Raw genomic sequence first — 56809 nt, 5'->3', positions numbered from 1 at the left:
GGAGTCAGCGCAGAAAGGCAAGGCGCATTCCGAAAAGTTGCTGTCGGAAAAACTGCGAAAAGCGGGCTCTGGGGGCGGCCACGGCGGCCCATCAGAGGAACAGGCCAAGCGGGCCGAGGCAGCGCGCCAAGCAGTTCAGCTTGAAAACGACAAGGTTCTCTCGCTGATCACGCCGACCGCCGACTATGCCGATCTGGCCGGCTGCGACCTCGTCGTCGAGGCGGTGTTCGAGGATTCAAACGTCAAGAAGGAAGCCACCGAGAAAGCCGAAGCGGTGCTGAAGTCTTCGGCGATCTTCGCGTCCAACACCTCGACGATTCCGATCACGGGGCTGGCGAAGAATTCGACGCGGCCGAAGAATTTCATCGGCATCCACTTCTTCTCGCCGGTCGACAAGATGATGCTGGTCGAGATCATCCTCGGCAAGAAGACCGGCGACAAGGCTTTGGCTGTCGCCTTCGACTTCGTGCGCGCCATCAAGAAGACGCCGATCGTCGTCAACGACACGCGCGGCTTCTACGTCAACCGCTGCGTGCTGCGCTACATGTCGGAAGCCTACAAAATGCTGATCGAAGGTGTTCCGGCGCCGATGATCGAGAATGCGGCAAAGGCCGCCGGCATGCCGGTCGGGCCGCTTGCACTGACCGACGAGACGGCCGTCGACCTTGCCCAGAAGATCATGAAGCAGACCATCAGGGATCTCGGCGACAAGGCCGTCGACCCCAGGCAGATGGCGCTGATCAACACCATGGTCGACGACCATGGCCGTTTCGGCCGCAAGAATGGCAAGGGCTTTTATGACTATCCGGCCAAGCCCGCCAAGAAGAAGCTGTGGCCGGGGTTGAAGGACCTCTATCCGCAGCTAGAGCCCGAGACAGTCGATTACGAGGAACTCCAGCAGCGGTTGCTCGTCACCATCGCCCTGGAGGCGGCACGGGTGATGGAAGAGGGCATCGTCACCGATCCGCGCGAGGCCGATGTTGGGTCGATCCTGGCCTTCGGCTTCGCGCCCTATACCGGCGGTGCGCTGTCCTATATCGACGGCATCGGCGCCAAGCGCTTCGTCAAGATCGCCAAGGGGCTGCAGAAGAAATACGGCGCCGAATTCAAGGCGCCCAGGCTTCTCATTGACATGGCCGAGAAGGGCGAGACCTTCTACGAACGCTTCGACCCCTATGCCAAGGGTGACGTGAAGCAAGCCGCCTGACGCATGGGTAGAGTCGAAAGTGTTACAGCGTCCTTTGCGCGTCCAACAGGACGCGCGGCGCTGTAATGTATGTCTGGGCGCGTATGGCGCGCATGCTGGCCACGGCGCGAAGCCGTGGCCCCTATGTGATGGGCGGTGAAAGCCGGCTGGCTTTTCGCTGCCTGCCGACCGACATCGATTTCAACATCCATCTCAACAATGCGCGCTACATGATGCTGGCCGATCTCGGCCGCATTGACCTCTTTGTCCGCGCCGGGCTGATCACGCTGGCGCGAAAGAATGGCTGGGCGCCGATGATGGGCGGGCTGCAGGCGGTCTACGCACGCGAGATCCGGCTGTGGCGCCGGTTCGAAGTGGTGTCGTCGATCGAAACCTGGGAAGGCAGCCAGGTCATCGGCAAGCACCGTTTCGTCCTCGACAATGGCGAGACGGCTGCTTTGATCCTGACGACCGCCGGCGTCTATGACCGCAAGGCTCGCCGCTTCCTCGACATTGCCGAGGTTGTTGCAGCCCTTGGTCGCACAGCCGATCCACGACAGCCAACGGAGGCGGAACGGATTTTCATGGCTTCGCACCAGGGTTTGCGTAGCCTCGCCAAGGCGGCCAGTTGATCCCGGGAATCCCAATGTCCAGGGTCGACACGAATGTGTGTCGGGTGAGCGGTGCTGGTGGACAAAGCGGCCTTCGCGGACTAGAACGAACAGGCATTTTTTCCTGTTTCGAAGGAGAGCACGACATGCTCTCGCACGACCGCGTCTGGGCCGCCATCGATGCTCTCGCCGAGCGCTATTCGCTGTCGGCTTCAGGTCTGGCAAGGCGCGCGGGGCTCGATTCGACTGCTTTCAACAAATCGAAACGCCTGTCGTCCGACGGCCGGCCACGCTGGCCTTCGACCGAATCGCTGGCCAAGATCATCGAGGCGACGGGTGCTTCACTCGACGAATTCACCGGGCTTATCGAAGGCCGCATGGGCGCCGCGCCCGCCTACCGGCGATCGGTGCCCTTGCTTGGCTTTGCCCAGGCCGGCGCCGGCGGTTTTTTCGACGATGCCGGTTTTCCTGCAGGGCAGGGCTGGGATCTGGTCGAACTGCCGGCGCAGTCGACCGAAAGCTCCTATGCGCTGCAGGTGCAAGGCGACTCCATGCTGCCGCTCTACCGCAATGGCGACGTCCTCATCGTCGAGCCGGGCGCGGCCACCCGCAAGGGTGATCGCGTCGTCGTCAAGACCACGTCAGGCGAGGTGATGGCAAAGGTGCTCGAGCGCCAGACCGTCAAGTCGATCGCGCTGGTCTCCCTCAATCCCGATCATCCCGACCGCGACATTCCCATGCGCGATGTCGAATGGGTGGCGCGGATTGTCTGGGCGAGTCAGTAGGTCCGAGCTGGTGCGGCTTCCTCATCTTGCCCTGGCGGTTGTGATGGTTCCGGTGATGGCGGCCCTGGTCGTCGCCGGCGGCCGTACGCTGAAAGGAAGCGAAAGCACCGTCGCGGTGGACCAGATCGATCCTGGCGTTGATACGATCTCTCAGGCAGGCACCGATGCCGGGCCGGAAGAGCCGGCCACGTCAGCCATTCCAGCGCCTGCCGCTCCGCCACCGGCAAAGCCGGCGGTGCATTCGCGGGCGATTGATCCGGAGGTCGTCGCGCCGCCGGACCTGCCCGCCGGAGAAATCGAGCGGATCGAGCCGCGCGAACCGCTGAGCAAGCTGGCGCTGGCCATGCCGCCAAAGCCGAAGATGCCCGACGACTGGAACGGCACGAAGCTGTTCCAGCCGGTCGCGCCGGCCGCCGGCCTTATCGAGGCGAAAGGCTATTCCGTCGCGGTTTCCGGCATCGATGTCGTCGCGCAGGACGAGGCCTGCACCACGGACGGCAAATCCTGGCCGTGCGGCATTCGCGCGCGCAGCGCCTTCAGGGCCTTTCTGCGCGGCCGCGCGGTGATTTGCACGGTCCCGCCTGAAGGCGGCCGCGACCGGATCGCGGCCGAATGCCGGATCGGCAAGCAGGACGTCGGCCAGTGGCTGGTCGAAAACGGCTGGGCGCGTGCCGCCAAGGGCGGGCCCTATGTCGAGGCCGGCGAAAAGGCGCAAAGCGGCAAGAAGGGCATTTTCGGGCCGGCGCCGGATCTTGCCGGCATCTCGGCGATGCCCGCCGCGCCCGCCCCGGCGCCTCAGGCGCCGGGCTCGATCCTGGAAGAGGGCTCGATCCTGAAAGAGGAGGGCGGCGCCCTCAAGCCAGTTGACCAGCCAGCGCCTGCTGAATGAGCGCACGGGTCTCGGCGACGCCGTAGAGCGCGGCGAACGATCCGAAGCGCGGGCCGCGCTCCTGCCCGATGAGCACCTGGTAGATCATCTGGAAGAAGGCGCCAGAAACGCCTGGGCCGCCTTCCGGGCTCTGCTTGGAATGATCCTGATAGCGTTCGATCTTGCGCGCCACGTTGAGTGAAGCGTTCTGGATCGCTTCGCCGCTGGCATCCGTCGGCAGCGTGCCAAGCGCCGCGTCCAGCGCCTGCAGCGCCTCGCGCTCGACATCGTCGGCGGCGCGGAACGTTTTCGTCGGCTTTACGAAGTCGTCGAAATAGCGGATCGCATAGCCCGTCAGCCTGTCGAGTTCGGGATGGGTGGCCGGCGTCACGCCGGCGGCGTGGCGTGAGATGAAGCCCCACAGCACATCCTTGTTCTGCGCATTGGAAGCGCTGACCAGATTGAGCAGCAGCGAGAACGGCACCGGCATGTCGATGGCCGGCGGATTGCCGTCATGCATATGCCAGACCGGGTTGCCCAGCCCCTCCTTCCAGTCCTGCCGTGGGTAGGCGGCAAGGAAGGTGTAATATTCATCCACGGCCCGTGGGATGACGTCGAAATAGAGCTTCTTGGCCTGCCGCGGCCGTTGATACATGTAGAGCCCGAGGCTCTCGGTCGGCGCGTAGGTCAGCCATTCGTCGATGGTCAGGCCGTTGCCCTTCGACTTCGAGATCTTCTGGCCGTTCTCGTCCAGGAACAGTTCGTATACGAAATGCTCCGGCGCGCGTCCGCCCAGGATGTCGCAGATGCGGTCATAAACGACCGCGTTGGTCTGGTGGTCCTTGCCGAACATTTCGAAATCGACGCCCAGCGCCGCCCAGCGCATGCCGAAATCCGGCTTCCATTGCAGCTTCACCCGGCCGCCGGTGATCGAAAGCGTGGTCTCGGTGCCTTCGTCGTCGAAGGTGATGGTGCCGGCCTTGGCATCGACATGCTTCATCGGCACGTAAAGCACGCGGCCGCTCTTCGGAGAAATCGGCAGGAACGGGCTGTAGGTCGCCTGCCGCTCCGGTCCGAGCGTCGGCAGCATCACTGCCATGATCTTGTCGTAGCGCTCGGCGGCGCGAAGCAGCATCGCGTCGAAACGGCCGGACTTGTAGTACTGCGTCGCACTGGCGAATTCGTAGTCGAAGCCGAACGTGTCCAGGAAGCGGCAGAGCATCGCGTTGTTGTGGTCGGCGAAGCTCGCATAGTCGCCGCCGAACGGATTGGGAACCGAAGAGAGCGGCTTGTGCAGATGCGGCTCAAGCGCTGCGCGGTCCGGCACGTTATCGGGTATCTTGCGCATGCCATCCATGTCGTCGGAAAAGCACAGCAGCTTCGTGGCGACCTTGTCTTGCGTCAGCACACGGAACGCATGGCGCACCATCGAGGTGCGCGCCACCTCGCCGAACGTGCCGATATGCGGCAGGCCGGACGGGCCATATCCGGTCTCGAACAGGACCGTTTCGGGAAAGTCGGCGCCTTTGTAGCGCTCGATGATCTTTTTGGCCTCCTCGAACGGCCACGCCTTGCTCTCGGCGGCGGCCGCCAGCAGTTCGGGGTTGAGATCGAGGATGTTTGATCCCGCCATGGTGCTGTTTCCAAATTATTCGCCGGCCAGACTATTTTCGCTGGTTTGGCCGCGGTGTCGATTTTCAACCGGTCTCTAGGCGCGCGGGGCCGGAGCGTCAACGATTGCGGCGCTTTTTCCTTGCGGCCTCCGAGCGCCGTTCCTACCTTCGAAGCCCGTTCAAGGAGTACCGAATGCCATCGCCGACGCCGCATGAAGCCCTGATCTACCTGATGGTCATCACCTCGGCCTCCGATCGGGACATGACCGATGTCGAACTGGCCCGGATCGGCGATGTTGTCCGCTCATGGCCGGTGTTCGAGGATTTCAAGCAGGATAGGCTGGTTCCCGTCGCCCAGGCTTGCCAGAAGCTGCTGCATGAAAAGGACGGCCTGGAGGGTGTCCTGGCACAAGTCGCCGAAGCCCTGCCGGAGCGCCTGCGCGACACCGCCTATGCCGCTGCCTTCGAAGTGGCCGCCGTCGATCTCGAAATGCGCATGGAGGAAGTGCGCGTGCTGCAGTTGATCCGCCGGCAGCTCGATCTCGACACACTGACCGTCGCCGCCATCGGCCGCGCGGCCAAGGCGCGGCTGCGCACTCTGACCTGACTGCGTTACGGGCGGATCAGAAAACCGGAACCGGATCGGAAAAAACTGACCGGGACCGGATCAGAAAAAACTGACCGGGAAATAGCGCAGGTAGAATTCGGCGAAGGTACCTTTCATCGAAATCTCCTGCAGCGCGTAGTCGATCGCGGCGGCCAGGGCCGGATTGTCCGCCCGTGTGGCGATGGCCATGCCCGTGCCCAGATATTCTGGCGCCAGATAGGGACCGCCGGCAAAGCGGCAGCAGCCTGCGGCGTCCGAGCCGCCCAGCCAGAAGGCGAAGCGCATGCCGTCGCCAAAGGCCGCATCGATCTTGCCCGCCTTGAGGTCGGCGTAAAGGGCTTCCGGTCCGTCGAAGGAGACGATCTGGACCGTGTTGAAATAGTCGCGCAGCATGCGCTCATGCGCCGAGCCGGCGATCACGCCAACGCGCTTGCCGTGCAATTTGTCGAAGACCGGTTCCGTCAACGCCTTGCCCTTCGGCATGATGAAACGCGCCGGAAACTGCAGATAGGAGCGTGAGAAGGCATATGTCTGGCGTGCCTGTGGCGTTGCGGCGATGCCGGCGATGATGGCTTCGCCCTCGCCTTTCTCAAGCGCCCCTTCGAGCTCGGCCCAGGGCAATGCCTGGATCTGGCATTTGTCGATGATGCCGAGTTCGGCGCAGATGGCGCGTGCCAGGTCGATGTGGAAACCGGACAGCTTTCCCGAGCCGTCGAGGAAATTGAAGGGTGGAAAATCCGTGGTCGTCAGGAACCGCAGCCTTGGCAGGGCCGAAAGATCTGGCTTGGGCAACCGTTCCTTGGCGTCCCACAGCACCGGCACCTGCGGCTCCGCCGCGCGCGCGCCAGAAGCCGCCGGCAGTGCCGCCATCAGCAGCGACGCCAGGACCAGGAACCGCCATTGGAACGCCACGATAGAACTCCGCCGCACTCGTTTTCGCACTGGTTTTGGTACGAAAATGATACAGGCACAATGGTTTTTGATTTCAACGCGCCGATTTCAGGATATGATTTAGCGCGTTTGCAAACAGCGGTGGCTGCCTTGGTTGGGGGACCAGGGTCGAGAACCACAACCGGAAAAGTGCGATTGCAATCCGTGGTCGGTGGCAAAGTGCAGGCAAGGCATGGACCATCGGTCTCAATGCATGAGGCAACATGGGGTTGATGTTGCGATGGGTCAATTCGATCGTACGCTGGAATACATAGACCAACTGCAGCACGCCGGAACGGCGGCGGTGGTTTGCGAGAAGCTGTTGGGCATAACGTCGGATTTCGGTCTGACCGCGCTTATGGCCGGAACCGTTCCGCAGCCGGGCACGCCGGCCGGGCAGCAAAAGCAGCATGTGCTGCTGTGCGACTGGCCTGTCGAATGGCTGGAGCGCTACGTGTCGCGCAATTATGTCGATCACGATCCCGTGGTCAGCCACATGAAACAACTGCAGGCGCCGTTCCAGTGGCGGGAAGCCGCCGAGGGCATTCGCTTCGACAAGAGCAGCGGCGAAGTGATGGGCGATGCCGGCGCCTTCAAGCTGCGCGACGGCTTGGCTTTCCCGCTGATCACACTCGACGGCCAGATCGTCATGGTGTCGCTGGGTGGCGAGGCCGTGCAGCTGTCGGCGGAAGAGTTCGGCCTGGTGTCGCTGGTCTCCACCTATGCCGTTGGCCGCGCCATGCAGCTCCACACCATGGCGGCCAAGACCATCGACCATATCGAGTTGACTCCGCGCGAGCGCGAATGCCTGCAATGGGCGGCTGTCGGCAAGTCCGAATGGGAGATTTCGCAAATCCTCGGCATCTCGGAGCACACCTCGGAGAAACATCTTCTTAACGCCAAAAGCAAACTCGGTGCCGTCAACCGGGTTCAGGCTGTCGCCGAAGCGATAAGGCGCGGCTACATTAGTTAGGTCGGCCGTGCCGACCTAGAAATTCTTGCCTACGTGATCACGCAATTTTCTCACTGAAGCACGGCCGTATCTTCCTCTTAAACCCAGGAGACGACGGCATGCTTTTTTGTCTTACAACTCAGGAATTGATGGAACGTCCCGACCTTTGGGAGGCCGCCCATCGGCTGCGCTATCAGATATTTGTCGAAGAAATGGGGTGGGAGGACCTGCGGCGCCCGGACGGATTCGAGGTCGACCAGTTCGACCATGACGAGGCGGTGCATCAGATCGTCATCAGAGGCAACGAAATCGCAGGCTATCAAAGGATGTTGCCGACCACGCGGCCCCATCTGCTGACCGAAGTCCTGACCGACCTTTCCGAGGGAACGCCGCCATCGGGCCCAAACATCTGGGAATTGACCCGCTATGCGGTGGCTCCAGGCTTCCGCGATGGCCGTCGCGGCGTTTCGACGGTCGGCACCGAATTGATCGCCGGCTTCGTCGAGTGGGGGCTGAAGCGCGGCGTCGACAAGGTGATCATCGAGTTCGAGCCGATGTGGGTATTGCGCGCCTTGCAACTGCATTTCCTGGCGACGCCGCTAGGCTACCAGCGCACCTACGGAAATCAGCAGGTCGTGGCGACACTGCTCTCCTTCACCGAGCACACGCTGGATGTGGTGCGTTCGCGCCGCAATCATCATGCTCCCGTTCTGGCCAGGGGATATCCAGACATGTTCGGCCAAAGGAGGGCGTCATGAGATCGGAGATGGCCATGCACCCGCAACCGGAACTGCGCAACCACACGCTCATCGTCACCGTGTCGTCGAATGACGGCCGGCCGGTGCTCGACAGAAGGGCCTATGAAAGCCTTGCCAGGACGTTCCACGAAGCCGCCGACAATGATGAGGTTCGTGTCGTCGTGCTGCGTGGCCTGGCGGGCTGTTTCTGCCTCGGTGGCGACTTCTCCGAATTCCTCGACGCCACCAAGCATCAGAAGCTCATCGCCGCCGTCACCGACATGTTCCGCACGCTGGCGACGTTCCCGAAGCCTATCCTCGCCTGCGTCGACGGCGATGCCGTCGGCGTCGGCTGCACGATCCTGTTCCATTGCGACATGGTGATCGCCTCCAATGAAAGCACGTTCCGGGTGCCGTTCGTCGATTTCGGCCTTGTGCCGGACGCGGCGACCAGCATCCTGGCGCCGCAGAAGCTCGGCTATGCCGGCGCCTTCCGCTTCTTTTGCCTCGGCGACACGCTCCACGCCGAGGATGCCAGGGCGCTCGGTCTCGTCGCCGAGATCGTGCATGACGGCGTGGAGGAGGCGACGCTCGGACGGGCCAGGCAGCTGGCCAAGAAGCCGGTCGCTGCCCTTCTGCAGACCCGTGGGCTGCTCAAGGGGAACACCGGCGCGCTGTGCGATCGCATCGACCAGGAGATATCGCTGTTCCAGCAGGCATTGCAGGACGACACCACGCTGCGGCGCCTGCAGCGCATTGCAAGGCTGGCGGCCTGAGGATCGCGAAGAATGCCGTGCCGCGTGGAGGCCACGCGGCACGGCGAATTCAGCCCTCCTTGCCCAGGAATGACGGTCCTTCGCCGATGATCTTCTTGTCTTCCTTGCCGATGATATCGAGATCGCGCCCCTCATAGGGCAGCGACAACAGGATGCGCCGCATCACCGCCAGCCGCGCGCGGCGCTTGTCGTTGGCCCGCACGATGATCCATGGCGCGAACGCCTTGTGGGTCCGCTCGAACATGGTGTCGCGCATCTTGGTGTAATCATCCCATTTGGTGATGCCGGCGACATCGATCGGCGAGAACTTCCAGCTCTTCAGCGGACTGTAGCGACGGTCATGAAAACGCTCGAGCTGCGTTTCCCGGCCGATGTTCAGCCAGAACTTGAAGAAATGGATATCGTCATTGACGATCATCCGTTCGAAATGGGGCGTCTCGTCGAGAAACTTCTCGTGCTGTTCGGGCGTGCAGAAGCCCATCACCGGCTCAACGCCGGCGCGGTTGTACCAGGAGCGGTCGAAAGTGACGAACTCGCCCGATGTCGGGAAGTGGTCGACATAGCGCTGGTAGTACCATTGTCCCAGCTCGGGCTGGGTCGGCTTGGTCAGCGCCACGTTGCGTGCCGTGCGCGGGTTGAGATACTGATGCACCACGAAGATCGTGCCGCCCTTGCCGGCGGCGTCACGGCCCTCGAACAGGGCCATCACCCGCTTGCCGGTCGCCTGCAGCCATGCCTGCGCCTTGACGAGCTCGATCTGCAACTTTTCGAGCGTCTCGTCATACTCGTCGCTTTTCATCTTCTTGTCGTAGGGGTAGCCTCCCGCGGTCAGCTTTTTGGCCTCGACCCACTCCGGAAGCTCGGGATTCTCGATGTCGAATTCCCGTTCCTTGCCGTCGATCCTGATCTTCAGCGGACCCGAAGCCGGCGCGGCGGAACTTTCCTTGGCATTTTTCATGCTGACGAACCCTTTCCAGCTTTCGGACTCATGCTATTGGGAGCCACTACAGACCGCGCGTCCGTCTGGACGCGCAAACGACGCTGCAGGACTTTTGATTTTGCGCATGATCCTTTCCGAGAATCGATTCCCGATTTACGGGATCATGCGCGGAGCGGTCCAGCGGAAGTTTCCGCTGCCGCACGACCGATGGGGCGCGGGCGCGCGAGCGAATGACTGATCTGGACGCAGGGCAGAAGGGCATGGCGCAAATCCTGGCCGCCCGGCTGTGGAACAGCCGCTGGCTGCTTGCTGCCGGTGTCGCCGCGGTTCTGATCGCTTTTGCCTTCGCGGGCGTGTCCGCCTACGCGCTGGTACCGGCGCTGCTCCTGTTGCTTGCGGCGGCGATGCTGCCGGCCGCGGGACTCGGCCAGTCCGCCGATGGTGCCGCCGCGATCGAGGCGATCGGCCTGCAGCGCCTGTCGGGCGAATATCTGGCGGCGGCCGTCGCCGACCCGCTCATCATCTTCGACCATGCCGCCACCATCGTGCATGCCAACGCCGCCGCGTTTGCCGCCTTTGGCGGGATCGCACCGGGCATATCGCTGCCGCTGAAATTCCGGGCGCCGGAAATGCAGACCCTGCTCGACAGCGTGTTGTCGGGTACTCTCGCCTCGGATGTCGTCGACTATACCGAGAAGCTGCCGGTCGAGCGGGCCTACCGGGTCAGCGCGTCCTCGGTCGGGCACGGCACCGATCTCTATGTGCTGGTGTTCAAGGATCAGAGCGAGACGCGGCGGATCGACCGCATGCGCGCCGACTTCATCGCCAATGCCAGCCACGAATTGCGCACTCCGCTGGCCTCGATCGCCGGTTTCATCGAGACGCTGCGCGGACCGGCCCGCAACGATCCGGCGGCGCGCGAGCAATTTCTGCAGATCATGCAGAACCAGACCGGCCGCATGGCGCGGCTGATCGATGATCTCCTGTCATTGTCCCGGCTTGAGATGAAGCCGTATCTGAAGCCCGGGACGGAGGTCGACCTGCGCCAGACCGTCGACAGCGTCATCGATTCGCTGGCCCCGCTTGCCCGCGAAAACAGCGTTGCCATCGAGCGTGATTTCGCCAAGGGGCCTCTCAATGTGCCGGGCGATCGCGACGAGTTGTTCCAGGTTTTCGAGAATCTCCTGGAAAACGCCTGCAAATACGGCCAGTCGGGCGGCCGTGTCCTGGTGTCGATCGCGCGCGGCGACCTCGATTCCGAACCCGGCATCGACGTGACGATCCGGGATTTCGGCCCCGGCATTCCCGAGGAACACATTCCTCGCATCACCGAGCGCTTCTATCGCATCGACGTCGAGACCAGCCGGACCCAGAAAGGCACCGGCCTCGGCCTGTCGATCGTCAAGCATATTCTGACGCGCCATAACGCCAGGCTGACGATCAAATCCGAGGTCGGCAAGGGCGCCGCCTTCTCGGTTCATTTGCCGACGCACTGATCTCGCCCTAGTTTTCCCCTGGACCGTTTCTTTTTTCTGTCATCCCGCTAGCGTATCAGCGGGGATTCGAGGAAACGACTCAAAGTAAAGAACCCGTGGGAAGGCATTTCATTCATGCAGTCCGTGCACATCATGAGCGCCTATGACGAGGAGCTGAAATATCTGTCGAAGCGCATCGCCGCTATGGGCGGCCATGCAGAGCGCATGGTCGAGCAGGCGGTCGCCGCTCTCGTCAATGCCGATCCGGGACTGGCCCAGAAAGTCATTCGCGATGACGCCGTGCTCGATGAAGGGCAGCGCGAGATCGACGACAAGGCGATCATCATCATCGCCAAACGCCAGCCGATGGCGACGGACCTGCGCGAGATCGTCGGCGCCATCCGCATCTCCGCCGATCTCGAACGGGTCGGCGACCTCGGCAAGAATGTCGCCAAGCGGGTGGTCGCCGTCACCGACGGCCGTCAGCCAACCAGCCTGTTTCGTGGCCTGGAGGCGCTGGCCAACCTGGCGCTGACGCAGCTCAAGGAAGTGCTCGACGTCTATGCCTCGCGCTCGGTCGACAAGATCGGCTTCGTGCGTGACCGCGACGACCAGATCGATGCCATGTACACGTCGCTGTTCCGTGAATTGCTGACCTACATGATGGAGGATCCGCGCAACATCACACCCTGCACGCATCTTCTGTTCTGCGCCAAAAACATCGAGCGCATCGGCGATCACGCCACCAACATCGCCGAAACCATCTATTACATCGTCACTGGCGACCAGATGCCGGCCGAGCGCCCGAAAGGCGACAAGACCGATAAGATAAGTCTTTCCGCGACGCTGACGGCGAAATGAACGCTCTTCCTCTCGAACGCTAGATCATATTGCGCTAAACTATCCTCGCGTTAAGCTTCTCAGGCCTTGATAAAGGTCCTGCCTTCAGGAGGCTGCGATGGAATATGTGCGAGAGTTCAAGCCTGCCATACCAACGTCAGGCATCATCGCCTCCAGTGTCTACACCGCCGGGCGGCGTATTGCCGATATTCCGATCGAGGAAGCCGGCGACTGGGCCAAGAAATCGGGACACGTCGTCTGGATCGGGCTGCTCGAACCGGACCGTGACCTTCTGCTGCGCGTCCAGGCACAATTCCATCTGCACGAACTGGCGATCGAGGATGCCGAGCATCCGCACCAGCGGCCGAAGCTCGAGCAATATGGTGACGCGCTGTTCATCGTCGCCCGCACCGCGCAGCTGATCGAAGGACGGGTGACCTTCGGCGAGACGCATCTGTTCGTTGGCTCGGGCTATATCGTCAGCGTCAGGCATGGCCCGTCGACCTCCTACGCCGCCGTTCGCCAGCATTGGGAAAGCTGCCCGCATTCATTGGCCAAGGGCGAGGATTTCGTCCTCTATGCCATTCTCGATTTCATCGTCGACAACTACATGCCCGTTCTCGAGCAGATCGAGGACGAGGTCGAGGCGATCGAAGACAAGGTCCTGCTGAAGCCGATGACCGGTCCCGACATCGAGCGGCTCTATATGCTGCGCCGCGATCTCCTGCGCCTGCGCAACGCGGCGCTGCCGCTGGTGGAAGTCTGCCGCCGGCTGACCAGCGCCGACCTGCCGCAAATCCATTCAGCCATGCACCCGCTGTTTCGCGACGTGACCGACCACATCCGCACTGTCCAGGAAAAGATCGACAGTTTGCGCGAGGTGCTGGCGTTCGCGTTCGAGGCAAGCCTGCTGGTCGGTCAGAGCCAGGAAACGGCGATCTCGAAGAAACTTGCCTCCTGGGCGGCCATTCTGGCCGTGCCGACGGCATTCGCCGGCATCTACGGCATGAACTTCACCGACATGCCGGAACTGAAGATGGAATATGGCTACCCGATGGTGCTGGCGACCATCGCGGCGATCTGCGCGGTTCTCTACTGGCGGTTTCGCAAGAATGGCTGGCTGTAAGGTAAGTCAGTAGAAATTAGTAAGTAGTGAAATTCACTACTCACTACTTGGCGCTCAGCGATTGCGCCTGCGCTCCGCCGCCGGCTGGAAGGCCACGCGGGCGTGGTATTTGCAATATGGACCGGTTTCTGCGGCTTCGTTGCCGCAGAAATTGAAGTCCTCCGACAACGGATCGCCGTTCGGCCATTTGCAGGTGCGCTCGGTCAGTTCGACGAGTTGCAGATGCCGAGAGATCGGTACCACCACATTCTCGACCGGGCGGATATAGTGTCGCGCCACCGGCTCGGCGTCGAATTGCGTCTGAAGGGCGGTCGCGCCGATCGATGCCGTGACATGGCGAGCCGTGGTTGCGGCGCGCGCCACCGATTTCTGGACGGTCGAGCCCTGTGTCGCCTTCTTCTGGCGTGCCGGCGTCGCCGTTGCGCGGCCGCGGCCCGACAGCTTCAGCCGATGCACCTTGCCGATGACGGCATTGCGGCTCACCCCTCCAAGCTGAGCGGCAATCTGGCTTGCGCTCAGACCCTCCGACCACAGTTTTCTGAGAAGTTCGACCCGCTCGTCAGTCCAGTTCATGAGACCGCGCTCCTGCTAAGCGTGCGGCAATCGGAATCCACTCCCGACCCAGCACCACTGCTGGGGCAGACACCACATATATCTGGTGATTAGGTCCGCCGCACGAAATCTAGTTATTTCTCGACTACAATTACCTTATGCGCTGACTCGGTGACAAGAGTCCCAAGTGCAACACGAATCGGTTTTTTCGGTTTTCCCCAACTTGCCCGGTCGCTTATGAGCCGGCATCGCGTTGGAGGGCTTGCCGCGCGCACTACGCGACGTTTTCGTTGACTTCATGGCCGAAAAACACGATAAGCCGCACAAGGCCGCCGCTTTGGCGGCTTTTTTGATTTTCCGGTACCGGAGACGCATATAATGAGCGGTTCGGCGCTTTACGAGACCTTTGCTCGCGCACCCCTGGCTTTCGACTACGGGGAAGGCACCTGGCTGGTTACCGACAAGGGCGAGCGATATCTCGATTTCGCCGGCGGTATCGCGGTCAATTCGCTTGGCCACGGCCATCCGCATTTGGTCGCGGCGCTGACCGAGCAGGCCGGCAAGCTCTGGCACGTCTCCAACCTCTATGAGATCCCGGGACAGAGCCGGCTTGGCGAGCGCCTGGCTGATGCCACCTTCGCCGACAAGGTGTTTTTCACCAACTCCGGCGCCGAGGCGCTGGAATGCGCGATCAAGACGGCGCGGCGCTACCACTTCGTCAAGGGTCATCCCGAGCGCTTCCGCGTCATCACCTTCGAAGGCGCCTTCCATGGCCGCACGCTTGCGACCATCGCCGCCGGCGGCCAGTACAAATACCTCGAAGGCTTCGGCCCCAAGGTCGAAGGTTTTGACCAGGTCGGCTTCGACGACATCGATGCCGCCGAGAAGGCGATCACGCCGGAAACCGCCGCGATCCTCATCGAACCGGTGCAAGGCGAGGGCGGTATTCGCCCGGTGCCCACACAATCGTTGAAGCGGCTGCGCCAGCTCTGCGACCAGCACGGCCTGCTCTTGATCTTCGACGAGGTCCAGTGTGGCATCGGCCGCACCGGCAAGCTGTTCGCGCATGAGTGGACGGGCGTGACGCCCGACATCATGGCGATCGCCAAGGGTATTGGCGGCGGCTTCCCCATGGGCGCGTGCCTGGCCACCGACGAGGCCGTGGTTGGCATGACGTCGGGCGTGCACGGCACCACCTTCGGCGGAAATCCGCTGGCCATGGCTGTCGGCAATGCAGTCCTCGATGTGGTGCTCGAAGACGGCTTCCTCGAGGATGTGCAGCGCAAGGCATTGCTGTTGAAGCAAGGCCTGGCGGCGGTCGCGGACGAGTTTCCCGATGTCATCGAAGGCATCAGGGGCACCGGCCTGATGCTTGGCCTCAAATGCGCCATGCCCAACACCAAGGTGAACATGGCGCTGCGCGACCAGCATTTGCTGGCGGTTCCGGCCGGTGACAACGTCATCCGCCTGCTGCCGCCGCTCACCGTCACCGACGCCGAGATCCACGAAGCGCTCAACCGCATCCGCGCTGGTGCCAAAGGCCTGGCGGACGCCATCGCCGTGGCCGCCGCGAAGTAATTCCGGAATATTGCTGATGTCAGTTCGCCATTTTACCGATCTTTCCACCGTTTCCGAGGGCGACCTGCGTTTCATGCTGGACGATGCGGTGGTGCGAAAGGCGCGCCTCAAGGCTGGTGAGCGGACCAAGCCGCTCGAAGGCAAGGTGCTGGCGATGATCTTCGACAAGCCGTCGACGCGCACACGCGTTTCCTTCGACGTGGGCATGCGCCAGCTTGGCGGCGAGACCATCATGCTGACCGGTACCGAGATGCAGCTCGGCCGCTCGGAAACCATCGCCGACACCGCCAAGGTCCTGTCGCGCTATGTCGACGCGATCATGATCCGCACCACCTCGCATGACCGGTTGCTGGAACTGACCGAGAACGCCACTGTGCCGGTGATCAACGGGCTGACCGACGACACCCATCCCTGCCAGCTGATGGCCGACATCATGACCTTCGAGGAGCATCGCGGTCCGGTTGCCGGCAAGACCATCGCCTGGACCGGCGACGGCAACAATGTGCTGCATTCGCTGCTCGAAGCGTCTGCACGGTTCCGCTTCAACCTCAATGTCGCCGTTCCCGAAGGCAGCGAGCCGGCGCAGAAGCACGTCGACTGGTCCAGGGCGCATGGCGGCAAGCTCCATTTCACCCGCTCGCCCGAGGAAGCCGTCGACCAGGCCGACTGCGTCGTCACCGATTGCTGGGTGTCGATGGGCCAGGAGCATCGCGCCCGTGGCCACAACGTCTTCTCGCCCTACCAGGTCAACGCGAAGCTGATGGCGCATGCCAAGCCGGACGCGCTGTTCATGCACTGCCTGCCGGCGCATCGCGGCGAGGAAGTGACCGACGAGGTTATCGACGGACCCCATTCGGTGGTCTTCGACGAGGCCGAGAACCGGCTCCACGCCCAGAAGGCGGTGCTCGCCTGGTGTCTTGGTGCTTGAGATGAAGTGTCCGGGCGCTTGATCTGCGGGGGCGCGATGCCTATCTGCGCCGCATCACGCAAATCAAGCGCGTTTGGACGCATGCACCCCAGCGGGCGGCATGGCCGCGCCCTGGAGCTTTGTCATGTTGGAAACGCATCAAGTGACTGAACATCACCCCAAACTCGGCGAGTTCGGCTATGCCGGCGACGACCATGTCGTGCCTTTCGAGGTCGGCCCGCTCGACGTGCGCGGTCGCACGGTCCAGCTCGGGCCGATGCTCGACGCCATCCTCAGCCGCCACGACTATCCCGAGCCGGTCGCCCGCCTGCTGGCGGAAGCCTGCGTGCTGACGGTGCTGCTCGGCACCTCGCTCAAATTCGAGGGCAAGTTCATCCTGCAGACCCGCACCGACGGGCCGGTCGACATGCTGGTGGCGGATTTCACGACGCCTTCGGCGCTGCGCGCCTATGCGCGCTTCGATGCGGATCGGCTCGAGGCGCTGGTCGCGGCAGGAGAGACGTCCCAGCAGACGCTGCTCGGCAGCGGCGTGCTGGCGCTGACCATCGACCAGGGTGCCCACATGCAGCGCTATCAGGGTATCGTGCAACTCGACGGCGAGACGCTGGAGGACGCGGCGCGTACCTATTTCCGCCAGTCGGAACAGATTCCGACGGATATCAGGCTGTCTGTGGCCAAGCTTTTGACGCCGGGCCCTGGTGGCGCGCGCGAACAGTGGCGTGCCGGCGGCATCCTGGCGCAGTTCCTGCCGCAGTCCCCCGAGCGTATGCGCGTTCCGGACCTGCCCGGCGGCGACGGCGATCCACGCGAGGAGATCCACGATCCGGCCGACAATTCCTGGCAGGAATTGCTGGCGCTGCTCGGCACCATCGAACCGACAGAGCTGATCGATCCGACGATCGGCGCCGAACGGCTGCTCTATCGCCTGTTCCATGAGCATGGCGTGCGCGTTTTCGGCGGCGTCCCCGTCGCCGACCAGTGCTCATGCTCCAGGGACAAGATCCGCGGCATCCTCGAGGGCTTCTCCGCGCAGGAGATCAAGGACTCGACCGAGGATGGCGGCATCCACGTCGCCTGCGAATTCTGCTCGAAGCAATATGACTTCGACCCTGCGGAATTCGCTGCGCAGTGAGTCGAGCCTTCTCCCCGTGCAACGGGGAGAAGGACGCTAATTCACCGTCCGTCTCGTTCCCGGCAGATCCAGCGAAAAGGCCGGGATGGCGATGTCGAATGTCTCGCCGCGCTGGTTGCGCATCGTATAGCGTCCGACCATGATCCCTGACGGTGTCGAGAGCGGGCAGCCCGACGTGTATTGATAGCTGTCGCCGGGATTGAGTTCGGGCTGGTCGCCGACAACGCCGGGGCCGCGCACTTCCTCGACCCGGCCGGCGCCGTCGGTGATGTGCCAATAGCGCGACAGAAGCTGCACGAATTCGTCCGACTGGTTGTCGATCGTTATCTGGTAGCCCCAGACGTAGCGGTTCTCGGAAGGATCCGAACGGTCCTCGAGATAGAACGGCCTGACCTGCACTTCGATATTGCGCGTTACGGCGCGGTACATAAGCGGCTCCAAAACGATATCGAGCATGATCGCGAAAAGTGGAACCGGTTTTCTCGGTCAAACGCTTCCCGTTTGTTCAAAGGCCATGCTCAAACAAAATAAAACTCTCGGCCCTCCAGGCGAGGAGGTCAACGTGCGCGTCTTGACGCGCTCGTCCTCGAAAGGCAGGTGCCGGCAAAGAATGTCATTTAAGTGACACATGACAATGGTGGTGTGCGCGAACCGAGCGACTCGGCGCTCTGTCGAACTGTTGAAAGCGGCCACACCGCGGGCCGTCTCTTCCGGAGTGCCCAGACCTCGATGGAACTCACTCTCATAGCCACCTCGCTTTCGACTGCTCTTATCCTTTCCAACGCTGCCAGCATCGCGCTGGCCGCTTCGCGGCTGAAACGGCGCACCACGATCGCACGGCCTGCCGGCAAGTTGCCGCCGGTGTCGATTGTCGTGCCGTCGCGTGGTGTCGAGCCGTTCACGCACGAGACGCTGGAACGCGCCTTCTCGCTCGACTGGCCGCGCTATGAGTTGATCTTCTGCGTTGCCCACGCCGATGATCCGGTGGTCGGTTTGATCAGACAGGCCATCGCCCATTTCCCCGAGGTGCCGGCCCGGCTGTTGATCGGTGACGATCGCGTCAGCGCCAATCCCAAGCTCAACAATTGCGTCAAGGGCTGGGAGGCGGCGCGGCACAACTGGGTCGTCCTGGCCGATTCCAACGTGCTGATGCCCAGAGATTACATCCAGCATCTGATTGCGGCGTGGCGGCCAAACACAGGCCTTGTCTGCTCGACGCCGATAGGCTCACGGCCGGATGGCTTCTGGGCCGAGGTCGAATGCGCCTTCCTCAACACGCTGCAGGCGCGCTGGCAGTATGCCGGTGAGGCGCTCGGCCTTGGCTTTGCCCAGGGCAAGAGCATGCTTTGGAACAAGCCGATGCTGGATGCCAATGGCGGCATCCGCGCGCTGGCAGCCGAAATCGCCGAGGACGCCGCCGCGACCAAGCTGGTCAATGGGGTCGGCCTGCGCGTCAATCTCGTCGCTTCGCCCTTCGAACAGCCGCTTGGCCGCCGCACGCTTGGCGAGATCTGGTCCCGCCAGGCTCGCTGGGCGCGCCTGCGCCGCGTTACCTTTCCTCTGTTCTTCGCGCCTGAAATCCTGACCGGCGCGGGGGTGCCGCTGGTGCTTGCGCTGGGTGCGGCGGCAAGCGCCGGCTTCAGCCTGCCGCTGACAGCCGTCGCCGTGCTTGCGGCCTTCTACCTTCCGGAATGCGCACTGGCCTGGTCCAACGGCTGGTACCTGTCGCCGCGTATGGTCGCGGCGATGATTGTGCGGGACTTGATGCTTCCAGCCATGTGGGCGCGCGGCTGGCTCGGCGGCGCTGTCGACTGGCGCGGCAACGCGATGACCATCGGCACCAAGGCCGCCGAACTTGAAGAGACGCCGTCGCGCGCTTGAACCCGCCGCGGTCGACGCCGTCTGGACGGCCTGCTATTGGGCGGCTTTCAACGCCTGTGCGATGTCCTCCAGAAGGTCGTCGGTGTCTTCCAGGCCGGCCGACAATCTCAACGTACCGGGCCCGATGCCGAGTTCGGCGCGGGCTTCGTCGCTCAAATTCTTGTGCGTCGTCGTCGCCGGATGGGTGATCAGGCTCTTGGCGTCGCCAAGGTTGTTCGAGATCAGCACGATGTCGAGTGCATTCTGCAGGGCGAAGGCTGCCTGCTTGCCGCCCTTGACATCGAGGCAGATCAGCGTCGAGCCACCCGACATCTGCTTCTTGACGATATCGGCCTGCGGGTGGTCGGCGCGGCCGGGATAGATGACACGCGCGATCTGCGGCTGCTCGGCGAGAAAATCGGCGATCCTGCCAGCGCTCTCGGTCTGCTGGCGCACGCGCAGCGGCAGCGTCTCCAGGCCCTTCAGCAGCGTCCAGGCATTGAAGGGCGACAGGCTGGGGCCGGTATGGCGGAAATAGTCGTGCAGGTTCTCGTCGATCCACTTCTTGTCCGACAGGATCACGCCGCCGAGACAGCGGCCCTGGCCGTCAATGTGCTTGGTCGCCGAATAGACGACGATATGCGCGCCAAGCTGCAACGGCTTTTGCTGCAAGGGCGTGGCGAAGACATTGTCGACGACAAGCCGCGCGCCGATTGAATTGGCCAGTGCGGCGACGGCTGATATGTCGACCACTTCCAGTGTCGGGTTGGTCGGGCTTTCCAGGAAGAAGAGCTTGGTGTTGGGCCTGACCGCCTTTTCCCAATTGGCGATGTCGGTGCCGTCGACCAGCGTGGCCTCGATGCCGTATCGCGGCGCCAGCGTCTCGACCACCCAGCGGCAGGAGCCGAACAGCGCGCGCGCCGCCACGATATGGTCGCCGGCCTTGACGCTGCACAGAAGGGCCGCTGTGACCGCGGCCATGCCCGATGCCGTGGCGCGCGCATCCTCCGCGCCTTCGAGCGCGCACATGCGCTTTTCGAACATGTCGACGGTCGGATTGGCGTAGCGGGAATAGATGAAACCTGGTTCCTCGCCCTTGAAACGGGCTTCTGCCGCCTGCGCCGTCTTGTAGACATAGCCCTGCGTCAGATACATCGCCTCGGAGGTTTCGCCGAAGCCGGACCGCAGGGTTCCGCCATGCACGAGGGCTGTCTGAGGCTTCCAGTTGCGCTTCTTGGTGCTCATCGCTTTATTCCAGACACAAAAAAACCGGCCGCGAAAGTCGCAACCGGTCCATACGGCCTTGCGGCCCGACGGTCCTTTAGCGACTTGTTTAACGTGGCTGCAAGCCGACCGGCCAAATCACCACGGGATAAAGACCCTTTAGACCCGTCCCACGCTTGCGTCAATTGCCGGCTTCATTAAGAGGTTTGTACCAGGCGGGTTCGACACAGCCTGCCCTCTAGGAGCGAAGCCTTGCGAGAGACGGGCATTCTTCCCGATCAGGACATTTCGGCGCTGTTCCAGTCTGGGGCGCTGAAGTCGACGCGCGCGCTCGATGCCGACCAGATCCAGCCGGCCAGTCTCGATCTGAGACTCGGCGACAAGGCCTGGCGAGTGCGGGCCTCCTTCCTGCCCGGCCCCAATCACAAGGTTTCGGAGAAGCTCGACCGGCTGAAGCTGCACGAGATCAATCTTGCCGACGGCGCGGTGCTGGAAACCGGCTGCGTCTACATCGTGCCCTTGCTTGAAAGCCTGGCATTGCCGGCGGAAATTTCCGCCTCGGCCAATCCGAAAAGTTCGACGGGGCGGCTCGACATCTTCACCCGCGTCATGACGGACCGTGGCCACGAGTTCGACAAGATCGCGGCCGGCTACAGCGGTCCGCTCTATCTGGAAGTCAGCCCACGCACTTTCCCGATCGTCGTGCGCACCGGTTCGCGCCTGTCGCAGATCCGCTTTCGCACCGGCAACGCGCTGCTCGCGGAAGCCGAACTGCATGAACTGCACCGCGCGCAAATGCTGGTCGCCACCGAGCCGCCGAATATTTCGGGCGGCGGCATCGCGCTGTCGATCGATCTCAAGGGCGACAGTGACGGGCTGGTCGGTTATCGCGGCAAGCATCACACCGGCCTTGTCGATGTCGACAAGCGCGCGGCGCAGGATGTCGTCGATTTCTGGGAGCCGATCCACAAGAGCGGCGCCGGCGAGCTGGTGCTCGATCCTGACGAATTCTACATCCTCGTCAGCCAGGAGGCGGTACATGTGCCGCCGCTCTACGCAGCCGAGATGACGCCATTCGACCCGCTGGTCGGCGAATTCCGCGTGCATTATGCCGGCTTCTTCGACCCAGGCTTCGGCCATTCGGCGGCCGGCGGTACCGGCAGCCGTGCCGTGCTCGAAGTGCGCAGCCACGAGGTACCTTTCATCCTCGACCACGGCCAGATCGTCGGCCGGCTGGTCTACGAGCACATGCTGAAGCGACCGCAGGCGCTCTACGGCACCGATCTGGGCTCCAACTACCAGGCGCAAGGCCTGAAGCTGTCCAAGCACTTCCGCGCCGCGCGGTGATCTTTACAGCCCGGTCTGCCTGACTTCGCTGGGATCAAGTCTCGGGCCTACCTTGCGCGTCCAGAAGGCCGCGCGGTGCCATGAGGCCGATCGATAGATGATGGTTGGTCTAAGCTACCGCTTGAGACTTGATCGGCAGGACAACAGCTTTGCTGCCTTCGGGAACCCGGTCGTACAGGTCTATAATATCCTGATTGAGCAGACGGATGCACCCCGAGGAAACCTTTGTGCCGATCGTCCATGGCTCGATTGTGCCATGGAGCCGGTAAAGCGTGTCGCGCCCGTTGCGATGAAGGTAGAGTGCGCGAGGGCCGAGAGGATTTCGCGGTCCTCCCGCAAGACCGTTGCGCAAGGGGCCGTAGCGCTCGGGATCGCGGCCTATCATGTCCTGCGTCGGGGTCCAGCGTGGCCATTTCTGCTTCCAGGCGATCACCGCCTCGCCTTGAAAATTGAAAGATTCCACCTTTCCCACACCAACGCCATAGCGTATGGCCCGGCCCTGTTCCAGAACCAGATACGCGAATTTTTCATTGGGATCGACAACTACCGTCCCGGGACGCTCGCTTCCTGCATAGGCCACTTCGCGGCGTAGATACTTTGGGTCGACGATCCGCGACAGGTCGATCGCGTCGACCGGGAACGGCTCGCCAGGTACGGCGGCGTACATCGAAAGATAATGTGGATCCGCCGTCGGCGGGGCGGTGGCCGGAAGCAAAGGCACGGTGGCGTTGGTGGCGCAGCCGGCAAGCACCAACGGCGTGGCGATCAGAAACCCTCTACGATTCAAGGTCATAATCTCCTTGGCAAATTTCGTCTTGATATGACCAGCCTCCTTGGCATAAGCAATGAGAATTGATTTATAGCTTCAATAACTGATTGGAATACTATGGACGTCGCTGCAGCCTTGAGGGCCTTCTTGCGGACCGTCGAGAGAGGGTCGATAACAGGCGCCGCGCGAGACTTGGCCATTTCCCAGCCTGCGGTATCAAAGCTTGTCTCGAACCTGGAGAAACATCTCCAGGCCCGGCTCCTGGAGCGTTCGGCGCGCCACGTCAGACCCACGCCGGAAGGCAGGGCACTATATGATGCGAGCCGGACTCCCTTGGCCCAGATCGACGCCGCTTTGGAAGGTGTGCGATCGGACGCCGGTGTGATCGAGGGCGGTATTCGTGTTCATACTCCCTCATGCATCGGGGCGAAAAATCTGCATCCAATCGTGATGGAGTTTCAACGCAGGCATCCGAAGGTGACGGTGGAGCTTGTTCTCGAAAACAGGATGGTCGATCTGGTCTATGAAAATTTCGACCTTGCAATCCGCTATGGGCGCCCGGAGGCGCAAGAAGTTATTGTTCGGCGCATCGGTCAGGTTCGTCGAATTTTGGTTGCCAGTCCGTCTTTCCTGCGAAGGGTCGGACCTATAGACACGCTCGATCAACTGGCCGTGGCTGATCTTGTCGTTACTCCGGCCGTACTGTCCTCCCGCAACATGCTCGCGCTCATCAAAGGTTTTGAGCAGACGGAAGTGGCGGTTCATTCGATCCTGCGTACGAACGATGCGAGCGTGATCGCAAATACGGTCCTGAGCGGCCATGCCGCTGGACCGGTTCAGCTTCTTCTCGTGTCCGAGGATTTGAAGGCTGGGCGGCTCGTTCGAATCTTGCCCGACTACGAGGTACGGCCAAGCGAATTGTTCATCGCTTACCCATCCATCCGGTTCATGCGCCCAGCCGTCAGGGCGCTGAGCGACCATATCATTTCTCGGTTGACGCAGGTCGACGGCGTTGACACGACCGGCGTCGCCCCGGCGGAAAAGGCTTTGGGGCCAAGCATTGCCCTTCTCGACGCACTCCAGTAACGAGCGCCTTACAGAGCCTTCACCGCGACCTTCACAGGCTTTTCGATCTCCAGCGGATTGCGCAGCGGCAGGCCGAAATCCCCAGCCTCGATCTCGAATACATCGCCGGCCTCGGTCTTGACGCCATCGGCGAAGGACAGCGTCGCTGTGCCGAACATGTGCACATGCACGTCGCCCGGCTGGCGGAACGCCGAATATTTGAAATGATGGTGTTCGAGATTGGCGATGGTGTGCGACATGTTCGCTTCGCCTGACAGGAACGGCTTTTCCCACAGTGTCTCGCCGTCGCGCACGATGCGCGACGTGCCCCTGATATCGGAAGGCAGGTCGCCGATCAGGATCTCCGGCCCGAACGAGGCATTGCGCAGCTTGGAATGGGCGAGGAAGAGATAGTTCACGCGCTCGGTCACGTGGTCGGAAAATTCGTTCGACAGCGTGAAGCCGACACGGAAGGGCGCGCCGTCGTCGCCGATGACATAGATGCCGGCCACCTCTGGCTCTTCCCCGGCGTCCTTGGCGAAGGCCGGTGACAGGAGCGCCGCACCTGGCGCCACGGCCATGGTGCCGTTGCCCTTGTAGAACCATTCCGGCTGCACGCCGACCTGGCCTTTGGCGGGCTTGCCGCCCTCCAGGCCCATTCGGAACATCTTCATGGAATCGGTGAGCTGCTCCTCGCCATCGGTGCTGAGCTTCTTGTGCATGGAATCGCGCGTCGCCGCCGAGCCGAGATGCGTCAAGCCCGTACCGGTGAGATGCAGGTGAGCCGGATCGGGATGGTTGATCGGCGACAACAGCCGCCCCTTCTTGTAGGCCAAGTCGAGATCGATCGTCTCGCCAAGCCCCTTGCGCTCGATCAGCGTGGCAAGGCCGACGCCGGTGCGGGCAGCTTCCATGGCCAGCGAATAGACGCTGCGGGCGCCGTTGATGATCCGGGTCTTGCCGCCGCTGCGGGCAACGACACGAATGGTGTCGGCGTCGTCGAGAATCTGCGAGATCAGCATGGTCAGTCCTCTCTCATGTGTCTTGGCCCGGCTGCCTCCTGGCAAACCTTGACCTGCGCGGCTCGGACCTAGCCGCGCCACGGGTTGAACTCTTCGTCCGGATTGCGCTCGCGGGCTTGATCCCCCGGGGGATCTCCTGATGCCGACAACTTGCCGGCCGCGCCGCGATCGTATGCCTCCTGCTTGCCTCGCCTAAACCTGTCAGGCCTTGTTCTTGTTGTAGACGTCGAAGATCACGGCGCCGAGCAGAACCAGGCCTTTGACCACTTGCTGCCAGTCGACGTTGACGCCCATGATCGACATGCCGTTGTTCATCACGCCCATGATGAAGCCGCCGACCACGGCGCCGATGACCTGGCCGACGCCGCCCATCGCCGAGGCGCCACCGATGAAGACGGCGGCGATGACGTCGAGCTCCGAGCCCAGACCCGCCGCCGGCACGGCCTGGCCGAGGCGGGCAGCGATGATCAGGCCGCCGAGCGCCGACAGCACGCCCATGTTGATGAACACGTAAAGCGTCAGCCGCTCGGTGTTGATGCCCGACAGCTGCGCCGCCTTGGCGTTGCCACCCATTGCGTAGATGCGACGGCCGATGGTCATACGCTTGGTGACGAAGACGAACAGCGAGATCAGCACGCCCATGACGAGGAGTACCACCGGCAGTCCCCTGTAACTGGCGAACTCATAGACCAGGAACAGCGCCAGCGCGCTGGCGACCAGCGTCTTGACGACGAACAGGGGGAAGGGTTCGGCCTCATAGCCATGGCGCTCGCGCTTGCGCCGGGTGCGCAGCCCGAAATAGGCATAGGCCAGCACGGCGATCACGCCCAGCACGATCGTCGTCATATGCAGCGTCAGGCCGCTGCCCATGATGGTCTTGCCGGCGGCATTCACCGTCGGTGGGATCAGCGTCAGCGGGCCGATCACGTCCGGTATGAAGCCGGAGCTCAGCGCCTTGAATTCGTCTGGAAGTGGCCCCACCGAGGATCCGCCGCCCAGCAGCGCCTGGCAGATGCCGCGGAAGATCAGCATGCCAGCCAGCGTCACGATGAAGCTCGGTATTCGGTGATAGGCGATCCAGTAGCCTTGCGCCGCGCCGATAAGGCCGCCCACGATCAGGCAGACGATGGACACCACCAGCGGATTGCTGAGGGGCCCGAGCTGCCAGATGACCATCATGTTTGCCGCCAGCGCTCCGATGAAGCCCGCGACCGATCCGACGCTGAGGTCGATATAGCCGGAAACGATAACCAGCAGCATGCCCAGCGCCATCACGATGATGAAGGAGTTCTGCTGCACCAGATTGCTGAGGTTCACCGGCTTGAACAGCGTTCCCGACGTGGTGAACTGAAAGAACAGCATGATGACGATCAGCGCGATGATCAGACCGTATTCGCGCAGGTTCGCCGTCAGCGCCGAGACGGCGATGCGTGGACGTTGTTCTTCGGCGACGTTGCCCTGCGGGGCGGGGGCGCTTTCGGTGCTCATGCTGCTTTTCCTTCTCCCCGAACGATGGCGCGCATTATTTTTTCCTGGCTTGCGTCCGCCGCGGGCATTTCGCCCACGATGCGCCCTTCGTTCATGACGTAGATGCGGTCGGTGATGCCGAGCAATTCCGGCATCTCCGACGAGATGACCACGATCGCCTTACCTTCCGAGGCAAGACGCGCGATGATCGTATAGATTTCGTACTTGGCGCCGACATCGATGCCGCGTGTCGGCTCGTCGAGGATCAGCACGTCCGGGTCGGCGAACAGCCATTTCGACAGCACCACCTTCTGCTGGTTGCCGCCCGAGAGATTGCCGGTCATCTGATAGACGCTCGATGCACGGATGTTCGTCTTCTTGCGATAGTCGTTGGCGATGGCGAGCTCGCGCAGATCATCGATGACGCTGTGGCGCGACACGCCGCCGAGATTGGCGAGTGTTATGTTGTGCTTGATGTGGTCGATGAGGTTGAGACCGTAGGTCTTGCGGTCCTCGGTGACATAGGCGATGCCGTGTTCGACCGCCTTGCTCACCGACGAGACATCGATCTGCTTGCCCTTGAGCAGCACCTCGCCGGTGATGCGGCGGCCATACGAGCGGCCGAACAGGCTCATTGCGAATTCGGTTCGGCCAGCGCCCATCAGCCCGGCAATGCCGACCACCTCGCCCTTGCGCACGTTGATGTCGATGCCCTTGATCACCTGCCGTTCGGCATGGAGCGGGTGGTAGACCGACCAGTTCTTCACTTCGAACACGACCTCGCCGATCTTGGGCTCGCGCGGCGGGTAGCGGTCGTCGAGCGAACGGCCGACCATCGAGGTGATGATGCGGTCTTCCGAAATGTCCTTCTTGGCCAACGTCTCGATGGTGCGCCCGTCGCGGATGACGGTAACCTTGTCGGCGACCCGGTTCACCTCGTTGAGCTTGTGCGAGATCAGGATCGAGGTCATGCCTTGCCGCTTGAACTCGAGCAAAAGATCGAGCAGCGCCTGACTGTCCTTTTCGCTGAGCGATGCCGTCGGCTCGTCGAGGATCAGCAGCTTGACTTCCTTGCTCAGCGCCTTGGCGATCTCGACCAGCTGCTGCTTGCCGACGCCGATATTGGTGATCAGTGTCTTGGGGTCCTCCTTGAGACCCACCTTCTTCAACAGGGCGCTGGTGCGCTCCTCGTTGGCATCCCAGTCGATCACACCGTATCTGGCGTGTTCGTTGCCGAGGAAGATGTTTTCGGCAATCGACAGCATCGGCACCAGCGCAAGCTCCTGGTGGATGATGACGATGCCCTTGTGTTCGCTGTCATGGATGCCTTTGAACTGGCATTCCTGGCCTTGAAAGATGATCTGGCCGTCGTAGGTCCCCGCGGGATAGACGCCCGAAAGCACCTTCATCAGCGTTGACTTGCCGGCGCCGTTCTCGCCGACCACGGCGTGAATCTCGCCTTCCTCGACACGCAGGTTGACATTCGACAGCGCCTTCACGCCGGGGAACGTCTTGGTGATGTCGCGCATCTCCAAAATCGTCGAGGTCATTGGCGCAAGCTCCTCCGAGGCCGGCAGAAACAATACCGGGGTCGCTTGTGAACGAAAAGGGGCCCTGCGTTGCGCAGGACCCCTGACTTTACAACCGAAATTACTTCAGGTCTTCGGCCTTGATGTAGCCCGAGTCGACGACCAGCTTCTGGTAGTTCGACTTGTCGACCTCATGCGGCGTCAGCAGGATCGAGGGAACGACCTTGATGTCGTTGTTGTAGGTCTTGGTGTCGAGGCCATCAGGCTTGCCGCCCGAGAGCACCTTGTCGACGAGTTCGACGGTGGCCTTGGCCAGATCGCGGGTGTCCTTGAACACGGTCGAGTACTGTTCGCCCGTGATGATCAGCTTGACCGAGGCGGTCTCGGCATCCTGGCCGGTCACGATCGGCCAGGGCTGAGCGGCCGTGCCGTAGCCAACGGCGCGCAGCGAGGCGGTGATGCCGCGCGACAGGCCGTCATAGGGCGACAGGACGCCATCGACGCGGCTGCCATCCGAATAGTTGGCCGACAGCAGGTTGTCCATGCGGGCCTGGGCGGTCGCCGCCAGCCAGCGCAGCGTGCCGACCTTGTCCATACCCATCTGGCCGGACTTGATCTTGATCGAGCCGTCGTCGATCAGCGGCTGCAGGACGGAAATCGCACCATTGTAGAAGAAGAACGCGTTGTTGTCGTCGGGCGAGCCGCCGAACAGCTCGACGTTCCAGGGCTTGGTGTTCGGGAAGCGCTCCTTGAGGCCCTTGACCAGCGAATTGGCCTGGATCACGCCGACGCCGAAATTGTCGAAGGTGGTGTAGTAGTCGACATTGGCGGTCTTCTTGATCAGGCGGTCATAGGCGACGACGACGACGCCGGCGTCAGCGGCCTTCTGCAGCGCATCCGACAGGGTGGTGCCGTCGATCGAAGCGATGATCAGCGCCTTCGGGCCTTTGGTGATTTCGTTTTCCAGCTGGCTGAGCTGGTTGGGGATGTCGTCCTGCGCGTACTGCAGGTCAACGGTGTAGCCGAGAGCCTCGAGCTGGGACTTGACGGCATCGCCGTCATTGATCCAGCGCTGCGAGGTCTTGGTCGGCATCAGCACGCCGACAAGACCCTTGTCGGCCGCGTGCGCCGAGTAGGTCATGGCAGCGATGCCAAGCGCCGCGACTGCGGCCAGTGTCTTGATGATTTTCACTTAACTCTCCCTGGTTGATGGACGCGGCACCCCGGGGGTCGCGGGCCGCGCAATCGTGCAGAAGCGCCAAGGCACTGCTGCCGTCATATCGATCTCCGGTATCCTCCCATGGCCCCGAAACGCTGATTTCAATCGATACGATTTTATCGTCGGCGACCGTCGCGTCTCGGGACGCGCTGACGTTGCCGCCCTTTTGCCATAACTGTCAAATGCGATCTTTGATGATTGCTATACCGCAAGTGGTATGTGTTATGATGCGTGATGGATCGCTGGCAGATACCAACGGGCCGCGAGCGGAGGTAAGGAAAGCCATGGCGACGTTGCCGAATCCGGTCGCGGTTTCAAACGTTTACAGTGACGTACCGGGCGACGGCGAAACCCTGCTGCGCAGCGGTCTCAGCCTGCGCCACATGCGCATGATCGTCGCCCTCGACGATCATGGCCGGGTGAGCGCGGCGGCGCAGGTCATGAACATCTCGCAGCCCGCGGCCTCGCGCATGATCGCCGAGATGGAGGCGGTGCTCGAGGTCAAGCTGTGCGAAAGGCTGCCTCGCGGCATCACGCTGACACCCTACGGCAAGGCGCTGGCCAGGCGTGCGCGGTCGATCCTGCTGGAGATGCGCGAGGTCGACCGCGAGATTTCCGAGCTCAAGGCGGGCAAGGGCGGATCGGTGTTCCTCGGCGCTGTGACGGCGCCCGCGATCGAACTGGCGGTACCGGCGATCCGCGAAATCCGCCGCATCTACCCGCGCATCGAGATCACCATGCAGGTCGAGACCTCGAATGTGCTGGCGCGCGAACTGATCGCCACACGCCACGATTTCATCATCGCCCGCATCCCCGACGACCTCAATCCGCGGCTGTTCGAATCGCGTGTCATCGGCGTCGAGAAAGCCTGCCTTATCGTGCGCCGTGGCCACCCGCTCACCAGCGGCGGCGTGGTGCGGCTGGAAGACACCGCCGCCTATGACTGGGTCTTCCAGTCGGGCGGTTCGCCCTTGCGCCAGGCGATGGAGAGCAATTTCCTGAACCGCAACATCGCCCTGCCGGACCGAATCCTCAACACCAGTTCGCTGCTGCTCACGCTGGTCATGGTCGCGCAATCCGACGCCATCGCACCGGTGTCGGTGCAGGTGGCGAAATTCATCCAGAATCCCGACGGGCTCGCCGGCGCCATTGACGTCGTCCAGACCGAATTCGACATCGAGGTCAGGCCCTACAGCCTGATCACGGTCAGGAATCGCGTGCTGTCGCCGGCCGCCAAGATGCTGCACGATTTCATCCTGCGGGAGGTCGGTTGATGCGTGGCCACATGATTGTCGGCGGGTGCGGAGGTTGCCATCTGGTGTATTGATCGGTTTACAATGACCCTGCAGATCCATTGCAGGACAGGCGGGTAGGGGACGTGAAAGCGAACGTCGTCGTTGTCGAGGATGATCCGCTCGTCGCCGCTCATGTCGGACGCGGCGTGGCGGCGCATGACGGCTTGTCGCTGGCGGGCATCGCGGGCACGCTGGCCGGTGCGCGTGCTCTGCTCGAGGAGAAGGTGGACCTGTTTATTCTCGATCTTGGCCTTCCCGATGGAAGCGGGATCGAACTGATCGAGGAAATCCGTGCACGAGGCGGTCTTGAGCCGAAAATACTCGTCCTCTCGGTGCTGGGCGATCAGGATACGGTGCTGGCGGCTGTGCTGGCGGGAGCGGACGGCTATCTGCTGAAAGATATCGACAGTCTCGACATCGGTCAGCAGGCCGCCGATGCGTTGACCGGTGGTGCGCCATTGTCGCCCAGCATCGCCGCTTATGTGCTGCGTCATCTGCGCCGGCAACGGGAAGATTCGAAATCGGATGATGCCGATCCGCCGCTGTCACCGCGCGAAATCGAACTGCTCCAGCTTCTGGCGCGGGGGTACAGCAACCGGCAGGCGGCGGCCGAACTGGAAATATCGCCGTACACGATCGGCGATCACGTGAAATCGATCTACAGGAAGCTCAGGGTGAGCAATCGGGGCGAGGCCATGGTACGCGCTTTTCGCAGCGGGCTGCTGCGCCTGTGACCATCATGCCCCGGCTGACGGGATGGCGCCGCGCGCTGGCTATCATTCTCGGCGCGCAACTGCTGTTCTGGTGCGCTTATACGCTCATCATCGCCGGTTTTCAGCCTGTGGGCACACTAGAGGAATATCGGTTGCCGGCGGCGCGGGCGCTGCTGGCGTCCGAGCCGGCCGAGGTGGGCGCCTATGCTGCCGGGCTTTCAGGGCCGGCCATGCTGCGTATCCCAGGCTGGCAGCCCGTGGTCCTGCGGCCGGCGCAGGCGAGTCTGTTGTCGCGCGCGGAGACGTCGGCCGGGAATGAGTGGTCGCTCACCTGCCGGGGAAATCCTTGTCCGGAGGCCGCGACAGCTTATGCAGGGCCTTTCGACCGTATGGATGAGGCCGCCGGTCGGGAGAAGTTCCAGCGTTTCGACATGGTATGGCTGGTCGTTGTGACGGAACTGATGATGGGCGCAGCGCTGCTCGTCCTGTTGCCGGTCAACGGCTTTTCGCGGCTCCAGTGCATCACTGGCCTGCTGCTCATATCGGTGGGCATCGACGCCTGGCTCACCACCTTCGGGGCGGAGAGCCTGCCCTATGTCTGGTTTCCGTTGCTGCGCTACGGCGTGGAATATCTGATGCTGACGTTAGCAGCGCTTGCCGTGAACGCCTTTGCCGACTGGCGGTCGCGCGAGGCGTGGGCAGCCTGCGGCTGCTTTGGCGTCGCCTTCGCCATATTGCTTGGGACCGTGGCCGCAGGCGTCGGCTTTGCGACAATTGTGCCCTGGCTCGATGCGGTGGCGCTGACCCTGCTGTTGGGATATGGCGTTTTGGCCTTGCTGCGGATGGGACGGACAGCTCCCGGGCCGGCGATCCGGGTTCTGGCGATATTGCTGGTCGCTCTTGCCTCGATTGGCTTCGACCTGTTTGTCCTGCCGCCGCCCAACGGCTTCGCGCTACAGGCGTCGGTCCTGGCACCGCCATTGACGATGTTCGGCATCCTGTTCGAGATCGCTCTGCAGGGGCACAGGCTCAACCAGGAGGCGGAGGAGGCGCGTAGCGACCTGGAACGTCAGGTGCTGGAGCAGGATGCGAGCCTGCTGCGCTCCTCGCGATTGTTGCGCCATCAGGAACGGTTGCTGGCAATCGACGCAGAGCGTCAGCGTCTGCTGCGCGACATGCACGATGGGGTCGGAGGTGTGCTGACGCATCTTCTCCTCGATGTCCGCGAGAATCGACTGACCTCACGGGAAATCGAGCAGGGATTGCAGTCTTCGGTCGATGACCTGCGCAACATGGCCAGTGCGATCGATGCGGGCAACGAACCGATCGACGAGGCGCTGGCGATGTTCCAGGAGCGCATGGCAGGCCGTCTTGCCCGATCCGGCATCACGCTGGACTATCGCTGCACGCTCCCGACCCCGGCGCCGAGCCTCGACGTGCGGCGGCTGCTCAGCCTCTATCGGCTGTTGCAGGAGGGTATCGCCAACAGCTTGCGCCATGCTTCCGCCACAAGGATCGAACTCGCGATGAACCCCGGTGACGATGGCGTCATTCTCGTCATACTGTCGGACAACGGAATGGGGTTCGAGCCCGAGAGAGCCTCAGGCGCTGCCGGCGAAGGACGGGGCCTTGCGAACATACGTCGTCGGGCTGACCAGATGGGCGGACGAATAGCAATCGAAAGCGCGCCTGGGCGCGGCACGCAACTGACCTTGGCCATTCCGACCCATGCTGCGGGACGAAAGGCCTGATCGCTGCGTCAGAGGTGGTCTGAGCGGGGCTCGAGCGCTCGGCGGTCCGGCTTAAGATGACGGCCGACCGGATGCCGGTAAGCGAGTTGCCTGGCCGCCGGGCCAAATGCCGAAATCTGCCGTGATATTCTGCCGGTACCCCCTCGAACGCGGGATTGATGTATCCGCCGCCCCGGCGGAAAAGATCATCAACGACTCCCGTCCGGGATCGGGGAGCAAATCAATGAAACCGCGGTGCCGCCGATGGCGGCGCGGGGGAGGGCGTATGCCCGCGCTCCCTTGCGCCGACGCGCGGACGGCTGCCGTGGGGGAGCATGGCAATGAAGGCAGGGCGCGGCAATCGTTCGAGGACCATTTCGCTCGGCAGGCTGTCGGTCACGACCTCGACCCTCGCGCTCCTCGCCATCGCGTGCGCGCCTTCGACGGGCCATGCGCAACAGGCTTGTGACCCGGGAGGGGGACCGTACACCGGCGGTTTCCCGGTTTTTAACGGCGGCCCCACCAATGGTTGCAAAGTCGACGCCGATACAGCCGATACTTTTAGCGGCACCGTGGCCGCAACCTTCCGCAATGGCGCCGTCCTCAATGCGAACGCGGCCGGCGCCGTCAGCGGCGGCCTCGTGCAATTGCCGACCTTCGATGCCGTCGTGAATGCGAACGTCGCCAACGCCATCACCGGTGGCACGCTGACAATCAACGGCACCGTGAACGCACTGGCCACCGGCGCCATCGATGGCGCTTGGTTGAGGCTCGGTGGAGACGGCGTCGTCAACATATGGGCCGCCAACGCAACGACAGTGAATACCGACTTGGAGTTCGGCAGTCAGGCAGTGGCCGCGGGAGGTCTCCTCAACCTCAACGGCTACAGCACGACAATCGGTCGGATCACGAACTACATCCCCAGCGGGCAGATCGTAAACGGCGGCGCGACGGATGCCGTGCTGACGATCGATGGTTCGGCACTTGGAGATTCTTCTTTCGGTGGCGTCATCGCCGACGGCGCCGGTGGCGGCACGCTCGCTTTGGTCAAGCGCGGGTCGGGCGCGCAAACGCTTTCGGGCTCCAACACATATACCGGCGGGACGCGGATCGAAGCGGGCACCCTGGACCTCAAGGGCAACGGCACGCTCGGTGCGCCAACGGGGGAGCTCTACATCGGCAGCGGCGCCACGCTCCTTCTTGATACAACGGCCCTGACGATCGGCTCGCTGTCGGGTGCGGGCACCGTCACCCGTTCGGACTTCAACCCCGGCCTGCTCACCGTCAATCAAGCCACCAACACCACTTTCAGTGGCGCCATCGCGGATTACTTCGACGAAATCAACGGCGTAACCACCATGACCGGGCTGACCAAGTCCGGTACCGGCACGCTCACCCTGAGCGGCAGCAACACCTATACCGGCACCACCAATGTGACGGGCGGCACGCTGCTCGTCGATGGATCCCTGGGCAATGTGATGTGGGGGCCCATTCTGTTGGGCACGTCGACGGTTGCGATTGCGTCCGGCGGCAGTCTCGGCGGTGCCGGATCGATCGCCGGCGACGTTTCCGTGGCGTCCGGCGGCATCCTCCTGGGCCGCACCGGCCAGACCCTGTCGATGGGATCGCTGGCGCTGAACGCTGGCTCGGTTATCGATGTCTCTCTCGGCGCACCGGGCAACACGCGCCTGTTCAACGTCGCTGGCAACCTGACGCTTGCCGGCACGCTCAATGTCAGCGACGCCGGCGGTTTCGGCGACGGTCTCTATCGCCTGTTCGACTATGGCGGGGCGCTGACCGACAACGGGATGACCATTGGCGCGACGCCAGCCGGTTATGCTGGCGGCGATCTGGCCGTGCAGACTTCAGTGGCTAACCAGGTCAACCTGCTGGTCGGGGCGGTAGCGCCCGGCTCCTACAGCTTCTGGAACGGCGCGCAGACCGTGCCTAACAATATGGTCAACGGCGGCACAGGCACCTGGAGCGCTGCCGGAACCAACTGGACGAACGCGGGCGGCAGCGCGAGCGGCGTCTACGATCCAGCGGCCATGATGATCTTCCAGGGCGCGCCGGGCGTGGTCACGGTCAGTGCGGGCGGTGGCGCGATGGATTTGGGCGGCGGGATGCAGTTCTTCGTCGATGGCTATCAAATGTCCGGCGATGCGCTCAATCTCACCGGATCCAGCGTTCCGATCCGCGTGGGCAACGGCACCACGGACGGCGCGGGCATGTCCGCGACCATCTTGTCTGCGCTCACCGGCAGCGGTGGCATCGACAAGACCGACCTCGGAACGCTCATTCTTTCCGGATTCAACACGTACACGGGTGGAACCACGATCTCGGCGGGCACGCTGAAGTTCGACGTCGACCTGGGCGGCACGCTTGGCGCACCGACTGGTGCGCTTGCGATCGCCGGCGGTGGCACGTTTGATCTTACCGGTACCAACCAGACGGTCGGCGCGCTGTCCGGCGCCGGCAGCATTACCACTACGGTGTATGGCGGCCGGCAAAGCCCGCTCACGGTCAATCAGGCGACCAACACCAGTTTCAGCGGTGCGATCACGGACGGATTCATGACGGGCGCTGGGGACGGCGCCGTGTGGCTCATCAAGGATGGTGCGGGCACGCTGACCCTGACCGGCAACAGTGCGTTTTCGTTCACCACCGTCGATGGCGGCACGCTGGCGATCGCACATGGCGGTACGGTCGCGAACCTGACCAGCTATATCGGCGAAGTGGCCGGCAGCAATGGCACGATGCTCGTTACCGGCATCGGGTCAGTGTGGACGACGGATTATCTGCGCCTCGGCTATCAGGGTGCGGGCACGCTTACCGTCGCGGATGGTGGCAGAGTCAGCACCGGCGTCGGCACGGTCGATATGGTGCGCACAAGCTCCGCCAGTGGCACGCTGAATCTGGACGGCACGGCCGGAGCACGCGGGGTTCTGGAAACCGGCGGTGTCTGGAAAGGTCACGATGGCGCGAGGGTCAATTTCGATGGCGGCATTTTGCGCGCCACGAGTGCCGACACCGATCTGCTCGGGCATTTCGCTGCCGGCGATGTGACGATCAAGGCGGGCGGCGCCTTCATCGACAGCAACGGTTATGACGTCGAGATCTCTTCCCCGCTGGGCGGCGTCGGGGCGCTGACCAAACAGGGCGCGGGCGAACTGTACGTGATCGGAGCCAATACGTACGAAGGCGGCACCAATATCGAGGCGGGGAGGCTGTTCCTTGGAGATGGCGGCACGCTCGGCGCCCCGACCGGATCGCTTTTCGTCGCAAGCGGCGCCACTCTCGATCTCGGCATCACGTCGCAGACCGTTGGTTCGCTGTCGGGCGCGGGCGATATCACCAGCACGGTGGCGATGGGATCCCCCAGCTTGCTCACCGTGGATCAAGCCACTGACACCACCTTTAGTGGCGTCATCAGGAATGGCATGCAACTCGTCAGTCCCGGCAGCAGCACCCTCCCGGCGATTCTCGTGCCGACGGTCGTTGGGCTGACAAAATCGGGCACGGGCACGCTCACCTTGAGCGGTGGCAATACCTATACCGGAAATACCAACGTGACCGGTGGAACGCTGCTCATCGAAGGGGCCTTGAACAATACCCAGGTCGCGGTTGCATCGGGTGCTGCGCTCGGCGGCACCGGCACGATCACGGGCACGGTCACGGTCTCCGGCCGCCTCTTCACTGGCCCGGTCGCATCTGGCGTCGGCATCGGCACGATGAACGTGGGTGCCGTCACCTTCAATGCCGGCTCGACCTATCAGGTCGCCGCGAACGCGGCCGGACAAGCCTCCCGTCTCGACGTGACCGGGCCGGCCACGATCAACGGCGGGACGGTCAGCGTGCTGGCTGGCGCGGGCAATTACGGACCTCAGACCGACTACACGATCCTGTCGGCGACCGGCGGCGTCAGCGGTACGTTCGCCAATGTGATCAGCAATTTTGCCTTCCTCGATCCTTCGCTCAGCTACGACGCGGACAACGTCTATCTGCGGCTGCACCGCAATAACATCAGTTTTGCCTCGGTTGGCCTGGGCGCCAACCAGATGGCCACCGGTGGCGGCGCCGAGAGCCTAGACAGCGGCAATCCGCTCTACGACGCCATCCTGGGGCTACCCGCCACGGCTGCCGCTCGAGATGCCCTCGACCAATTGTCGGGCGAGATTCATGCCTCGGCCAAGGGCATGCTGCTGGGAGATGGCCATTTCGTCCGTGATGCCGCCACCAGCCGCATCTCTGCCGCCTTCGGCGACGACAGCATGGCCGCTCTACCGATCATGGCCTATGGCGAGGGTGGTCCCGAAATGGTCGCCGCCGACACCGATCGTTTCGCCGTCTGGGGTCAGGCTTTTGGGTCTTGGGGCAGCACGGACTCCGATGGCAACGCCGCCGCCTTTGATCGCTCGACTGGCGGCCTGCTGGCCGGCGCCGATGCGTCGGTCGGCCGCTGGCGTCTCGGTCTGCTTGGCGGCTACAGTCATTCGAGCTTCGGTGCCGATGATCGCAATTCGAACGGTAAGAGCGACAACTATCATCTCGGCCTCTATGGCGGTACCAATTGGCGCGCCATCGCCTTCCGCACCGGCGCCGCCTACAGTTGGAGCAGCATATCGACCAGGCGCTCGGTAGCCTTCGACGGTTTTGCCGACGCGCTCTCGGCCGACTATGGTGCTGGCACCGCGCAAATCTTCGGGGAGTTCGCCTACAAGGCCGATGCCGGACAATTCAACTTGGAGCCTTTCGCCAATCTTGCTTATGTCAGCGTGCACACAAACGGGTTTACCGAGCAAGGTGGCCCAGCGGCGCTGGCCAGCGCCGCTTCGACCACCGATGCCACCTTCACCACCCTCGGCTTGCGCGGTTCCACCGAATTCGCGCTTGGCGGCGTCAACGTCACAGCGCGTGGCATGCTCGGCTGGCGTCATGCCCTCGGCGATATCACGCCGCTGTCGACCGTCACTTTCGCCGGCGGCGATCGCTTCACCATCGCTGGCGTGCCGATCGGCAGGGACAGCGCGCTCATCGAGGCGGGTCTCGACCTGCTGCTCGCCCCCAACGCCAAGCTCGGCCTGTCCTATACTGGCCAGTTCGGCGGCGGCGTTGACCAGGGCGCCAAGGTCGATCTCGGCGTGAAATTCTGAGGGCGCCGGCGTCGCGTTCTGTCGCCGGCCGCCAAGATGCTGCACGATTCATCCTGCGCGAAGGGGGTGATGGAACAAGAAGCGCAGTCGCGCGTTCGATCCAATCGACATGTCGCTGGAGCCTGTTTTGGGCGAGGGAACGAGGTGCCGATAGTCACAACTCTGGAGGTTTTTGATGGAACGTCGGTTGTTTCTCACTGGAATGCTGGGCGTCGTCGGCGCGGTGGCGGTTGCGAGCGTAGCCGGGCCCGGCCGGGCTGTTGCCGGTATTCCCCAAGGCAACGGAATTCTCGACAAGCTGGATAAGCCGGATCCGGCTGTCTTCGAAGGCGGTGAAGAGGTCGAACTGGAACAGGTTTCCCATCGTCGCGGGCATTACCGCTATCGTCGCCGGCATGGCGGCAGGCGCCGCGGCTGGAGACGGGTGTGCCGCAGTTACTGGCGCCATGGTCGTCGCCACGTCCGTTGCTGGCGCGAGCGGGTATGGCTCTGGTAGCAATTGGATTCTCGCTGACGCAAGCCGGCCACCAACAGCGTGGCCGGTGTCGTCGGGATGCACAACCGTGCAGGGCCAATGTATGCGTTTGCAAATCGGTACCCAGGTACCGGTCAGCCGATCGTTACGGATCCACTCACGTATTTTAGCTTAATCTAACGCGTATTTTAGCTTAATCTAAGAATCGGTGGAACCAAATCAGCCGTTACCCGTTGGGGCGCTGTTTATCGGGAATTGTGACCATGCCAGACGGCCATCGAAAAGAATCGTATTCCGCAATTTTGATCACAGGTCCACAGGCCAGAGGCAATCCGCACGCATGAAGGGCGTGGCGATAGTGACCGAAGCCCGCAGCGGCTCCGAATGGCTCGGCAGTCTGGCAAACAGCACGGGAATATTGGGCCGGTCAGCCGAATGGCTCGATTCGGACACGTTGGGCGTCAGGCCGAAATCCTTCGACGAACTCCTGTCCGCCGTCATTGATCGTGGCGGGACCGAAAATGGCCGGTTTGCCGTCAAGCTGTTTCCACGCCACCTTCACTGGTCGCAAGCGAAATATGAAGCCGACTTCCTTGCCGAATGCATCCGGCGCCATGCCATGGGTGTGGTCTTTCTGGAGCGGCGGGACCGCCTTCGCCAAGCGATCTCCTATTGCCGGGCGAAGGCGTCGGGTCGCTGGAGAAGCACGATGGGCGGCGCGGATCGGGTTCCGCAATACGACTTCGCCGGAATCTGCCAGGCCTATTTCATGATCGGGCAGAGCTATGCTTTCTGGGAGGCTTATCTGCGCATGGCCGACCTGCCTTACGACCATTTGTTTTATGAAGATCTGCTGGACGACCCTCGTCCCTACGTCGCGTCGGTGGCCCGGCAGTTGTCGATTGAAGTGCCGAACTGCGAGTTCAGGACAAATCTGCGGTTGCAGCGGGACAGCTGCACCGAAGAGTGGGCCGAGCGGTTCCAGAGCGACGCCAAGTCCAAGGGCCTGCTGGCCCATCTCCCCAAGAAGGTGGCGCCGCGAAATATCAACAACCTTGCCCGATTCCTGCTCAAGAAGCAGATGCGCATCGGCCAGGCTTAGATGGGCCTGACCAATCCCGTACCGAACCGCCGGACCGGGCCGAGCACCCCAAGGCGCGTTTGAGATCGTCCGCGCGGCCTACTGGTCCGAAAACCTCACGCTCACCCCGCGCTGCCGAAAATAAGCCTGCATCAGTTTGCGGCCCGAGCGGTTGTTCTGCGCCAACTTGGTCGGATCGAACACAGCCTCTTTTATACCCTCTCGTGTCAGGGCTGCCTTAAGCGTCGCGATATGTGCGTCGATGTCGGCATTGTCCGCCCGCAGCGACGCATAGATAGTTTCAGTCGCCTCGGCCACGGTCGGTTCGCTCACAGGTGTCGTCCTTTGTTTGATTGGGCGGCGGCTCTAAAAAGTGTCGCCTTATCCGCCTGTTGTCTGGATGGTGCGCCGAAAGCTTGGAGCGGGTAGCGGGAATCGAACCCGCGCGTTCAGCTTGGGAAGCTGACAGGCTACCATTACATCATACCCGCGCGTGCCCTCGTTACCATGAGGTTCGGCCTTCGGGCAATCGCAAAGCGGCTCTCGAAACGCACTCTCCAGAAGTTCCCTCGGCGCGGGCCTGGGTTTTTATTTTGCCTTCGCGACCTTGTCGCCGGCGGCAAAGCTCGGCCAGTATTTCGAGATGGCGAGTATCGCGCCTGCCGAAGAGAAATGACCGTAGTCGAAGTAGAGAAATTGCCTGGTGCCGGCGTCTGCGTAGGAGCAGCCGGCCGCGTCGCACAGATAGGCCAGCGGGTCGATGAAAGTTGCCCCTTTGACGAAAGGCAGCACCTGCTTGTTGATGTCCGGATTCATGGCCATCGGCCAGGATGTGTTCGCCAGGTGCTCTCGCCGGGCGAAGAAGGCGATTTTCTGCACGTCGGCGATGAACTCCGGAGATTGCCCGATGACATAGACCTTGACGCCCATCCCGTTGAGCCGGTCGATGGTCTTCTGCAGGCCGTCGAAGCCCCTGGCCTGGTAGTCGGTCCATCGTCCACTCAGGATCACGGCCTGGATGTTGGCATCGCGGATGATCGACAGTGCCCGTTCGTTGAAGCGCGTGCAGGCCGGCCGGGCATAGGAGAAGTAGCTCAGGTTTGGCGGGCAGCCGGCATAGGTGTACTGGATGACATTGGCCTGGATTTTCTGCGCGTTGGCCTCCAGCCCCGATACGTAGTGAGCGGCGAAGGAATCGCCCCACAACAGCACATTGACTGGAAAGCCATGCGTTCGGGTGCAGTCGGCTAGGTTCCAGTTCTCGATCCGGCTCGCGCCCTCGTTGAAGCAGACGCCATTGCGCCAGTCACCCACCAGCACCCGCTCCGTCGAGAAGTCCGGGAACCGTTGCGGAAACCCCTTGCCGAGCGCACCGGCCAAGCCGCCGACGCACAAAAGGGCGATCGCTGTCGCCGAAAAGGCGAAGATGGGCAGCGGCGCCGTGAAGGTGCTTTTCCGGCGGAACGGCTGCTCGACATATTTCCAGGAGAACGTCGCCAGGGCGACGCTCGCCACGATCATTGCGAGGATCGTCGGCACGCCGATGGCTTTCAGCGAGAGATAGTGGACGAACGAATTGATCGGCCAGTGAACGAGATAGAGCGAATAGGAGATGAGGCCGACCCAGACCAGCGGAGCGAGCTGAAGCACGCGGGTGGCGACAGGGACGGGTCTGTCCGGGTGCATCTGGCCCGCATAGATCAGCAGCGCCGTCCCGATACAGGGATACAGGGCGTTGTAGCCCGGAAACGGGTCGCTCTCCGAAATCGTCAGGAAGCCGAATGTGAGCAGGCCAAAACCGGCGAGGCCGATCAGTTCCGTCACCGGGCGGCTGGCAAGTGCCGGCGGCTTTCTCAGCATCAGCATGGCGCCCAGCGCCAGTTCCCAGATACGCGTCGGCAGCAAGTAGAAGCCGGCGGTCGGCGCCAGCGTGGTTGCCATCACCGCCAGGGCGAAACTGCCGATGGCAATCGGCAGCAATATCGTCAGCCAGCGCTTCGCGGCGTATCGGTAGATCAGATACACAAGGACCGGCGCGAAGATATAATACTGCTCCTCGACCGAAAGCGACCATGTGTGCAGCAGGGGCCGCAGTTCCGCGTCAATGGAGAAATAGTTGGTCGTCTTCCAGAAATAGATGTTCGACCAGAAGGTCGAGGCCGCGATCACACTGAGGCTGTACTCGTGAAGGTCGGACGGCAGAAGGATGAACCAGGCGGCAATGCTTGCGAGCACGATGACGAAGGTCAGTGCCGGCAGGATGCGTCGTGCGCGGCGCCAGTAGAAGCGGCCGATCGAGAACTGGCCGCGCTCGAGATCGTCGAGCAGGCTGCCGCTGATCAGATAGCCCGATATCACGAAGAAGATGTCGACGCCGGTGAAGCCGCCGGGAATGGCGGAGACGCCGAAATGGAAGAGCACGACGGGAAGCACCGCAACGGCCCGCAGGCCATCGATATCGCGCCTGTAGTTCATTCGGCCGGTCCGTACGCCGTGGTTCGTGCGGCGGAACCTGACATGCTCCTCATGCTGCGATGTCCCCGTCGTACAAGAAAACGTGGCCCATGGTTTTATGGACTGTGCCCTGCAACATAAGTTTGCTGCACTGCAATATCCATGTCAAGCCGGATGCCGGGGTTTGGGCGCCGGCTGCACCGGCCCCTCGGGACGCTGCAAATCAGGTGCCGGGCAGGTAGATCACCGCATAATCGTCCGCATATGCCCGCTTCCACCCCAACTCCGCGAAGAAGGGGATGCGGGTGTCGTCGGCTGTAAGCAGCGCCCAGCCAATGGCGTATTTCTTCAGTTGGGCCTCGAGCAGCGGTTTTCCGTCGCTGCGTCCCGTTGCGTCGTCGGTTTTCGTGAAACCGCTCAGGAACAATTGGTCCGTCCTGCCGTCGATGTAAGTCTTGATGCCATGAAAGATCAGTGTGCCGCCGAAATTATAGGAATTCAGCACGTTGCCCGACAGGTGGTGATCCCCGGCGAATGCGAGGGCACCACTGGCGGATGTCTTCGGGCTCGGTGTCACCTGGTAGGCACTGCCGAGGATTGCGGCCGCCGCGACCAGAAAGACGGCCATGGCGCCGCAGACCGCGTAGAACCGGCTGGCGAAGAATTTTTCCAGCCCGTCACGCTTTTCCATCAGCCAGGTCGTGGTTGAGAGCGAAGGGTATTGCTGTGCGACCTCGACGGCGATCACCAAGGGAATCAGCAGGAAGGGCAGATATACAAATCGCAGATGGGTGAGATAGACATGCAAGGTGAAGATGACGAACAACGCCTTGGCCCAGCCGATCCGCAGCCTGGACACCAGAAGCCCGAAAAGCGCCAGCAGCATCACCGCTTCCTCGAAGATCTGCTCCTGGGCATTGAACGGCCGCCACTCCAGGATGAGTGGCACCGCCTCGTTGCCATAGGCCACGGTGAATGTCGCCAGGATGGCTTTCACGCCATAGGGGTGCATCAGGCTCACGACTGGGCAGAGTAGGCCGAAAGCCACCCATTTCGCCAGGAGAACGGGTTTCGACAAGCCCGAGCGCGTCAGCAGACCAAGCCCGGCAAAGGCGGCGATGACGAAGCTCAGGGTGAAGGTGGCGTGCAGGTTGGCCCACAAGACGACGAGTATGAGCAGCCACAGGGGCGGAGCCCTCTCTTCCCGCGCGGCGCGAAACAGCATTGCCGTCCAGACGACGATGATCGGCAAGGTGAAGACGTGGGGGCGTGCCGTATAGATCGGGGCGATCAGGAAAGCCACCACGAAGGTAAGCCCTATCGCCAGTATGGGCTTCAGCCATGTGCTGAGGAACCATCCCATCAGGAAGACCGTCAGACCGACGGTGGCGATGATCAGTGCGACGACGCCATTCCAGCCGCCCGCGCGGTAGGCAAGTGCCAGAAAGACCTGCCCCAGCCACTCCTTGGCGATCCAGGGCTGGCCGCCGAACGTATGGGAATAAGGGTCCACAAGCGGAAACGTCCGGTGTTCCAGGAAGTCCAGGCCAACTTTCACCTGCCACCAATTGTCGGGATCCTGCAGGATCGCGCTGGCAATGGCGCTAAGCACACAAGCAACCATGCAGGCGCACAGAAGGCAGAATATCAGCCTGATGCGTTGCGCGTCGCCCAGCGAAGGCGTTGCCATGGCGATTGCGGCGGCCTGGCTCATGTTGCGGCTCCGGGTGACGGCGTCGCCGTCACTACTGCTGCGGCCTGGTTCATGTCACGGCTCCGGGCCATCTCGTATTCGTTGCGGCGAAGGCGTCAGGATCATCCGCGCCGCCGGCGAAGACGAACCGGGCCGAGCCGAGATAGAAGATGACCGAATAGAGGCAGTTTCTCGCCAGGTGGACGAACGGGTTCTCGATGAAGCCGGCTGACATGGCGGCAATGACGATGCCCAGATTGGCGCCATAGGCAACGACGAAGGTCATCGCGTATCGGGCAACCGCGCCGGGGCAGCCTGCACGTCCGAACGTCCAGCGGCGATTGAGAAAGAAACCAAGGGTGAGGCCAGCGGTATAACCTGCCGCATTGGAAACGATATCGCCAAGGCCCAGCGCCAGCCCGGCCAGGATCAGCGTATATCCAAGCGCCGTGTTGAGAAGCCCGACAGCTCCAAAGCGCAGCACCCGCGAGACATCAGATGGAAGAGCCGACCGCATGCCGCCCACGCCGTTTCGGTTGCATCCTGTCGACCTTCGCCTCAGCCAGGCGCGACCCTTTCGCCATCTCCTGCAGGCGATGGATGGGCAGGTCGCTATCCTTGGTCGGCTGGTCGCGCGAAACGACCTCATTGACGAAGTACAGCGGCCGCCGCTTTGTCTCCATGTACATGCGGCCGAGATATTCGCCGAAGATGCCAAGCACCAGAAGCTGGACGCTGCCCATGATCAGCGTGATCGCGGCAAGGCTCGTCCAGCCGGGAACCACGTTACCCCTGGACCATTCGAACAGCGTATAGCCAAGCACGACCATGCCGAGCAGGCCGAACATCATTCCCAGCAGCGAGGCAAACCGCAAAGGCAGGATCGAAAAGCTGGTCATCGCGTCGACCGCAAGAAGTACCATCTTCTTCAGCGGGTAGTGGGTGGTGCCGGCAAAACGCCGGTGCCGCTCGTATGGAAAGGCGACCTGGTTCAGGCCGATCCAACTCACCATGCCGCGAATGAACCTGTAGCGTTCGGGCATCGCGTTCAGATGATCGAGCGCACGGCGGCTCATCAGCCGGAAGTCTCCGGAGTCCGAAGCGATCTCGACATCGACCATCCGGCCGAGCAATCGGTAGAACATCGAGGCCGAAGCCCGCTTGAACCAGCTTTCGCCGTCGCGCTTCACCCTTTGGCCGTAGACGACGTCGAAGCCTTCATCCATCTTGGCCATCATCGCGCTGAGCAGTTCGGGCGGATCCTGAAGGTCGGCGTCGAGAATGAGAATGCGCTCGCCGCGACAGAATTCCAGCCCGGCGCTGAGCGCGATCTGATGGCCGTAATTGCGGGCAAGGTCGATGGCGACGACATGGTCGTCCTTTTCGGCCAGTTCGAAAATGGCTTCGCGGGTGCCGTCGGTCGCGCCGTCGATGACGAGCACGATCTCGTAGGAAGCGTTTTGCTCAAGGCATGCGGCGCTGACGCGTCGGTGAAGCTCGGCCACGCCATCGCGTTCGTTATAGCATGGCACGACAACCGACAGCATGACCGCGCGGCGCGCGCCGATTTTTCCCGTTCCCACCAAAGCCTGGCTCCCGCTCTTGTAATGGCAATAGCGGCAATTGGTTAGAAAACAGATAAGTAAGGTGGATATGCAGGTTAACTCGGCGGCCAATATCCAGCAGCATCCAGCAGCGGTCAATCGGATTCCGCGGACAGAGCCCGCCGGCTTGATGGATTACCGGCAAGCACGTATCTCTGGGCGGTGCCCGTGAGTCTGGGCATCTCAATCGGGAGACGGCCTTGTCCGCACTGACGCGTTTTCTCGGCGACTCGCCGCTCAGGGTGATCCTGAAGCTGCTGGTGGTGTCGTTCCTCGTCGGCCTTGTCATGAATGCCTTCGGCTGGTCGCCGATGGATGTGTTCTACGGCATCCAGAAATTCTTCATTGACCTCTGGAACCTGGGCTTCCATGCCATCGACCGCTTCCTCGGCTACATCCTGCTCGGTGCCGCGATCGTCGTGCCGGCCTTCATCCTGCTAAGGATCGCCAACTATCGGAAGTGACTCTGGAGCAATTCCAGGAACAGTGTGAAACGGTTTTCCGTTCGGAATTGCATTAAGACAGACGGCTAGGCGTAACCCGAGGCGACCTCGAACAGCAGGGCATGCCGTGCGGCAAGTGCCGGCACGTCCGTGGAATAGCCGCCGCCGATGACGCCGCAGACCGGAATGCCTTGCGCGCGAAAATGGCCGATGACCATCTCGTCGCGAGCGCGCAGGCCGTCGTTGGAAAGCGCCAGCCTGCCGAGCCGGTCCTCGACATGGACGTCGACACCGGCATTGTAGAAAACGATGTCCCAGCGCAGTTGGGCCGAGAGCTCCGGCAGGATCGTGCCCAGCCTTTCGAGATAGGCGGTATCGCCCGTGCCGTCGGGCAGTGCAATGTCGAGATCGGAAGCGATCTTGCGCACGGGGTAGTTGCGCTCGCCATGCATGGAAAAGGTGAACACGCGTGGCTCGTTGCCCAGAATATCCGCGGTGCCGTCGCCCTGATGCACATCGAGGTCGACGACCAGGATGTTTTGTGCCGCACCCTCTGTGAGCAGCACCAGCGAGGCGACGGCGACGTCGTTGAAGGTGCAGAAGCCGGCACCTTGCGCGCGCCGCGCATGATGGCTGCCGCCGGCGGTGTTGCAGGCAATGCCGTGGCGCAAGGCAAGTCGCGCAGCCAACACCGTGCCGCCGGTGGCAAGCCGTGCGCGGAGCGAAACGCGGGGGCCGACCGGAAAACCGATCTCACGCTCGATTTTTTCCGGCACCGAACAGCCGATGACCTGATCGACATAGTCGGCCGCATGGGCAAGCTTCAGCCATGACGCTGGTGCGGGGGCCGCTGTGTTGAGCGCGTCGGGTCCGGCCAGGCCGCGTGCCCGCAAGGCCTCCATCAGGAGCGGATACTTGCTCATCGGGAAGCGATGGTTGGCAGCGAAGCCGGCGTCGTAGTCAGGATGGTGGACGATCTGCAGGGGCATGAACGGAATCCGGCGGGCTCGCGCCAGACCGGGATTTCGGTTGGCCATCGCGGGAAGAATGATTGCGCGGTGGTCGGAAAATGGGGCACATCGGCTCCTCGATCAAGCATCAATCAGCAAGGCAGCAATCCCTTGGACAAGGGTGCAATCCCAGCCGACGCCAGACCTTTTGTCGTCACCAACCGTTCCGTGCTCGCCATAGCGGTGCCGATGACGCTGGCCTATCTGACCACGCCAATGCTCGGCCTGGTCGACACGGCGGTTGTCGGGCAGTTCGGCGACGCGGCCCTTCTCGGCGGCCTGGCCGCGGGATCTCTGGTGTTCAGTGTCGTCTTCACCACCTTCAATTTCCTGCGCTCCGGCACCACCGGTCTCGTCGCCCAGGCTTTCGGGCGCGGCGACGCGCTGGAGGAACAGGCGGTGTTTTGGCGCGCCGTGCTGATCGCGGTCGTCGCCGGCATCGTGCTGGCAGCGCTTTCACCGCTGATCGCGGTCGGTGGGCAGTGGTTCATGGGCGCCGAGCCGCGCGTCAGCGAGGCGATGGGCGTCTACATCAGGATCAGGTTGCTTGCCGCACCCTTCTCGCTGATCAACTATGCGATCCTTGGTTATGTGCTGGGGCGCGGCGAGGGGGGGCTCGGCCTTGTGCTGCAGCTGGTGCTCAATGGCATCAACATCGCGCTTTGCTTCCTGCTTGGCCTGAAGCTCGGCTGGGGCGTTGCCGGCGTCGCCTGGGCGACCGTCACCGGCGAATTCCTGGCCATGCTGCTGGGTCTCGCCATCGTGGTGCTCCGCTTCCGCTCGACCCCGTCCCTGCCGCGCCATCGTCTGCTCGACATGAGCGCCTTCCGGATCATGCTGTCGCTCAACCGCGACATCATGATCCGGTCGTTCTCGCTGCTCGCCGCCTTCGCGCTGTTCACGCGTCAAGGTGCGCAGTTCGGCACGGTGACGCTGGCCGCCAACGCGGTCTTGATGAACTTCTTCCTCGTCGCCGGTTATTTCCTCGACGGTTTTGCCACCGCCGCCGAACAGCTCGCGGGCCGTGCCGTCGGCGCACGTGCAGAGCAGCCCTTCCGGCGGGCGGTGCGTCTGACCTTGTTCTGGGGTTTCGGGCTTGCCGGCGCCGCGACGCTGGTGCTGCTCTCGGCTGGTGCCAATCTGGTCGCCGTCGTCACGACATCGCAGGAGGTCCGCTCGGTAGCCGACATCTATTTGCCCTGGGCGGCATTCACCGCGCTGAGCGGCGTTCTGGCGTTCCAGATGGATGGCGTCTTCATCGGCGCGACATGGTCGCGCGACATGCGCAACATGATGCTGCTGTCATTTCTCGTCTTTACCGTCGCGCTGCTGACGCTCGCGCCTGCCTTCGGCAATCATGGCCTGTGGGCGGCACTTCACGTCTTCCTGCTGACGCGTGGCTTCAGCCTGCTGGCGATTCTGCGGCTGCGGCTGCGGACGGCGTTCAGCTGAGCGGCTTTGACGCCCACCGATCGAGATGGCTGTCGCGCAACGCGCGGATGGAGTTCAGGCTCTCCGTCTCGCAAAAGCGCGCCATGCCGGCGACGATACGGCCCGGCAGTGCCGGCCCTGCATAGATCATGCTGGTGTAGAGCTGGACGAGATCGGCGCCCGCGCGGATCTTTTCCAGCGCCGCATCCGTGCTATCGACGCCGCCGACGCCGATGATGGCGATATCCGACCCGAGCAGTTTGCGCATCCTGGCCATTACGATGGTCGAGCGTTCGAACAGCGGCTTGCCGGAAAGTCCGCCTGTTTCGCTTGTCGTGCCGATGCTGCGCAGCGGCGGCCGCGAAATCGTGGTGTTGGAGACGATGACGCCGTCGATTTTCTTCTCGGTGACCTCGGCGGCGATGTCTTCCAACTCGGCCTCGACCAGATCCGGCGCGATCTTCAGGAAGACCGGCGGCTGCGCGGACGCCATGGCGCGTGCGGCCATGACCCGCGACAGAAGCTCGCCGAGCTGTTCGCGCGCCTGCATGTTGCGCAGGCCCGGGGTGTTGGGCGAGGAGATGTTGACCGTCAGATAGCTGGCATAGGGGGCGAAGCGGACGACGCCGCGCTCATAGTCACTGATGCGGTCGGTGCTGTCCTTGTTGGCGCCGATGTTGACGCCGACAATGCCGGAATGCCCCTTGCGGGCGGCAAGGTGTCTTTCGGCCGCCGCATGGCCCTCATTGTTGAAGCCCAGCCGGTTGATCACCGCTTCATCCGCCGTCAGCCGGAAGATGCGCGGCTTCGGGTTGCCGGCCTGCGGCAGCGGCGTGACCGTGCCGACCTCGGCAAAGCCGAAGCCGAGGCCAAGCAGCGCGTCAGGCACCTCGGCGTTCTTGTCATAGCCGGCCGCCATGCCGAGCGGGTTGGGGAAATCGAGGCCGCAAAGGCTGACCTTCAACCTGGTATCGTGCGCCGTCCGCGCGCCGACCGGCAGCCCGCAGCGCAGCGCCGCGATCGACAGGCCGTGCGCGGTTTCCGGATCGAAGGTGAACAGCAGCCTCTGGCCGAGCCGGTCGAGCACGCTCATTCGGCCTCCAGCGCCGGGAAGAGGTGGGTACCGTCGGGACCAAGCGGCAGCGGTCGCACCCACTTGACGGCTTTCAGCTCCAACACGCCGTAAAGATGCGGAAACAGCGCACCGCCGCGCGACACCTCATATTTCAGGGCAGGCCCCAGGCCGGCGCCGTCGATGGCGACGAGCAGAAGGTCCGACTGGCCGGAAAAATGCTTTGCCGCCGTTTCCCGGACCTGCGCCGCCGTCGAGAAATGGATGAAGCCGTCGGTGAGATCGATCGGCGCCCCGGTAAAGCGGCCATTGGCTTCGGCCTCGCGCCAAAGCGCTTGCGGGGTTATCTTGTAGATAAACTGAGACATGGTTGCGCTATAATCCGAACCAGTCGTGCGGGGAAGGCCACGCCAAGGGTCTTCCCCATTTCCGGCGCAAACATGCGATATTTCAGGCCTTGGCCATGGAGGACAACATGCGTCTGCATCACATTTTGATCCCCGCCGCACTCGGTTCACTGATCGCGGTATCAGCCTATTCGGAAGAAACCGATCGCTACCGGCTGGAAAAATCCGGCAACGGCTATGTCCGCATGGACACCCAGACCGGCGCGATGTCGCTCTGCGAGGAGCGCTCGGGCCAGCTCGTCTGCAAGATGGCGGCCGATGAACGCGCCGCCTTCCAGGATGAGGTCGACCGCCTGCAGACCTCGATGAAGGCAATGGATGAGCGCGTCACCAAGCTGGAGAATTCGCTCTCCGCCCGTCTCGAATCGAAGCTCCCGAGCGAGGAGGATTTCAACAAGACGATGAGCTACATGGAGCGCTTCCTGAAAGGCTTCATGGGCATCGTCAAGGATATGGACAAGGACAGCGGCGACGGCGCCCAGCTCAACTCGCAGAAAACCTGAGCATCCAAACCAGGAAAATGGGACGTGCCGGCTTTGCCGCTTGAAAACAGCGCGCGGCCCCTCATAATCGTCCGACTGGTCCCGAAAAGCTAAAAATCATCGACGGGATTCGGGGAGGAACATTTGCCGTCAGGCTATTCTTTCGTCATCGCCGACGATCACCCGCTGTTTCGCGGCGCGCTGCGTGAGGCACTTGCCGGCATCGGCAATGTCGCCGCCATCCACGAGGCCGGCGATTTCGAAAGTGCCAAGGCGCTGGTCGTGGCCAATGAGGATGTCGACCTTGTGCTGCTCGACCTGTCGATGCCGGGCGCCAGCGGCCTTTCCGGCCTGATCTCGCTGCGCGGTATCCATCCGGCGGTGCCGCTGATCGTTGTCTCTGCGCATGACGATCCGGCGACCATAAGGCGTGCGCTCGATCTTGGCGCCTCCGGGTTCATCTCCAAATCGGCGAGCATGGAAGAGATCCGCAACGCCGTGCAGTCGGTGCTGGCCGGCGACATAGCGGCTCCGGTTGGCGTCGATCTCGGCGTCGAGCGCGACCCCGAAATATCGGACCTGATCAAAAGATTGCAGGCGCTGACCCCGCAGCAGACCCGCGTGCTCGGCATGCTGGCCGAGGGCCTGCTCAACAAGCAGATCGCCTACGAACTCGGCGTCTCCGAGGCGACGGTCAAGGCGCATGTCTCTGCCATCCTGCAGAAGCTCGGCGTCGACAGCCGCACCCAGGCGGTTATCTTGCTGTCCAAGATCGGCAGCGATCCGTTGCAGCCGGCGCACTGAGTGACGGCGTGGCAACGGATTCAGGCGATGCGCTCCAGGTTATTGTTCAGCCTTGTCTGTCACCCTTGCTTGGCTATCGCCTGTGCGATCGCGCGCCCAGATCGCAACGGCCGCGGCGCTGCCGTCCGGCGCTCCGACTGCCCGCTCGCCGAGATAGCTCGCCCTGCCAAGACGCGGCGACATCGAGGCGGTGGCGTCGGCCCCGCCTGCCGCGGCGAAAGGTCTTGCTCCGCTGGCAATCCAGACCGCGAACGATATCTCGAAGGCCCTGGCATAGTGCTTACCAGGCGGTGCGTATGAGTAAGACCTGATCTTACTCGGCCGACGCCATCGGCCTGACCCTGGCCATCATCGAGCGCAGCACCGCCGGTTTCAGCGGCTTGTTGATCATCGGAACGTCGAGTTCGCTGGCCGCCGCGCGCACCTCGTTGGAACGGTCGGCGGTCACCAGTATACACGCAAGATCCTGGCCGCAGGTCGCGCGCAGGGTCCTGATCACGTCGAGCCCGGTGACGCCGTCGAGATGATAGTCGGCAAGCACGATGTCGGGCCTGCGCGCGCCAGGCCGCGGGAGCTCTCCTGATCCGGAAGCGGTGTCGACGGTGCACCCCCAGCCTTCGAGCAGAAGACGCATGCCGTCGAGGATGCGCGCGTCATTGTCGATGCAAAGTACTGTCAGCCCAGCAAGCGAGGAAGCGGCATGGGCTGGTGCTTTCTCGATCTCGCGCCGCGGCGCCGCCACAGCCGCCACCGGCAGTATGACCGAGAAACGCGTGCCCTTGCCCGGATTGGAGAAAATACGGATTTCCAGGCGCAGCACCCGGGCGATGCGGTCGACGATGGAGAGGCCGAGACCGAGGCCTTCGGCCTCGCGCGCGCCTTCGTCCAGCCGGGTGAACTCATGGAAGACCGTGTTCAGCTTGTCGCCGGCAATGCCGATACCGGTGTCGATCACCTGGATCTCCGCCAGTTCGCCGCGTCGCCGCACGCCGACCAGGATGCGGCCCTGGCGCGTATATTTGATGGCATTGGAGACAAGGTTCTGGATCAGGCGGCGCAACAGATTGCGGTCGGTCACCACCGTCAGCGAAGACGGCATGATCGTCAGGCCGAGCTTTTTCTCCGCAGCCATCGGTCGAAAATCATTGCCGATCTGTCGCAGCAATCCGTCGAGGTTGAAGGCGGTATCGTCCGGCTTCATCGCGCCGGCATCGAGGCGGGAGATGTCGAGCACGGCGCCGAGAATCGTCTCGACCGATTCCAGCGAGGATTCGATGTTGACCGCAGCCTTGCCGGCCGGACCCTTGCCGGCTTTCTCGATCAGCGAGGAGCAATAGAGCCGGGCAGCGTTCAACGGCTGCAGGATGTCATGGCCGGCGGCGGCGAGGAAGCGCGTCTTGCCCAGATTGGCCTCCTCTGCCAGCATTTGCGCCTGCGCCAGTTCCTCGTTGACCCGGGTCAGCTCGATGGTGCGGGTCTTGACGCGCTGCTCCAGCGATTCATTGGCGCGCTTCAGCGCCAGATCCTGCTCGACGCGGCCGGAAATGTCGGCATAGGTGGCGACGATACCGCCGTCCGGCATCGGGTTGGAGCGCAGTTCGAGAATGCGGCCGCTGGTCTTCAGCTCCATCTGCCAGGGGCTGACGAAACTGGTCAGACGGTTGAGCGTCATCACGCGCTGGTCGGCGGGGATGTCGCCTCGCTCGGCGAGGTGGCGCAAGATCTGGTCGAGCGAGACGCCGACCTGGCCCATTTCGTCAGGCAGATCGAACAGCGCCCGGTACTGGCGGTTCCAGCAGATCAGGCGAAAGTCCTTGTCGAAGACAGTGATGCCTTGCTCCATCTGGTCGAGCGCGATCTGCAGCAGGTCGCGGTTGTGCTGCAGCGCCTCGGTGGCGTCGTCGAGCAGGCGGAAAGCATCCCGGGACTCGCGGTCATGCCGCCTGAACAGCAGCGACAGGATCAGCCGCGCCGAGGAGGAGCCGACGGCGCTGGCCAAAAGCTGCTCGGAGAAGCGGATGACGTCCATGCTCGCCTGCTCCTTGCCGTGCAGCGAGGTGCCGTTGGTCCTCTCGAACGACTGGAAAGAGCGCTCGGTGCGCTCGACGCCGAGATAGCGGCCGATCGTGTCCTTGAGGTCATTGACGGTGATGGCGGTGCGGAAGCGGCGCAGGCTCGGCATCGGGCCGGCGTCGCGCGGCACGAAGATCGATGCCTGGATGCGCTCCAGCGGCACCGACGCGCGCGACAGCGAGCCGAGCACGAAGAACACCGCGTTGATCGACAGGCTCCACAGCACGCCGTGGTTCAGCGGCTCGGCCACCGTACCGAACAGGGCTTGCGGGCGCAGTGCCTCGAAGCCGAACAGCCCATGCACGACGATGTCGGTGTCGGGAGCGACAAGCGAGGGCAAGAGCAGCGTATAGCTCCAGACAAGGATGCCGGCGACCATGCCGAGCGCGGCACCCCTGCCGTTGGCGCCGCGCCAGATCAGCCCGCCGATCAGCGCCGGCGCGAATTGCGCGATGGCCGCGAACGACATCAGGCCGATCGACGACAGCCGCGCGCTGTTGGTGCTCTCGCGATAGTAGAGGAAGGCGATGAACAGAAGGATGAAGATCGCTCCGCGCCGCACGTTGAGGATGAGCGTCGACCAGTCTTCGGTCTCCAAGGTCGAGGTCTTGAGCAGGCGGCGCACGAACAGCGGAATGACGAGGTCATTGGAGATCATGATCGACAGCGCCACGCTTTCGACGATCACCATGGCCGTTGCCGCGGACAACCCACCGATGAAGGCCGCCATGGCCAGCAGGTCGTGGCCGCTGAACAGCGGCAGCGACAGCACGTAGAGATCGCTGCTGGTGCCGGTGCCGACCAGCGACAGGCCGGCAAACGCGATCGGCAGCACGAATAGGTTGATCGCCACGAGATAGAGCGGAAACACCCAGGTCGCTGTGCGCAGCTCGGCCTCGCCGCGGTTCTCGACGATGGTGACGTAGAATTGCCGCGGCAGCATGATGATGGCACAGCCGCTGAGGCCCGTCAGCACCAGCCAGGTGGCAAGCGAGGTGTTGTAGCCCATCGCCTGCCGCACCTGCCCGTTTTGCGCCAGCTTGGCGAACATGTCGCCCGGGCCGCCGAAGATCAGGAAGGTGACCATCAGGCCGATCGCCAGGAAGGCGGCGAGCTTGACCACGGTTTCGACCGCCACCGCCAGCACCAGCCCGTCCTGATGTTCGGTGGCGTCGGCGTGGCGGGTGCCGAACAGCACGGCAAACAGCGCCAGAAGCATCGCCACGACCAGCGAGATGTCGCTGACGAACGGATCGAAGGAGGGTGGCGATCCCGTATAGTGCTCGACCATCAGGCTGACCGAGCCGGAAATCGCCTTCAATTGAAGCGCGATATAGGGTACCGCGCCGATGGTGGCGATCAGCGTGGCGATCGCCGCGACGGTGAAGCTCTTGCCGTAGCGCGCGCCGAGGAAGTCCGCGATCGAAGTGATCTTCTCGGTCTTGGCCAGCCGTACGATGCGGTTGAGCAGGGGAAAGCCGAACACGAACACCAGCACCGGACCGGTGTAGATGCCGAGGAATTCGAGGCCGCGTTCGGACGAGAGGCCGACGGAGCCGAAAAAGGTCCACGAGGTGCAGTAGATCGCCAGGCTGAGCGCGTAGATGAGCGGCCTTGCCCGGCCCGGCCCTGAAATGGCCGAGCGACGATCGCCCAGGCTGGCGATGGCGAACAGCAGCGTCACATAGGCGATCGCGATGATGACGATGAACAAGCCCTGCACGCCTGGAATTTCCTCCTTCGCCGCCTTTTTTATCCGGCTTGTCCGAACGCAATCACAGCTTGGGCCCCAAGTCCATCGCGGCTTTGGGCGCATGAAGGGCGCGACTTCCGGAGGTTGACGTGAGGGAAGGAGAAAGCGGTTGCTTTCTCCCTTTTACCCATGTTGCAACTTCAGGTTTTTGTTATTGTGCCCACGGTCGATGCCGAAGGACGGAACGGCAGCGCGACCGGTCATGACAAGGAGGGTCGAAATGCTGAAAGAATTCCAGGAATTCATTTCCAAGGGTAACGTGATGGACTTGGCCGTCGGTGTCATCATCGGCGGCGCTTTCAGCACGATCGTCACTTCGCTGGTCAACGACATCATCATGCCGATCGTCGGCGCGATTTTCGGTGGTCTGGACTTCAACAACTATTTCTTCGGCCTTTCCTCGGCCGTCAACGCCACCTCGCTTGCGGACGCCAAAAAGCAAGGTGCTGTTTTTGCATATGGCAGTTTCATCACCGTGGTGCTGAACTTCATCATCCTCGCCTTCATCATCTTCCTGATGGTCAAGGCGGTGAACAATCTGCGCCGTCGGCTTGAGGCCGAGAAGCCCGCGCCAGCCGCCGCGCCGCCCCCCGCCGATGTCGCCCTGCTGACCGAGATCCGCGATCTGCTCGCCAGGAAATAACTCGGCCTGCCATTGCTGGACCAAAACCCCGGTCGCTCGCGGCCGGGGTTTTCTGTTTTCGCATCTGGTAAGGAGCGCTGACCAACGCTTGAGACCGGAACAGACCCGCCATGACCTTGATCGACAGCTTGCGCGCCGAAGCCCGCGCGGCACCTGAAAGCGGCATTGTTGCCGTCGTCAACTACGGCCGCCTGCGCGAGGGGTTGATCCCGCTTTGGGCGGGTGAGGGCGACCTGCCGACGCCGGCCTTCATTTCCGACGCCGCTGCTCGGGGATTGTCCAATGGTGAGACCTTCTACACCTGGCAGAAAGGTATTCCTGACCTCAGGCAGGCGCTCGCCCGCTATTATGCCAGGCATTTCGCCAGGACGTTCCCCGAGGAGCAGTTCATCGTCACCGGCTCCGGCATGCATGCCATCCAGCTGGCGCTCGACGCGCTGGCCGGAGCCGGCGACGAGGTTATCTATCTGTCGCCGGCCTGGCCGAATTTCGATGCCGCAGCGGCGATATCGGGAGCCGTTCCGGTGCCGGTCACGCTCGACAACTCCGGCAATGGCTGGTCCTGCGACGTCGAGAAGATAGCGGCGGCGATCACGCCGCGCACCAGGGCGCTGTTCATCAACACGCCCTCGAACCCAACCGGCTGGACCGCCGATCGCGAGACCTTGCAGGCGATTCTCGATCTTGCGCGGGCGAAGAACCTCTGGATCATCGCCGACGAGATCTATTCGCTGTTCCACTATGGCCATGGCCGTGCGCCGTCCTTCCTCGACATCGCGACGGCGGAGGACCGCATCCTGTTCGTCAACTCCTTTTCCAAGAACTGGGCCATGACCGGCTGGCGTGTCGGTTGGATCAAGACGCATCCGAGCCTGCAGCAGGTGTTCGAGAACCTGATCCAGTATTCGAACTCGGGTGTTGCCCAATTCATGCAGCGCGGTGCGATCGCCGCGCTCGACGAGGGCGATGGCTTCGTCGCCGAACAGGTGGAGCGGGCGAGGAAGGCACGCGACCTGGTCTGCGGCATTCTCGGAGCCACCGGCCGGGCCCGGTTCACCGTGCCGCAGGGCGCTTTCTATCTGTTCTTCGCCGTCGACGGCATCACCGATTCGCGCGCGGCCGCTTTCGAGATCGTCGACAAGGCCAATGTCGGCCTGGCGCCGGGCACGGCCTTTGGTCCCGGCGGCGAGGCCTTCCTCAGACTGTGCTTCCACCGCCGCCTCGATCAGATCGAGGAAGCGGCGCACCGGCTGGCGAAGTGGATGAAGAGCGTTTGAGCCGAAGGCGGCTTTAGCCGCCCGGGATCAGCCGCCCGATTTTCAGCCGCCCGACTTGGGGACCAGGAGCGGAATGAT

The 56809-nt window shown here is 62.8% G+C and carries 50 protein-coding genes, 1 tRNA gene, 1 pseudogene and 1 riboswitch (1 of these 53 cut by a window edge); of the genes and pseudogenes, 28 read left to right on the top strand and 24 right to left on the bottom strand.

Going from position 1 to position 56809, the window contains the following annotated elements; all coding sequences use genetic code 11:
- The 4 genes from AC07SZ_RS23775 to AC07SZ_RS23760 all read left to right on the top strand — a co-directional run.
- Positions 1 to 1207: the 3' portion of a 3-hydroxyacyl-CoA dehydrogenase NAD-binding domain-containing protein gene (locus tag AC07SZ_RS23775; protein ID WP_494916126.1), read on the top strand. The gene continues 1076 nt to the left of window position 1, outside the view; 1207 of the gene's 2283 nt are visible here — the last part of the coding sequence; the start codon falls outside the window, past its left edge; it ends in the stop codon at positions 1205 to 1207.
- A gap of 65 nt (positions 1208 to 1272) precedes the next feature.
- Positions 1273 to 1818 carry a thioesterase family protein gene (locus AC07SZ_RS23770; RefSeq protein ID WP_494916124.1) on the top strand — a complete coding sequence of 182 codons (546 nt, stop codon included), beginning with the start codon at positions 1273 to 1275 and terminating at the stop codon, positions 1816 to 1818.
- A 125-nt stretch (positions 1819 to 1943) separates the two neighbouring features.
- Positions 1944 to 2582 carry a S24 family peptidase gene (locus AC07SZ_RS23765; RefSeq protein ID WP_056570027.1) on the top strand — a complete coding sequence of 213 codons (639 nt, stop codon included), beginning with the start codon at positions 1944 to 1946 and terminating at the stop codon, positions 2580 to 2582.
- Positions 2583 to 2592: 10 nt separating this feature from the next.
- A complete protein-coding gene (locus tag AC07SZ_RS23760) occupies positions 2593 to 3471 on the top strand; it encodes a thermonuclease family protein (protein ID WP_348626803.1) in 879 nt (292 codons plus the stop codon).
- On the opposite strand, the gene AC07SZ_RS23755 is transcribed toward AC07SZ_RS23760, so the two are convergent.
- Positions 3437 to 5083: a lysine--tRNA ligase gene (locus AC07SZ_RS23755; protein WP_494916122.1), complete on the bottom strand. Its 1647-nt coding sequence runs from the start codon at positions 5081 to 5083 to the stop codon at positions 3437 to 3439. The two genes, AC07SZ_RS23760 and AC07SZ_RS23755, sit on opposite strands and share 35 nt — an antisense overlap.
- Before the next feature lie 173 nt (positions 5084 to 5256).
- Between AC07SZ_RS23755 and AC07SZ_RS23750 the strand changes: the two genes are divergently transcribed.
- Positions 5257 to 5670 (top strand): tellurite resistance TerB family protein, encoded by a 414-nt coding sequence (locus AC07SZ_RS23750; RefSeq protein ID WP_056570030.1) that lies wholly within the window; start codon positions 5257 to 5259, stop codon positions 5668 to 5670.
- A 60-nt stretch (positions 5671 to 5730) separates the two neighbouring features.
- Here AC07SZ_RS23750 and AC07SZ_RS23745 read toward each other — a convergent pair whose 3' ends face one another.
- On the bottom strand, positions 5731 to 6540 hold the full coding sequence (locus AC07SZ_RS23745; RefSeq protein ID WP_494916286.1) for an ABC transporter substrate-binding protein: 810 nt from the start codon (positions 6538 to 6540) through the stop codon (positions 5731 to 5733).
- A gap of 301 nt (positions 6541 to 6841) precedes the next feature.
- Here AC07SZ_RS23745 and AC07SZ_RS23740 point away from each other — a divergent pair, with 301 nt between their 5' ends.
- From AC07SZ_RS23740 to AC07SZ_RS23730, 3 genes are all read left to right on the top strand, one after another.
- Positions 6842 to 7573 (top strand): helix-turn-helix transcriptional regulator, encoded by a 732-nt coding sequence (locus AC07SZ_RS23740; protein ID WP_056570038.1) that lies wholly within the window; start codon positions 6842 to 6844, stop codon positions 7571 to 7573.
- Positions 7574 to 7671: 98 nt separating this feature from the next.
- Positions 7672 to 8310, top strand: a complete 639-nt coding sequence (locus tag AC07SZ_RS23735; RefSeq protein ID WP_494916120.1) for an acyl-homoserine-lactone synthase — start codon at positions 7672 to 7674, stop codon at positions 8308 to 8310.
- Positions 8311 to 8318: 8 nt separating this feature from the next.
- Positions 8319 to 9065 carry an enoyl-CoA hydratase-related protein gene (locus AC07SZ_RS23730; protein WP_081295035.1) on the top strand — a complete coding sequence of 249 codons (747 nt, stop codon included), beginning with the start codon at positions 8319 to 8321 and terminating at the stop codon, positions 9063 to 9065.
- 49 nt (positions 9066 to 9114) lie between these two features.
- Here AC07SZ_RS23730 and ppk2 read toward each other — a convergent pair whose 3' ends face one another.
- A complete protein-coding gene (gene ppk2, locus AC07SZ_RS23725; protein WP_056570044.1) occupies positions 9115 to 10023 on the bottom strand; it encodes a polyphosphate kinase 2 in 909 nt (302 codons plus the stop codon).
- A 212-nt stretch (positions 10024 to 10235) separates the two neighbouring features.
- Here ppk2 and AC07SZ_RS23720 point away from each other — a divergent pair, with 212 nt between their 5' ends.
- The 3 genes from AC07SZ_RS23720 to AC07SZ_RS23710 all read left to right on the top strand — a co-directional run bounded on the left by AC07SZ_RS23720 (position 10236) and on the right by AC07SZ_RS23710 (position 13446).
- On the top strand, positions 10236 to 11501 hold the full coding sequence (locus AC07SZ_RS23720; RefSeq protein ID WP_056570046.1) for an ATP-binding protein: 1266 nt from the start codon (positions 10236 to 10238) through the stop codon (positions 11499 to 11501).
- Positions 11502 to 11615: 114 nt separating this feature from the next.
- Complete coding sequence (gene phoU / locus AC07SZ_RS23715; RefSeq protein ID WP_172374926.1) at positions 11616 to 12341, top strand: phosphate signaling complex protein PhoU; 726 nt, start codon at positions 11616 to 11618, stop codon at positions 12339 to 12341.
- 97 nt (positions 12342 to 12438) lie between these two features.
- The gene (locus AC07SZ_RS23710) at positions 12439 to 13446 is read left to right on the top strand and encodes a magnesium and cobalt transport protein CorA (protein ID WP_172374924.1); all 1008 of its coding nucleotides are present in this window, start codon (positions 12439 to 12441) and stop codon (positions 13444 to 13446) included.
- 54 nt (positions 13447 to 13500) lie between these two features.
- Here the strand turns inward: AC07SZ_RS23710 and AC07SZ_RS23705 are convergent, their stop codons facing one another.
- A complete protein-coding gene (locus tag AC07SZ_RS23705; protein ID WP_056570053.1) occupies positions 13501 to 14019 on the bottom strand; it encodes a GcrA family cell cycle regulator in 519 nt (172 codons plus the stop codon).
- Between the two features lie 357 nt (positions 14020 to 14376).
- Between AC07SZ_RS23705 and AC07SZ_RS23700 the strand changes: the two genes are divergently transcribed.
- The 3 genes from AC07SZ_RS23700 (at position 14377) to AC07SZ_RS23690 (ending at position 17636) form a co-directional block, all read left to right on the top strand.
- Positions 14377 to 15576 (top strand): aspartate aminotransferase family protein, encoded by a 1200-nt coding sequence (locus AC07SZ_RS23700; RefSeq protein WP_494916118.1) that lies wholly within the window; start codon positions 14377 to 14379, stop codon positions 15574 to 15576.
- A gap of 16 nt (positions 15577 to 15592) precedes the next feature.
- Positions 15593 to 16504, top strand: a complete 912-nt coding sequence (gene argF / locus AC07SZ_RS23695) for an ornithine carbamoyltransferase (protein ID WP_056570462.1) — start codon at positions 15593 to 15595, stop codon at positions 16502 to 16504.
- A 100-nt stretch (positions 16505 to 16604) separates the two neighbouring features.
- Positions 16605 to 17636 (top strand): Hsp33 family molecular chaperone, encoded by a 1032-nt coding sequence (locus AC07SZ_RS23690; protein ID WP_081294919.1) that lies wholly within the window; start codon positions 16605 to 16607, stop codon positions 17634 to 17636.
- A 36-nt stretch (positions 17637 to 17672) separates the two neighbouring features.
- On the opposite strand, the gene apaG is transcribed toward AC07SZ_RS23690, so the two are convergent.
- Positions 17673 to 18065, bottom strand: coding sequence for a Co2+/Mg2+ efflux facilitator ApaG/CorD (gene apaG / locus AC07SZ_RS23685; RefSeq protein ID WP_056570466.1), 393 nt, complete (start codon positions 18063 to 18065; stop codon positions 17673 to 17675).
- A 300-nt stretch (positions 18066 to 18365) separates the two neighbouring features.
- On the opposite strand from apaG, the gene AC07SZ_RS23680 reads away from it, so the two are divergent.
- A complete protein-coding gene (locus AC07SZ_RS23680; RefSeq protein ID WP_494916115.1) occupies positions 18366 to 19517 on the top strand; it encodes a ceramide glucosyltransferase in 1152 nt (383 codons plus the stop codon).
- Positions 19518 to 19550: 33 nt separating this feature from the next.
- On the opposite strand, the gene AC07SZ_RS23675 is transcribed toward AC07SZ_RS23680, so the two are convergent.
- Positions 19551 to 20741 (bottom strand): O-succinylhomoserine sulfhydrylase, encoded by a 1191-nt coding sequence (locus tag AC07SZ_RS23675; RefSeq protein WP_172374920.1) that lies wholly within the window; start codon positions 20739 to 20741, stop codon positions 19551 to 19553.
- 56 nt (positions 20742 to 20797) lie between these two features.
- Positions 20798 to 20875: riboswitch (SAM riboswitch) on the bottom strand.
- A gap of 97 nt (positions 20876 to 20972) precedes the next feature.
- Here AC07SZ_RS23675 and AC07SZ_RS23670 point away from each other — a divergent pair.
- Positions 20973 to 22067 carry a 2'-deoxycytidine 5'-triphosphate deaminase gene (locus tag AC07SZ_RS23670; protein WP_494916113.1) on the top strand — a complete coding sequence of 365 codons (1095 nt, stop codon included), beginning with the start codon at positions 20973 to 20975 and terminating at the stop codon, positions 22065 to 22067.
- Positions 22068 to 22176: 109 nt separating this feature from the next.
- Here the strand turns inward: AC07SZ_RS23670 and AC07SZ_RS23665 are convergent, their stop codons facing one another.
- Positions 22177 to 22860 (bottom strand): L,D-transpeptidase, encoded by a 684-nt coding sequence (locus tag AC07SZ_RS23665; protein ID WP_056570064.1) that lies wholly within the window; start codon positions 22858 to 22860, stop codon positions 22177 to 22179.
- A gap of 93 nt (positions 22861 to 22953) precedes the next feature.
- On the opposite strand from AC07SZ_RS23665, the gene AC07SZ_RS23660 reads away from it, so the two are divergent.
- Complete coding sequence (locus AC07SZ_RS23660) at positions 22954 to 23922, top strand: LysR family transcriptional regulator (protein ID WP_172374918.1); 969 nt, start codon at positions 22954 to 22956, stop codon at positions 23920 to 23922.
- 8 nt (positions 23923 to 23930) lie between these two features.
- On the opposite strand, the gene araD1 is transcribed toward AC07SZ_RS23660, so the two are convergent.
- The 4 genes from araD1 to chvE form a co-directional block, all read right to left on the bottom strand.
- Positions 23931 to 24923 carry an AraD1 family protein gene (gene araD1, locus AC07SZ_RS23655; RefSeq protein WP_056570068.1) on the bottom strand — a complete coding sequence of 331 codons (993 nt, stop codon included), beginning with the start codon at positions 24921 to 24923 and terminating at the stop codon, positions 23931 to 23933.
- 201 nt (positions 24924 to 25124) lie between these two features.
- A complete protein-coding gene (mmsB, locus tag AC07SZ_RS23650; RefSeq protein WP_056570070.1) occupies positions 25125 to 26411 on the bottom strand; it encodes a multiple monosaccharide ABC transporter permease in 1287 nt (428 codons plus the stop codon).
- Entirely contained in the window at positions 26408 to 27940 is a 1533-nt protein-coding gene (gene mmsA, locus AC07SZ_RS23645) for a multiple monosaccharide ABC transporter ATP-binding protein (RefSeq protein ID WP_056570468.1), read from the bottom strand. Before mmsA ends, mmsB begins: the two co-directional genes overlap by 4 nt.
- Positions 27941 to 28040: 100 nt before the next feature.
- Entirely contained in the window at positions 28041 to 29111 is a 1071-nt protein-coding gene (chvE, locus tag AC07SZ_RS23640) for a multiple monosaccharide ABC transporter substrate-binding protein (RefSeq protein ID WP_494916112.1), read from the bottom strand.
- Positions 29112 to 29422: 311 nt separating this feature from the next.
- On the opposite strand from chvE, the gene AC07SZ_RS23635 reads away from it, so the two are divergent.
- From AC07SZ_RS23635 to AC07SZ_RS23620, 4 genes are all read left to right on the top strand, one after another.
- The gene (locus AC07SZ_RS23635) at positions 29423 to 30412 is read left to right on the top strand and encodes a LysR family transcriptional regulator (RefSeq protein ID WP_056570074.1); all 990 of its coding nucleotides are present in this window, start codon (positions 29423 to 29425) and stop codon (positions 30410 to 30412) included.
- An 80-nt stretch (positions 30413 to 30492) separates the two neighbouring features.
- On the top strand, positions 30493 to 31167 hold the full coding sequence (locus tag AC07SZ_RS23630) for a response regulator (RefSeq protein ID WP_494916111.1): 675 nt from the start codon (positions 30493 to 30495) through the stop codon (positions 31165 to 31167).
- A 5-nt stretch (positions 31168 to 31172) separates the two neighbouring features.
- The gene (locus tag AC07SZ_RS23625; protein WP_494916285.1) at positions 31173 to 32897 is read left to right on the top strand and encodes a sensor histidine kinase; all 1725 of its coding nucleotides are present in this window, start codon (positions 31173 to 31175) and stop codon (positions 32895 to 32897) included.
- A gap of 320 nt (positions 32898 to 33217) precedes the next feature.
- A complete protein-coding gene (locus AC07SZ_RS23620; RefSeq protein ID WP_494916109.1) occupies positions 33218 to 38029 on the top strand; it encodes an autotransporter domain-containing protein in 4812 nt (1603 codons plus the stop codon).
- A gap of 154 nt (positions 38030 to 38183) precedes the next feature.
- Here AC07SZ_RS23620 and AC07SZ_RS23615 read toward each other — a convergent pair whose 3' ends face one another.
- Together AC07SZ_RS23615 and AC07SZ_RS23610 are read right to left on the bottom strand one after the other, a co-directional pair.
- Positions 38184 to 38405 carry a hypothetical protein gene (locus tag AC07SZ_RS23615; RefSeq protein WP_056570084.1) on the bottom strand — a complete coding sequence of 74 codons (222 nt, stop codon included), beginning with the start codon at positions 38403 to 38405 and terminating at the stop codon, positions 38184 to 38186.
- Positions 38406 to 38931: 526 nt separating this feature from the next.
- A complete protein-coding gene (locus AC07SZ_RS23610; protein ID WP_494916296.1) occupies positions 38932 to 39165 on the bottom strand; it encodes a hypothetical protein in 234 nt (77 codons plus the stop codon).
- Here AC07SZ_RS23610 and AC07SZ_RS23605 point away from each other — a divergent pair.
- Positions 39124 to 39606 (top strand): Stf0 family sulfotransferase, encoded by a 483-nt coding sequence (locus tag AC07SZ_RS23605; RefSeq protein WP_494916107.1) that lies wholly within the window; start codon positions 39124 to 39126, stop codon positions 39604 to 39606. The two genes, AC07SZ_RS23610 and AC07SZ_RS23605, sit on opposite strands and share 42 nt — an antisense overlap.
- Before the next feature lie 78 nt (positions 39607 to 39684).
- Here AC07SZ_RS23605 and AC07SZ_RS23600 read toward each other — a convergent pair whose 3' ends face one another.
- The 6 genes from AC07SZ_RS23600 to AC07SZ_RS23575 form a co-directional block, all read right to left on the bottom strand.
- Positions 39685 to 39918 carry a hypothetical protein gene (locus AC07SZ_RS23600; protein WP_056570088.1) on the bottom strand — a complete coding sequence of 78 codons (234 nt, stop codon included), beginning with the start codon at positions 39916 to 39918 and terminating at the stop codon, positions 39685 to 39687.
- 84 nt (positions 39919 to 40002) lie between these two features.
- Positions 40003 to 40076 (bottom strand) — tRNA-Gly (locus AC07SZ_RS23595).
- A 97-nt stretch (positions 40077 to 40173) separates the two neighbouring features.
- The gene (locus tag AC07SZ_RS23590) at positions 40174 to 42060 is read right to left on the bottom strand and encodes an acyltransferase family protein (protein ID WP_056570234.1); all 1887 of its coding nucleotides are present in this window, start codon (positions 42058 to 42060) and stop codon (positions 40174 to 40176) included.
- A 202-nt stretch (positions 42061 to 42262) separates the two neighbouring features.
- Positions 42263 to 43753, bottom strand: a complete 1491-nt coding sequence (locus AC07SZ_RS23585) for a hypothetical protein (RefSeq protein WP_056570236.1) — start codon at positions 43751 to 43753, stop codon at positions 42263 to 42265.
- Positions 43754 to 43802: 49 nt separating this feature from the next.
- Complete coding sequence (locus tag AC07SZ_RS23580; RefSeq protein ID WP_494916104.1) at positions 43803 to 44249, bottom strand: GtrA family protein; 447 nt, start codon at positions 44247 to 44249, stop codon at positions 43803 to 43805.
- Positions 44227 to 45315, bottom strand: coding sequence for a glycosyltransferase family 2 protein (locus tag AC07SZ_RS23575; RefSeq protein WP_494916103.1), 1089 nt, complete (start codon positions 45313 to 45315; stop codon positions 44227 to 44229). Before AC07SZ_RS23575 ends, AC07SZ_RS23580 begins: the two co-directional genes overlap by 23 nt.
- A 221-nt stretch (positions 45316 to 45536) precedes the next feature.
- Between AC07SZ_RS23575 and AC07SZ_RS23570 the strand changes: the two genes are divergently transcribed.
- On the top strand, positions 45537 to 45800 hold the full coding sequence (locus tag AC07SZ_RS23570) for a DUF6460 domain-containing protein (protein WP_027047739.1): 264 nt from the start codon (positions 45537 to 45539) through the stop codon (positions 45798 to 45800).
- A 65-nt stretch (positions 45801 to 45865) separates the two neighbouring features.
- Here AC07SZ_RS23570 and AC07SZ_RS23565 read toward each other — a convergent pair whose 3' ends face one another.
- Complete coding sequence (locus AC07SZ_RS23565) at positions 45866 to 46768, bottom strand: histone deacetylase family protein (protein WP_494916101.1); 903 nt, start codon at positions 46766 to 46768, stop codon at positions 45866 to 45868.
- A 132-nt stretch (positions 46769 to 46900) separates the two neighbouring features.
- Between AC07SZ_RS23565 and AC07SZ_RS23560 the strand changes: the two genes are divergently transcribed.
- Complete coding sequence (locus AC07SZ_RS23560; RefSeq protein ID WP_172374910.1) at positions 46901 to 48241, top strand: MATE family efflux transporter; 1341 nt, start codon at positions 46901 to 46903, stop codon at positions 48239 to 48241.
- On the opposite strand, the gene AC07SZ_RS23555 is transcribed toward AC07SZ_RS23560, so the two are convergent.
- Together AC07SZ_RS23555 and AC07SZ_RS23550 are read right to left on the bottom strand one after the other, a co-directional pair.
- The gene (locus AC07SZ_RS23555; RefSeq protein WP_494916099.1) at positions 48234 to 49313 is read right to left on the bottom strand and encodes a quinone-dependent dihydroorotate dehydrogenase; all 1080 of its coding nucleotides are present in this window, start codon (positions 49311 to 49313) and stop codon (positions 48234 to 48236) included. The genes AC07SZ_RS23560 and AC07SZ_RS23555 overlap by 8 nt on opposite strands.
- Entirely contained in the window at positions 49310 to 49660 is a 351-nt protein-coding gene (locus tag AC07SZ_RS23550; protein ID WP_056570244.1) for a DUF952 domain-containing protein, read from the bottom strand. The genes AC07SZ_RS23555 and AC07SZ_RS23550 overlap by 4 nt, the downstream gene beginning before the upstream one ends.
- 107 nt (positions 49661 to 49767) lie before the next feature.
- Between AC07SZ_RS23550 and AC07SZ_RS23545 the strand changes: the two genes are divergently transcribed.
- A complete protein-coding gene (locus AC07SZ_RS23545; RefSeq protein ID WP_494916097.1) occupies positions 49768 to 50202 on the top strand; it encodes a hypothetical protein in 435 nt (144 codons plus the stop codon).
- Positions 50203 to 50325: 123 nt separating this feature from the next.
- Complete coding sequence (locus AC07SZ_RS23540; protein WP_056570246.1) at positions 50326 to 50985, top strand: response regulator transcription factor; 660 nt, start codon at positions 50326 to 50328, stop codon at positions 50983 to 50985.
- A gap of 39 nt (positions 50986 to 51024) precedes the next feature.
- On the opposite strand, the pseudogene AC07SZ_RS23535 reads toward AC07SZ_RS23540, so the two are convergent.
- Positions 51025 to 51201: pseudogene (locus AC07SZ_RS23535) on the bottom strand (DAK2 domain-containing protein); the annotation flags it as partial.
- A gap of 97 nt (positions 51202 to 51298) precedes the next feature.
- Positions 51299 to 54781, bottom strand: coding sequence for a PAS domain-containing hybrid sensor histidine kinase/response regulator (locus tag AC07SZ_RS23530; RefSeq protein ID WP_056570248.1), 3483 nt, complete (start codon positions 54779 to 54781; stop codon positions 51299 to 51301).
- 250 nt (positions 54782 to 55031) lie between these two features.
- Between AC07SZ_RS23530 and mscL the strand changes: the two genes are divergently transcribed.
- Positions 55032 to 55454, top strand: a complete 423-nt coding sequence (gene mscL, locus AC07SZ_RS23525; RefSeq protein WP_056570493.1) for a large conductance mechanosensitive channel protein MscL — start codon at positions 55032 to 55034, stop codon at positions 55452 to 55454.
- Between the two features lie 110 nt (positions 55455 to 55564).
- Positions 55565 to 56731 carry a pyridoxal phosphate-dependent aminotransferase gene (locus AC07SZ_RS23520; protein WP_172374904.1) on the top strand — a complete coding sequence of 389 codons (1167 nt, stop codon included), beginning with the start codon at positions 55565 to 55567 and terminating at the stop codon, positions 56729 to 56731.
- Positions 56732 to 56809 lie beyond the last annotated feature (78 nt).

The sequence above is a fragment of the Mesorhizobium sp. GW821-FHT07A06 genome, assembly GCF_059419085.1.
This window is presented reverse-complemented; position numbering and strand designations above follow the sequence as displayed.

Bases quoted from the DNA above. Each gene is read 5' to 3' on its own strand.
- AC07SZ_RS23770 (WP_494916124.1), top strand. From the start codon at position 1,273: ATGTATGTCTGGGCGCGTATGGCGCGCATGCTGGCCACGGCGCGAAGC.
- AC07SZ_RS23765 (WP_056570027.1), top strand. From the start codon at position 1,944: ATGCTCTCGCACGACCGCGTCTGGGCCGCCATCGATGCTCTCGCCGAG.
- AC07SZ_RS23755 (WP_494916122.1), bottom strand. From the start codon at position 5,083: ATGGCGGGATCAAACATCCTCGATCTCAACCCCGAACTGCTGGCGGCC.
- AC07SZ_RS23750 (WP_056570030.1), top strand. From the start codon at position 5,257: ATGCCATCGCCGACGCCGCATGAAGCCCTGATCTACCTGATGGTCATC.
- AC07SZ_RS23745 (WP_494916286.1), bottom strand. From the start codon at position 6,540: ATGGCGGCACTGCCGGCGGCTTCTGGCGCGCGCGCGGCGGAGCCGCAG.
- AC07SZ_RS23740 (WP_056570038.1), top strand. From the start codon at position 6,842: ATGGGTCAATTCGATCGTACGCTGGAATACATAGACCAACTGCAGCAC.
- AC07SZ_RS23735 (WP_494916120.1), top strand. From the start codon at position 7,672: ATGCTTTTTTGTCTTACAACTCAGGAATTGATGGAACGTCCCGACCTT.
- AC07SZ_RS23730 (WP_081295035.1), top strand. From the start codon at position 8,319: ATGGCCATGCACCCGCAACCGGAACTGCGCAACCACACGCTCATCGTC.
- ppk2 (WP_056570044.1), bottom strand. From the start codon at position 10,023: ATGAAAAATGCCAAGGAAAGTTCCGCCGCGCCGGCTTCGGGTCCGCTG.
- AC07SZ_RS23720 (WP_056570046.1), top strand. From the start codon at position 10,236: ATGACTGATCTGGACGCAGGGCAGAAGGGCATGGCGCAAATCCTGGCC.
- phoU (WP_172374926.1), top strand. From the start codon at position 11,616: ATGCAGTCCGTGCACATCATGAGCGCCTATGACGAGGAGCTGAAATAT.
- AC07SZ_RS23710 (WP_172374924.1), top strand. From the start codon at position 12,439: ATGGAATATGTGCGAGAGTTCAAGCCTGCCATACCAACGTCAGGCATC.
- AC07SZ_RS23705 (WP_056570053.1), bottom strand. From the start codon at position 14,019: ATGAACTGGACTGACGAGCGGGTCGAACTTCTCAGAAAACTGTGGTCG.
- AC07SZ_RS23700 (WP_494916118.1), top strand. From the start codon at position 14,377: ATGAGCGGTTCGGCGCTTTACGAGACCTTTGCTCGCGCACCCCTGGCT.
- argF (WP_056570462.1), top strand. From the start codon at position 15,593: ATGTCAGTTCGCCATTTTACCGATCTTTCCACCGTTTCCGAGGGCGAC.
- AC07SZ_RS23690 (WP_081294919.1), top strand. From the start codon at position 16,605: ATGGCCGCGCCCTGGAGCTTTGTCATGTTGGAAACGCATCAAGTGACT.
- apaG (WP_056570466.1), bottom strand. From the start codon at position 18,065: ATGTACCGCGCCGTAACGCGCAATATCGAAGTGCAGGTCAGGCCGTTC.
- AC07SZ_RS23680 (WP_494916115.1), top strand. From the start codon at position 18,366: ATGGAACTCACTCTCATAGCCACCTCGCTTTCGACTGCTCTTATCCTT.
- AC07SZ_RS23675 (WP_172374920.1), bottom strand. From the start codon at position 20,741: ATGAGCACCAAGAAGCGCAACTGGAAGCCTCAGACAGCCCTCGTGCAT.
- AC07SZ_RS23665 (WP_056570064.1), bottom strand. From the start codon at position 22,860: ATGACCTTGAATCGTAGAGGGTTTCTGATCGCCACGCCGTTGGTGCTT.
- AC07SZ_RS23660 (WP_172374918.1), top strand. From the start codon at position 22,954: ATGGACGTCGCTGCAGCCTTGAGGGCCTTCTTGCGGACCGTCGAGAGA.
- araD1 (WP_056570068.1), bottom strand. From the start codon at position 24,923: ATGCTGATCTCGCAGATTCTCGACGACGCCGACACCATTCGTGTCGTT.
- mmsB (WP_056570070.1), bottom strand. From the start codon at position 26,411: ATGAGCACCGAAAGCGCCCCCGCCCCGCAGGGCAACGTCGCCGAAGAA.
- mmsA (WP_056570468.1), bottom strand. From the start codon at position 27,940: ATGACCTCGACGATTTTGGAGATGCGCGACATCACCAAGACGTTCCCC.
- AC07SZ_RS23635 (WP_056570074.1), top strand. From the start codon at position 29,423: ATGGCGACGTTGCCGAATCCGGTCGCGGTTTCAAACGTTTACAGTGAC.
- AC07SZ_RS23625 (WP_494916285.1), top strand. From the start codon at position 31,173: ATGCCCCGGCTGACGGGATGGCGCCGCGCGCTGGCTATCATTCTCGGC.
- AC07SZ_RS23620 (WP_494916109.1), top strand. From the start codon at position 33,218: ATGAAGGCAGGGCGCGGCAATCGTTCGAGGACCATTTCGCTCGGCAGG.
- AC07SZ_RS23615 (WP_056570084.1), bottom strand. From the start codon at position 38,405: ATGCCCGCGACGATGGGAAACCTGTTCCAGTTCGACCTCTTCACCGCC.
- AC07SZ_RS23605 (WP_494916107.1), top strand. From the start codon at position 39,124: ATGGGTGTGGTCTTTCTGGAGCGGCGGGACCGCCTTCGCCAAGCGATC.
- AC07SZ_RS23590 (WP_056570234.1), bottom strand. From the start codon at position 42,060: ATGAACTACAGGCGCGATATCGATGGCCTGCGGGCCGTTGCGGTGCTT.
- AC07SZ_RS23585 (WP_056570236.1), bottom strand. From the start codon at position 43,753: ATGAGCCAGGCCGCCGCAATCGCCATGGCAACGCCTTCGCTGGGCGAC.
- AC07SZ_RS23580 (WP_494916104.1), bottom strand. From the start codon at position 44,249: ATGCGGTCGGCTCTTCCATCTGATGTCTCGCGGGTGCTGCGCTTTGGA.
- AC07SZ_RS23565 (WP_494916101.1), bottom strand. From the start codon at position 46,768: ATGCCCCTGCAGATCGTCCACCATCCTGACTACGACGCCGGCTTCGCT.
- AC07SZ_RS23555 (WP_494916099.1), bottom strand. From the start codon at position 49,313: ATGAGCGTGCTCGACCGGCTCGGCCAGAGGCTGCTGTTCACCTTCGAT.
- AC07SZ_RS23550 (WP_056570244.1), bottom strand. From the start codon at position 49,660: ATGTCTCAGTTTATCTACAAGATAACCCCGCAAGCGCTTTGGCGCGAG.
- AC07SZ_RS23545 (WP_494916097.1), top strand. From the start codon at position 49,768: ATGCGTCTGCATCACATTTTGATCCCCGCCGCACTCGGTTCACTGATC.
- mscL (WP_056570493.1), top strand. From the start codon at position 55,032: ATGCTGAAAGAATTCCAGGAATTCATTTCCAAGGGTAACGTGATGGAC.
- AC07SZ_RS23520 (WP_172374904.1), top strand. From the start codon at position 55,565: ATGACCTTGATCGACAGCTTGCGCGCCGAAGCCCGCGCGGCACCTGAA.